At 52.3% G+C, this 57,671-nt stretch carries 54 protein-coding genes and 1 tRNA gene (2 of these 55 running past the window's edge); 42 read left to right on the top strand and 13 right to left on the bottom strand.

Annotation, left to right across the window (positions count from 1 at the left end; translation table 11 throughout):
• The 3 genes from NST08_RS22415 to NST08_RS22405 form a co-directional block, all read left to right on the top strand.
• Positions 1-535, top strand: the 3' end of a protein-coding gene (locus NST08_RS22415; RefSeq protein ID WP_210094378.1) for a DUF445 domain-containing protein. It extends 632 nt beyond the left edge of the window; only the last 535 of its 1,167 coding nucleotides appear in the window; its start codon lies off the left edge, out of view; its stop codon occupies positions 533-535.
• A gap of 71 nt (positions 536-606) precedes the next feature.
• Positions 607-954, top strand: a complete 348-nt coding sequence (locus NST08_RS22410) for a YlbF family regulator (RefSeq protein WP_007127392.1) — start codon at positions 607-609, stop codon at positions 952-954.
• Positions 955-1,070: 116 nt separating this feature from the next.
• On the top strand, positions 1,071-1,358 hold the full coding sequence (locus NST08_RS22405) for a hypothetical protein (RefSeq protein ID WP_007127393.1): 288 nt from the start codon (positions 1,071-1,073) through the stop codon (positions 1,356-1,358).
• A 98-nt stretch (positions 1,359-1,456) separates the two neighbouring features.
• Here the strand turns inward: NST08_RS22405 and NST08_RS22400 are convergent, their stop codons facing one another.
• Positions 1,457-1,675 (bottom strand): hypothetical protein, encoded by a 219-nt coding sequence (locus tag NST08_RS22400; protein WP_340899619.1) that lies wholly within the window; start codon positions 1,673-1,675, stop codon positions 1,457-1,459.
• A 125-nt stretch (positions 1,676-1,800) separates the two neighbouring features.
• Here NST08_RS22400 and NST08_RS22395 point away from each other — a divergent pair, with 125 nt between their 5' ends.
• Complete coding sequence (locus tag NST08_RS22395) at positions 1,801-3,135, top strand: DRTGG domain-containing protein (protein WP_007127394.1); 1,335 nt, start codon at positions 1,801-1,803, stop codon at positions 3,133-3,135.
• 225 nt (positions 3,136-3,360) lie between these two features.
• Here the strand turns inward: NST08_RS22395 and NST08_RS22390 are convergent, their stop codons facing one another.
• The 3 genes from NST08_RS22390 to NST08_RS22380 form a co-directional block, all read right to left on the bottom strand.
• Positions 3,361-3,672 carry a YtpI family protein gene (locus NST08_RS22390; RefSeq protein WP_007127395.1) on the bottom strand — a complete coding sequence of 104 codons (312 nt, stop codon included), beginning with the start codon at positions 3,670-3,672 and terminating at the stop codon, positions 3,361-3,363.
• Between the two features lie 82 nt (positions 3,673-3,754).
• Complete coding sequence (locus tag NST08_RS22385; RefSeq protein WP_028403866.1) at positions 3,755-4,258, bottom strand: hypothetical protein; 504 nt, start codon at positions 4,256-4,258, stop codon at positions 3,755-3,757.
• A 3-nt stretch (positions 4,259-4,261) separates the two neighbouring features.
• Complete coding sequence (locus NST08_RS22380; protein WP_007127397.1) at positions 4,262-4,588, bottom strand: YtrH family sporulation protein; 327 nt, start codon at positions 4,586-4,588, stop codon at positions 4,262-4,264.
• 186 nt (positions 4,589-4,774) lie between these two features.
• Here NST08_RS22380 and NST08_RS22375 point away from each other — a divergent pair, with 186 nt between their 5' ends.
• The 8 genes from NST08_RS22375 to NST08_RS22340 all read left to right on the top strand — a co-directional run bounded on the left by NST08_RS22375 (position 4,775) and on the right by NST08_RS22340 (position 14,063).
• Positions 4,775-8,506: a DNA polymerase III subunit alpha gene (locus NST08_RS22375; protein WP_341342312.1), complete on the top strand. Its 3,732-nt coding sequence runs from the start codon at positions 4,775-4,777 to the stop codon at positions 8,504-8,506.
• 152 nt (positions 8,507-8,658) lie between these two features.
• On the top strand, positions 8,659-9,156 hold the full coding sequence (locus NST08_RS22370; RefSeq protein WP_007127399.1) for a phosphatidylglycerophosphatase A family protein: 498 nt from the start codon (positions 8,659-8,661) through the stop codon (positions 9,154-9,156).
• 154 nt (positions 9,157-9,310) lie between these two features.
• A complete protein-coding gene (locus tag NST08_RS22365; RefSeq protein WP_007127400.1) occupies positions 9,311-9,499 on the top strand; it encodes a hypothetical protein in 189 nt (62 codons plus the stop codon).
• A gap of 91 nt (positions 9,500-9,590) precedes the next feature.
• On the top strand, positions 9,591-10,484 hold the full coding sequence (gene accD, locus NST08_RS22360; RefSeq protein WP_341342311.1) for an acetyl-CoA carboxylase, carboxyltransferase subunit beta: 894 nt from the start codon (positions 9,591-9,593) through the stop codon (positions 10,482-10,484).
• Positions 10,484-11,467: an acetyl-CoA carboxylase carboxyltransferase subunit alpha gene (locus NST08_RS22355; RefSeq protein WP_341342310.1), complete on the top strand. Its 984-nt coding sequence runs from the start codon at positions 10,484-10,486 to the stop codon at positions 11,465-11,467. The genes accD and NST08_RS22355 overlap by 1 nt, the downstream gene beginning before the upstream one ends.
• A 114-nt stretch (positions 11,468-11,581) precedes the next feature.
• Positions 11,582-13,009, top strand: coding sequence for a pyruvate kinase (gene pyk / locus NST08_RS22350; protein WP_007127403.1), 1,428 nt, complete (start codon positions 11,582-11,584; stop codon positions 13,007-13,009).
• Positions 13,010-13,126: 117 nt separating this feature from the next.
• Positions 13,127-13,666 (top strand): acyl-CoA thioesterase, encoded by a 540-nt coding sequence (locus tag NST08_RS22345; protein ID WP_341342309.1) that lies wholly within the window; start codon positions 13,127-13,129, stop codon positions 13,664-13,666.
• A gap of 4 nt (positions 13,667-13,670) precedes the next feature.
• Positions 13,671-14,063: an FxsA family protein gene (locus NST08_RS22340; RefSeq protein ID WP_007127405.1), complete on the top strand. Its 393-nt coding sequence runs from the start codon at positions 13,671-13,673 to the stop codon at positions 14,061-14,063.
• Between the two features lie 315 nt (positions 14,064-14,378).
• On the opposite strand, the gene ytvI is transcribed toward NST08_RS22340, so the two are convergent.
• Positions 14,379-15,497 (bottom strand): sporulation integral membrane protein YtvI, encoded by a 1,119-nt coding sequence (gene ytvI, locus NST08_RS22335; protein ID WP_028403871.1) that lies wholly within the window; start codon positions 15,495-15,497, stop codon positions 14,379-14,381.
• A 413-nt stretch (positions 15,498-15,910) separates the two neighbouring features.
• Between ytvI and citZ the strand changes: the two genes are divergently transcribed.
• From citZ to NST08_RS22240, 19 genes are all read left to right on the top strand, one after another.
• On the top strand, positions 15,911-17,023 hold the full coding sequence (citZ, locus tag NST08_RS22330; RefSeq protein WP_028403872.1) for a citrate synthase: 1,113 nt from the start codon (positions 15,911-15,913) through the stop codon (positions 17,021-17,023).
• Positions 17,024-17,177: 154 nt separating this feature from the next.
• Positions 17,178-18,470 (top strand): NADP-dependent isocitrate dehydrogenase, encoded by a 1,293-nt coding sequence (icd, locus tag NST08_RS22325; RefSeq protein ID WP_007127408.1) that lies wholly within the window; start codon positions 17,178-17,180, stop codon positions 18,468-18,470.
• Positions 18,471-18,484: 14 nt separating this feature from the next.
• Positions 18,485-19,426, top strand: a complete 942-nt coding sequence (gene mdh, locus NST08_RS22320) for a malate dehydrogenase (protein WP_007127409.1) — start codon at positions 18,485-18,487, stop codon at positions 19,424-19,426.
• Between the two features lie 153 nt (positions 19,427-19,579).
• Positions 19,580-20,005 (top strand): hypothetical protein, encoded by a 426-nt coding sequence (locus NST08_RS22315; protein WP_007127410.1) that lies wholly within the window; start codon positions 19,580-19,582, stop codon positions 20,003-20,005.
• A 713-nt stretch (positions 20,006-20,718) separates the two neighbouring features.
• Positions 20,719-21,585, top strand: coding sequence for an SDR family oxidoreductase (locus NST08_RS22310; protein WP_341342308.1), 867 nt, complete (start codon positions 20,719-20,721; stop codon positions 21,583-21,585).
• A 524-nt stretch (positions 21,586-22,109) separates the two neighbouring features.
• A complete protein-coding gene (locus NST08_RS22305; RefSeq protein ID WP_007127412.1) occupies positions 22,110-23,660 on the top strand; it encodes a fumarate hydratase in 1,551 nt (516 codons plus the stop codon).
• 181 nt (positions 23,661-23,841) lie between these two features.
• Entirely contained in the window at positions 23,842-25,650 is a 1,809-nt protein-coding gene (gene pnpS / locus NST08_RS22300; protein ID WP_007127413.1) for a two-component system histidine kinase PnpS, read from the top strand.
• A gap of 68 nt (positions 25,651-25,718) precedes the next feature.
• The gene (locus tag NST08_RS22295) at positions 25,719-26,450 is read left to right on the top strand and encodes a response regulator transcription factor (protein ID WP_007127414.1); all 732 of its coding nucleotides are present in this window, start codon (positions 25,719-25,721) and stop codon (positions 26,448-26,450) included.
• 247 nt (positions 26,451-26,697) lie between these two features.
• The gene (locus NST08_RS22290) at positions 26,698-28,053 is read left to right on the top strand and encodes a methyl-accepting chemotaxis protein (RefSeq protein ID WP_341342307.1); all 1,356 of its coding nucleotides are present in this window, start codon (positions 26,698-26,700) and stop codon (positions 28,051-28,053) included.
• A gap of 145 nt (positions 28,054-28,198) precedes the next feature.
• Positions 28,199-29,209 carry a PstS family phosphate ABC transporter substrate-binding protein gene (locus NST08_RS22285; RefSeq protein WP_007127416.1) on the top strand — a complete coding sequence of 337 codons (1,011 nt, stop codon included), beginning with the start codon at positions 28,199-28,201 and terminating at the stop codon, positions 29,207-29,209.
• 40 nt (positions 29,210-29,249) lie between these two features.
• Complete coding sequence (gene pstC / locus NST08_RS22280) at positions 29,250-30,182, top strand: phosphate ABC transporter permease subunit PstC (RefSeq protein WP_007127417.1); 933 nt, start codon at positions 29,250-29,252, stop codon at positions 30,180-30,182.
• Positions 30,183-31,058 (top strand): phosphate ABC transporter permease PstA, encoded by an 876-nt coding sequence (pstA, locus tag NST08_RS22275; RefSeq protein ID WP_007127418.1) that lies wholly within the window; start codon positions 30,183-30,185, stop codon positions 31,056-31,058.
• Between the two features lie 57 nt (positions 31,059-31,115).
• Positions 31,116-31,871, top strand: a complete 756-nt coding sequence (gene pstB / locus NST08_RS22270; RefSeq protein WP_007127419.1) for a phosphate ABC transporter ATP-binding protein PstB — start codon at positions 31,116-31,118, stop codon at positions 31,869-31,871.
• A 45-nt stretch (positions 31,872-31,916) separates the two neighbouring features.
• Positions 31,917-32,576 (top strand): phosphate signaling complex protein PhoU, encoded by a 660-nt coding sequence (phoU, locus tag NST08_RS22265; RefSeq protein ID WP_007127420.1) that lies wholly within the window; start codon positions 31,917-31,919, stop codon positions 32,574-32,576.
• A 414-nt stretch (positions 32,577-32,990) separates the two neighbouring features.
• A complete protein-coding gene (gene polA, locus NST08_RS22260) occupies positions 32,991-35,648 on the top strand; it encodes a DNA polymerase I (RefSeq protein WP_213613641.1) in 2,658 nt (885 codons plus the stop codon).
• 329 nt (positions 35,649-35,977) lie between these two features.
• Complete coding sequence (gene mutM, locus NST08_RS22255) at positions 35,978-36,811, top strand: DNA-formamidopyrimidine glycosylase (RefSeq protein ID WP_007127422.1); 834 nt, start codon at positions 35,978-35,980, stop codon at positions 36,809-36,811.
• 135 nt (positions 36,812-36,946) lie between these two features.
• Positions 36,947-37,690 carry an MntP/YtaF family protein gene (locus tag NST08_RS22250; RefSeq protein ID WP_007127423.1) on the top strand — a complete coding sequence of 248 codons (744 nt, stop codon included), beginning with the start codon at positions 36,947-36,949 and terminating at the stop codon, positions 37,688-37,690.
• Between the two features lie 9 nt (positions 37,691-37,699).
• Positions 37,700-38,299 (top strand): dephospho-CoA kinase, encoded by a 600-nt coding sequence (coaE, locus tag NST08_RS22245; protein WP_007127424.1) that lies wholly within the window; start codon positions 37,700-37,702, stop codon positions 38,297-38,299.
• A complete protein-coding gene (locus NST08_RS22240; protein ID WP_028403886.1) occupies positions 38,296-38,862 on the top strand; it encodes a lytic transglycosylase domain-containing protein in 567 nt (188 codons plus the stop codon). Before coaE ends, NST08_RS22240 begins: the two co-directional genes overlap by 4 nt.
• A gap of 69 nt (positions 38,863-38,931) precedes the next feature.
• Here NST08_RS22240 and NST08_RS22235 read toward each other — a convergent pair whose 3' ends face one another.
• Positions 38,932-39,159: an alpha/beta-type small acid-soluble spore protein gene (locus NST08_RS22235; RefSeq protein WP_007127426.1), complete on the bottom strand. Its 228-nt coding sequence runs from the start codon at positions 39,157-39,159 to the stop codon at positions 38,932-38,934.
• A 140-nt stretch (positions 39,160-39,299) separates the two neighbouring features.
• Here NST08_RS22235 and nrdR point away from each other — a divergent pair, with 140 nt between their 5' ends.
• The gene (gene nrdR / locus NST08_RS22230; protein ID WP_007127427.1) at positions 39,300-39,773 is read left to right on the top strand and encodes a transcriptional regulator NrdR; all 474 of its coding nucleotides are present in this window, start codon (positions 39,300-39,302) and stop codon (positions 39,771-39,773) included.
• Positions 39,774-39,947: 174 nt separating this feature from the next.
• A tRNA-Ala gene (locus tag NST08_RS22225) sits at positions 39,948-40,020 on the top strand.
• A 168-nt stretch (positions 40,021-40,188) separates the two neighbouring features.
• Here NST08_RS22225 and NST08_RS22220 read toward each other — a convergent pair.
• Positions 40,189-41,016 (bottom strand): AraC family transcriptional regulator, encoded by an 828-nt coding sequence (locus tag NST08_RS22220; RefSeq protein WP_210094372.1) that lies wholly within the window; start codon positions 41,014-41,016, stop codon positions 40,189-40,191.
• Between the two features lie 232 nt (positions 41,017-41,248).
• On the opposite strand from NST08_RS22220, the gene NST08_RS22215 reads away from it, so the two are divergent.
• The 6 genes from NST08_RS22215 to NST08_RS22190 all read left to right on the top strand — a co-directional run bounded on the left by NST08_RS22215 (position 41,249) and on the right by NST08_RS22190 (position 50,655).
• Positions 41,249-43,477 carry an alpha-galactosidase gene (locus tag NST08_RS22215; RefSeq protein WP_007127430.1) on the top strand — a complete coding sequence of 743 codons (2,229 nt, stop codon included), beginning with the start codon at positions 41,249-41,251 and terminating at the stop codon, positions 43,475-43,477.
• 62 nt (positions 43,478-43,539) lie between these two features.
• Positions 43,540-45,321 carry a sensor histidine kinase gene (locus NST08_RS22210; protein ID WP_007127431.1) on the top strand — a complete coding sequence of 594 codons (1,782 nt, stop codon included), beginning with the start codon at positions 43,540-43,542 and terminating at the stop codon, positions 45,319-45,321.
• Positions 45,318-46,868: a response regulator transcription factor gene (locus tag NST08_RS22205; RefSeq protein ID WP_007127432.1), complete on the top strand. Its 1,551-nt coding sequence runs from the start codon at positions 45,318-45,320 to the stop codon at positions 46,866-46,868. The genes NST08_RS22210 and NST08_RS22205 overlap by 4 nt, the downstream gene beginning before the upstream one ends.
• Before the next feature lie 85 nt (positions 46,869-46,953).
• On the top strand, positions 46,954-47,919 hold the full coding sequence (locus NST08_RS22200) for an ABC transporter permease (RefSeq protein WP_007127433.1): 966 nt from the start codon (positions 46,954-46,956) through the stop codon (positions 47,917-47,919).
• 10 nt (positions 47,920-47,929) lie between these two features.
• Positions 47,930-48,868 (top strand): carbohydrate ABC transporter permease, encoded by a 939-nt coding sequence (locus NST08_RS22195; protein ID WP_007127434.1) that lies wholly within the window; start codon positions 47,930-47,932, stop codon positions 48,866-48,868.
• A gap of 278 nt (positions 48,869-49,146) precedes the next feature.
• Positions 49,147-50,655, top strand: a complete 1,509-nt coding sequence (locus NST08_RS22190; RefSeq protein WP_007127435.1) for an ABC transporter substrate-binding protein — start codon at positions 49,147-49,149, stop codon at positions 50,653-50,655.
• Positions 50,656-50,860: 205 nt separating this feature from the next.
• On the opposite strand, the gene NST08_RS22185 is transcribed toward NST08_RS22190, so the two are convergent.
• Both NST08_RS22185 and NST08_RS22180 read right to left on the bottom strand, forming a co-directional pair.
• A complete protein-coding gene (locus NST08_RS22185) occupies positions 50,861-51,274 on the bottom strand; it encodes a DUF2500 domain-containing protein (RefSeq protein ID WP_007127436.1) in 414 nt (137 codons plus the stop codon).
• 114 nt (positions 51,275-51,388) lie between these two features.
• On the bottom strand, positions 51,389-52,300 hold the full coding sequence (locus NST08_RS22180; protein ID WP_007127437.1) for a helix-turn-helix transcriptional regulator: 912 nt from the start codon (positions 52,298-52,300) through the stop codon (positions 51,389-51,391).
• A gap of 103 nt (positions 52,301-52,403) precedes the next feature.
• On the opposite strand from NST08_RS22180, the gene NST08_RS22175 reads away from it, so the two are divergent.
• Positions 52,404-52,868: a VOC family protein gene (locus NST08_RS22175; protein ID WP_007127438.1), complete on the top strand. Its 465-nt coding sequence runs from the start codon at positions 52,404-52,406 to the stop codon at positions 52,866-52,868.
• A 315-nt stretch (positions 52,869-53,183) separates the two neighbouring features.
• Here NST08_RS22175 and NST08_RS22170 read toward each other — a convergent pair whose 3' ends face one another.
• Positions 53,184-54,203 (bottom strand): aldo/keto reductase, encoded by a 1,020-nt coding sequence (locus NST08_RS22170; protein WP_007127439.1) that lies wholly within the window; start codon positions 54,201-54,203, stop codon positions 53,184-53,186.
• Between the two features lie 155 nt (positions 54,204-54,358).
• Here NST08_RS22170 and sigZ point away from each other — a divergent pair, with 155 nt between their 5' ends.
• Positions 54,359-55,039 carry an RNA polymerase sigma factor SigZ gene (gene sigZ, locus NST08_RS22165; RefSeq protein ID WP_167324072.1) on the top strand — a complete coding sequence of 227 codons (681 nt, stop codon included), beginning with the start codon at positions 54,359-54,361 and terminating at the stop codon, positions 55,037-55,039.
• Between the two features lie 180 nt (positions 55,040-55,219).
• Here the strand turns inward: sigZ and NST08_RS22160 are convergent, their stop codons facing one another.
• Positions 55,220-55,684 carry a VOC family protein gene (locus NST08_RS22160; protein WP_007127441.1) on the bottom strand — a complete coding sequence of 155 codons (465 nt, stop codon included), beginning with the start codon at positions 55,682-55,684 and terminating at the stop codon, positions 55,220-55,222.
• A 3-nt stretch (positions 55,685-55,687) separates the two neighbouring features.
• Positions 55,688-56,320 carry a nitroreductase family protein gene (locus NST08_RS22155; RefSeq protein ID WP_007127442.1) on the bottom strand — a complete coding sequence of 211 codons (633 nt, stop codon included), beginning with the start codon at positions 56,318-56,320 and terminating at the stop codon, positions 55,688-55,690.
• Between the two features lie 353 nt (positions 56,321-56,673).
• Between NST08_RS22155 and NST08_RS22150 the strand changes: the two genes are divergently transcribed.
• Positions 56,674-57,285, top strand: a complete 612-nt coding sequence (locus tag NST08_RS22150) for a TetR/AcrR family transcriptional regulator (protein WP_007127443.1) — start codon at positions 56,674-56,676, stop codon at positions 57,283-57,285.
• Positions 57,286-57,445: 160 nt separating this feature from the next.
• Here the strand turns inward: NST08_RS22150 and NST08_RS22145 are convergent, their stop codons facing one another.
• Positions 57,446-57,671 carry the 3' portion of an ester cyclase gene (locus NST08_RS22145; protein ID WP_007127444.1) on the bottom strand. The gene runs 176 nt beyond the window's last position, so the window shows 226 of its 402 coding nt (coding positions 177-402); the start codon falls outside the window, past its right edge — the gene reads right to left on this strand; it ends in the stop codon at positions 57,446-57,448.

The following is a 57,671-nucleotide window of genomic DNA, read 5'->3' as shown; positions in this document are numbered from 1 at the left end:
AGCGATCTTCGTAGATGAGGAGAAGATGGTGCAGAAGCTGACGCCCATGCTCATTCAACAGCTGGAGAGCGAGAAGGTCCGCGAGGCGGTAGCGGACATGATCGCAAGGAAGCTGGCGGAATACGGAGAGATGCCGCTTGGCGAGCTGATCGAACAGGCTGCGGGTGAGCCCGGCTTAGCCTTGATCAGCCGCAGACTGGATGAGAGCCTGCCTTGGTCCGAATGGCTCGAGCGGCTGGGGCAGCTGCGCCTGGCTACGATCATCGGCCCGCGAATGCCGGCAATTGAAGCAGTGCTGCCGGGCTTATTGGATAAAGGGCTCCGGTTCCTCGAGCGCAGTATTCCGGTAGCGATGAAGGCGGTGAATCTTCCGCAGCTCGTTCAAGAGCAGGTGCAGAAATTTCCCGTCGAACGGCTGGAGCAGGTCATTCTCAGCGTATCCGGGCGGGAATTCCGGGCGATTACTTGGCTGGGGGTCCTCCTTGGCGGATTCATCGGGTTGTTTCAATCGCTGCTGACGATGCTCTGGAGGTAAGGAATCGGCAAGTAAGCAATGCGAATCTTTAGGCGGTGAATAGACCGCCATATATTTGGAGGGAATCGAACATGAATATTTATGATAAAGCGCATGATTTGGCAAAAGCGATGAAAGAAAGCCAGGAGGTCCAGGAGATTACGGCAGCGATGAAGCTGGTGGAGGCAGACCCTGACAGCAAGCGGATGCTGGATGATTTCCGCCAGCGGCAAATGGAGATGCAGCAGCGCATGATGTCCGGCGATATGCCGTCGCAGGACGAAATGGAGAAGATGGAGAAGTCGTTCGAGGTGCTGAGCTTGAATCTGAACATCCGCCGCCTCTTCGATGCGGAGCGGCGCCTGAGCATCATCATCGAGGATGTAAACAAGATCATTTCGGACAGCCTGGCGCATTTGTACGCCCCGAATCAAGCCTGAGCCGATCCGTTTTTTGCGAATCCTCGAAAAAAACTGAAAACTTGTCTCATAAATCGCAGCTTCTCCTCATAGAGTAGAAATATAGATTTCAAGAGTAGAGGAGCTGCGAAACGTCCATGAAAAAGAAGAGAAACAAATTCAAGCACACGGCGTACCTGCTGATAGCACTCGGCATGCTTGTATACGCCCTTCCCAGCATTTCGTTCTCCGGAGGGTTCTCATGGGTATCTCTGTTCGGCGCGGTTTGGGCCGGGTTCGCCCTGCTTGTCATCGCCTCGCATTTGTATTACCTGATCGGCGTTGATGAAGCGAAGCAGAAGGCGCTTGACGAGATCCGCAAGGAGAAGATGCGGCAGTGGGAGCTGAAATGGCCGGAGGAGCAAAAGGGCCAGGAAGCCAATTAAGCCGCAGAAGCGGTCAGCCGGGCGGGAACTTGCGGGCTTTGAGGACTGCAATCGACGACCGTTGAACAAAAAAATGAAAAGAACTCCCCTGTACGGTGTTACGATGCATTTGGCATGCTTTGCTCCGGCAGGGGAGTTTTTTTGTGCGTTGCGAAGCGTTTGCCGCGACGATATGTATCCTGAGCACATGCGATCATGTCAAAACGCCACACACGCAACCGAGGCTGTCGTCTTGCAACGTTGACTGCTGCAAAGGCAAGCAGCCGTTCCGGTTCGGAATGCCGCGAAAAAATGGAGGGCATAGTTTCCGGCAGCATGACAAACCTCCCGGAAATCGCATGGTAAAGCCTTGCGATTATGTTATACACCTAGTTATGTTTAGGCTGCACCCGTGATATAATAGATACAGTATGGTACAGATAGGGACTAGGGGGTATAACAGTTGAACGCACGTGATGATACGATTACCAAGCATGAGCAGCTGGTTCAACATATTGAAAGCCTGAAGATCGGAAGTAAAATTTCCGTTCGCCGGCTGGCCAAAGAGATGGGCGTTAGCGAAGGGACCGCCTATCGGGCGGTGAAAGAGGCGGAGAGCCTTGGGATCGTTGTCACGAAGGAGAGAATCGGCACCGTTCGCGTCGAGCGCAAGCCCCGGAACATTTCCGAGCAGCTGACCTTCGCCGATGTGGTGGAAATTGTGGAAGGCCACGTCCTCGGCGGCGCACAGGGCCTGAACAAAAGCCTGCACAAATACGTGATCGGCGCCATGAAGGTGGAGGCGATGATCCGATATATCGATGCCGGAAGCCTGATGATTGTCGGCAACCGGGAGGACGCCCACTCCCTTGCACTGGAACAGGGGGCAGGGGTGCTGATTACCGGCGGGTTCGGAACGAGCCGTGAGGTCAAGCAGCTGGCGGATCAGCTGGACCTGCCGATCATTTCCTCCCGGCATGATACCTTTACCGTAGCCTCGATGATCAATCGCGCTATTTTCGACCGGTTAATCAAGAAAAAAATCATGCTGGTTGAAGACATCGCTTTGGAAAAGCCGAGAAACCATCAGCTGAAAAACTCAGTGACCGTGAAGGAGTTTAAACGGATCACGCAGGAAACGGGCCAGAACCGCTATCCGGTCACGGATGAGTGGAACCGGGTGATCGGCATTGTCGGGGTTCGGGACGTTGAAGGCATGGCGGACACGCAGCCGATCGAGAAGGCGATGACGCGGAATCCGGTGACAGCCGGCATGAAAACGTCGCTTGCATCGGCCGCCCAGATCATGATGTGGGAAGGCATCGATTTTCTGCCGATCGTGGACAAAAACCGCAAGCTAATTGCCACGGTCACCCGCAAGGAGGTGCTCGGCGCGCTCCGTGATGCGCGAAACCAGCCTCAGCTCGGGGAGACGTTCGATCAGCTGATCTGGAACGGCATTGCGGAGGACCGGGATGAGGAAGGACATCTGTTCTTCCACGGTTTCATTACGCCCCAGATGGCGACGGATCTGGGTACGATTTCGCAAGGAGTGCTGACGACGGTGATGAGTCAAGCTGCCGTCAAGGCTGCTAAAGATATCAGCGGCTGGGATTACGTCCTGGATCATCTGTCCACGTATTTCCTCCGGCCGGTCCAGATCGAGGATCCGATTCTGATTATGCCGAAGCTGCTGGAGATCAGCCGCAAAACGTGCAAGATGGAGGTTGAAATCCAGCACCAGTCCAGTACGATCGCCAAGGCGGTCATGACGATGCAAGCGATTGATCATGGATAGGAAAAAGGATCGCGTATAGGAAAGCACGGATAAGAAAGCTATACGATCGCGGCAGGAAAGGCTAATGAACCGGCGGCGTACGGAAACATTCGGGAGAGTGGAAGCAGTAAAAGGGCATCTCGCAGGTTAAATCAACCTTCGGGATGCCCTTATTGATGTACAAGCAGGTCAAGCATGTGTAGAAGCTGCCTGGCTTGCGGTGGGATATACTAGGCTACACGGCCATCAGCCTTCGGCGCGTGCTTTCCTCAATCTGCTGTAATAGGACCGGCTTCGGATTCCGGCAAAAAGGTTAAAGGCGCCGAGCACCATAAACGCCGCTTCGACGATGACGGCCGGGGTCGATCCCCTGAACAGGAACATGCAGACGAGCGACAGCGAGACGAGCATAATGCCCATGTACAGATTCATCATGGCCATATGGAAGCCGCGGTCGGCCGGATCGGCAACGCGCCGGGCCCGAATGCTGTACAGCGCGGCGGCGATGACGGACAGCACCAGGATGATGAACAGGGCATAACGGATAACGGTTATCATGGAAAAGCTCCTTTTTGGTTCACAACATGTCCGCTTGGAACGCAGCATGTCGATCCGATTCAATCTTGGCAACGATATTGTATCATGATCCGGTCGACTTTGCATCCACGGGGGTGACGGTGAACCAGATCTGAAGCACGCCATCCACAACGAGCATGGTTCGGATCTGAACCTTGTAATCCTTCTCTCTGACGGTATAAATCTTGTCATTGAGCAGGGAGCGGGTAAGCTTGCTATCCGTGTCGATATCGAAGACGCTGCGTCCGCGAAGCACCGCAAGATCCTCCGACATCAGCTTGACGATCTCTTTCGAAATCAGTGGATCGAGCGGCGCGCTCACATTCTCCTCGCTTCGGATTTTAATTTCCCGAATGACGGTGGTCTGCTTGTTGTACTTTTTTAACGTCGCGATATCATCCTCATATTGGGTGATCTGAAGCTGCTGGGCTAGATTCGTCTCCCACAGCTTATTGTAGGCTGCATGATACAGGGAGTTGTAGACGATGCTGCCGACGATCATCCCCAGCACGAAGATGGAAGCGGCTTGATAGAAAGGGCGGAATCGGTGGGGAGGAGGCACTCGCATAGGCTACCCCTTGTTCGAGCACACCCATTTGACCAGCTCGCTGCCCATATGTGCTCCGAGAAATGCAAAGCATAGATATAGAATCTGCTTGATCGCAGGCGAAAGATTGCCTCCGAGCATGTTGCTCTCAATAACCCGCATCGGATCGATGGTGCCCCCGATTGCCGCGGCCAACGCCCATATTTTGATTCGGTCGGCGATCTCCATCATCGTATGGGTCGGGGGCTGAAGGGACAGGACGGCACCTATGCCTCCTACCATGGCTCCTCCCAGCACGATGCCGAAGGCTATGAAAAAGTCAAGAATCGCCTTGGATAAAAACACGCCCATACTCTTTATCCCCTTTCTTCTCGTGGCGGTGCTGCCGCCACTTGCGACTGCCTGTCCGCAGGCGCTCTAGTTTCATTATATGGGCGGGCCTTGTGGGATTATGATAAAATGATATAAGGACTTTTTTATGAACATGATCTGTTTGTTCGATTGATATAAATGAACCGGCGAAAGGAAGGCGTTACGATGAGCTCTTTCGTGCATTTGCACGTGCATAGTGAATACAGTTTGCTCGATGGAGCGGCACGTATCGGCGACCTGGTGCGGGAAGCTGCGGAGCTTGGAATGAAGTCGCTGGCGCTGACGGATCATGGCGTCATGTACGGCGCGATTCCGTTCTACAAAGCTTGTCTGGCCCACGGCATCAAGCCGATCATCGGCTGCGAGGCATACATCACGGCAGGCTCCCGCAAAGAGCGGGGAAGCCGGAAGGATCAGCCGATCTATCACCTGATTCTTCTGGCCAAGAACGATATCGGTTACCGCAATCTGATGAAGCTGTGCTCCATCGGCCATCTGGAAGGTTATCATTACAGACCGCGCATCGATATGGAGGCGCTGGCAGCCCATCATGAAGGCATTATCTGTCTGAGCGCTTGTCTAGGCGGGGAAGTGCCGCAGCATCTGCTGCATGGGCGGGAAGCGGAGGCCAGGGCGGCTGCGCTTCGCTACCAGGCTATTTTCGGAGACGATTTCTATCTGGAGCTTCAAGACCACGGGCTGCCGGAGCAGAAGCGGGTCAATCCGCAGCTGATCGCGCTAAGCCGCGAAACGGGCATTCCGCTTGCGGCTACGAACGATGTTCACTATTTGACGCAGGACGATGCCGAGGTGCAGGATGTGCTGATCTGCATCGGCACAGGCAAGACGGTGGAGGATGAGGACCGGCTGCGGATCCCGACAAGCCAGCTGTATTTGAAGGACGGCCGGGAGATGGAGCGGCTGTTCCCGCATGTGCCTGAAGCGATCGCCAATACGGCCCGAATTGCGGATCAATGCAGCCTTGAGCTGGAATTCGGAAAATCCATTTTGCCGGAGTACCGTTCCCTCCCGGAAGGGACAAGCTCGGCCGAATATTTAAGGCAGCTGTGCGAGAACGGGCTCCGGGACCGGTACGAGAATACCGAACGCTGGCAGTCCCCCGAGCTTAAGGAGCAGCTGGAGTTGCGTCTGAGCTATGAGCTGGACGTGATCGAAAGAATGGGCTTCAGCGATTATTTTCTGATCGTGTGGGATTTCATCGCATATGCGCATCGTCAAGGCATCGCGGTCGGACCGGGCAGGGGCTCCTCCGCGGGCAGCCTTGTCGCTTATACACTCCGGATCACGAACGTCGATCCGATGAAGTATAAATTGTTGTTTGAACGGTTTCTGAATCCCGAGCGTGTCACGATGCCGGATATCGATATCGACTTCAGCGACGAGCGGCGGGATGAAGTTATCGATTATGTGGTGAACAAATACGGCCGGGAGCATGTCGCCCAGATCATTACGTTCGGTACGATGGCAGCGCGTGCGGCTGTACGCGATGTGGGGCGCGCGCTCAACGTGCCGTTCGGCGACGTGGATAGAGCGGCCAAGCTGATCCCGAACCATCTGGGCATCAGCATTGCCAAAGCGATGGAGCAAAGTCCGCAGCTGAAGGAGCAATACGAGACAAGACCGAAGGTGCGCGAGCTGATCGACATGGCGATGAAGGTCGAGGGAATGCCCCGCCATGCCTCTACGCATGCGGCTGGCGTCGTCATTTCCCGCGATCCGCTTACCGATGCCGTTCCGCTTCAGGAGGGCAGCGAGCGGACCGCGCTGACGCAGTATTCCATGGAGCATCTAGAAAGCGTCGGACTGCTCAAGATGGATTTTCTCGGCCTGCGCACCCTCTCCATTATTGAACGGACGCTAAAGTGGATCCAGGAGCATCAGGAGGAGGCCCTGGACCTGACGCAGGTGCCGGACGACGATCCGCTTACGTATGAAATGCTCGGCAAAGGCGAGACAACGGGCGTGTTCCAGCTGGAATCCGCCGGCATGCGCCGGGTCCTGAAGGAACTGAAGCCTTCGGCCTTCGAGGATATCGTGTCCGTAAACGCTTTGTACCGTCCGGGTCCGATGGAGTTTATTCCGAAATACATTCAGGCCAAGCACGGCCGGATCGAGGTGGAGTATCCGCATCCGGATCTGATCCCGATCCTCGGCGATACGTACGGGATTATCGTGTACCAGGAGCAGATCATGCAGATTGCCTCAAGCATGGCGGGCTTTACGCTCGGGGAGGCGGATTTGCTCCGCCGGGCCGTGTCGAAGAAGAAACGCGAGGTGCTGGACCGGGAGCGGAGCCATTTCGTCGCAGGCAGCCTCAAGATGGGATACGGCGAGGACGACGCTAACCGCGTGTACGATATGATCGTGCGTTTCGCGGATTACGGCTTCCCTCGGGCGCATGCGGCGGCGTACGGCGTGCTCGCTTTTCAGACGGCCTATCTGAAGGCGCACTACCCGGTTCAATTCATGGCTTCGATGCTGACGGCCGTCATGGGCAGCCACCGGAAGGTAGCCGAATACGTGCTCGAAGCGCGGCGGATGGGCATCGAGGTGCTGCCGCCGGATGTCAATGAGAGCGGGACCTATTTCACGCCGGTGCCGGTGTCCGCAGGATCGGCAGGCGCGGAGCGCGGGCCGGAATCGGCGGAGCATTCCGCAGGGAGTATCCGCTTCGGGCTGGCCGCGATTAAGAACGTCGGCACCCAAGCGGTCGAGAACATTGCCGCCATCCGCAAAGAGAAGCCCTTCGAGAGCCTGCTGGACTTCTGCCGCCGCGTCGATCTTCGCGTATGCAATAAACGCGTGATCGAATCGCTCATTCAAGCCGGGGCGTTCGATTCCCTGCCGGGCCACCGCTCCCAGCTCGTCGCGATGCTTGACGAAACCGTGGAAGCGGCCGTCAAGTGGCGCAAGGAACGCGATGACCTGCAGATTCAGCTGTTCGACTTCGTCGAGACGCCGAACTGGGATATCGAATATCCCGATATTGCGCCATATTCTCAAGGCCAGCAGCTTGAATTCGAGCGGGAGCTGCTCGGGATGTATCTGTCTGGGCATCCGCTCGACGGATTCGACGAGATTCTGGAGGAGACCGGGGCGGACCGGCTGATGGAGCTGCACGAAGCGCAGGATGAATCGATGGCAGCTGTAGCCGGCATGGTGGTCTCCCTGAAGACCATCACGACGAAGCAAGGGAAGGCGATGGCCTTCATGGAGTGCGAGGATCAGATCGAGCGCTGCGAAGTGGTGCTGTTTCCGGAAGTGTGGAAGCGAAGCGCGCACCTGATCGAGAAGGGGGCCCTGCTGGCCATTCGCGCCAAGGTGCAGCTGCAGGATGAGGGCTTCAAGCTGCTTGCCGAAGAGGTGGCGCCGCTTGAAGCCGGGACGCTGCGGCAGCTGGTGCAGCGCAGCAAGGTCCGCGCGGCAGGCGGCGGACGAAGCCGTCCGCAGTCGACCTCCGGCGGCGGCATGCCCCGGCGAGAGGCTGCTGCCGGGCCGCCGGCCCCGGAAGCGCCGAGCCGCCGGCCAGGCCCTTCCGCTGCAGGGGGAGCCCCGCGGCAGGAGGCGGGCGCATCACCGGCGACGGCGAAGCCCCGCGAGGCTGCGAAGCGAGCCGCCCTGCCGGACCGGCCGAGCCCGTCAACACCCGAGCAGCGGGTCTTTATCAAGATCAGCCGGGAGGCCGAGAAGCCGGAGCTGCTGGTGAAGCTGAAAGAGCTGCTGCAGCGGCATCCGGGACCCTTGGCGACCGTGCTGTTTTACGAGCGAAGCCAGAAGGTGCTGGCCTTGAGCGACGCCTATCGAATCGATCTATCCGATGAGCTGCGTACCGAAATGGTAAGCATGCTGGGCGAAGATACCGTAAAGGTTCGATGAGCCTCAAAAAATAAGAACGTTTCATATCCCTCCCGCATACAATTAGGACACTACAGCAAAGTGGCCGAGTACTCCCTGGAAGTGATCCGGGCACAGGATTTTGCTCATCCACCTATGGAGCTATCGGCTGATCGTAAGCGGGAGGGATTATTATGTCACTGGACTTGGCAGAGAGCATGCTAAGCCGCAGGGGGGTCAGCATTACCGCCATTGCGGACATCGTATTTCAGCTGCAGCAGCGGTATCATCCGGGATTAACGCTGGAACAGTGCGAGGACAGCGTCCGCGCCGTTCTTGGCAAGAGAGAAGTGCAGTATACGCTGTTTACGGGGATTGCGCTCGATGAATTGGCGGAGAGAAAGCTGCTGCCGCAGCCTCTGCAATCGATCATGGAGAACGACGAGCCGCTGTACGGGGTCGATGAAACGATGGCGCTCGGGGTCACCAGCATTTATGGAATGATCGGGTTGACAAGTTTCGGATATTTGGATAAAGAAAAAATTGGCGTTATTGAAATATTGAATGAAAAAATGGATGGAATTCATGTGTTTCTCGACGATTTGGTGGCAGGCATCGCAGCAGCGGCGTCCTCGCGGATCGCGCATAACAATCCCGATGCGGCAAGCTATTCCGCGAGTTCTGACGAATGACCGCGAGCCCTGTCGTTTAAGGGTCGACGACCGGTCAGGCCGCTTTTCAGCCCCCTGCTCTCTTTGTTGAGGTAAAAACTGAAGTATGTTATCATTATCCATTATATCGGCTCAGGATATGCCTGTGGAACGAGATTAGGGGGATCTGAAAGGCATGTGGACGGTTATCTATATTGCGCCAACTGCAAAGGTGGCGGAAATGATCCAAACCAGGCTGACGGAAGAAGGTTTTTTGGTTAAAAGCCGTCCTGTGAATTTATCCAAACAGCAGTTTGAAATATTGGTACCCTCCGGAGAGCTTGAGGAAGTACAGGAAGTGTTGAATTCGATATTGCACCCATAGGATATATGGGCTACATAGCGAAGCATGTGTACGGATCGGCGAAGTGTTATCTACGGCGGCCATTCAAATTTAGGGCTGAAGAGGTGTAGTTGTGTTCAAAGACTTATTTCAGAAAAAAAGGAAATACGCAACGATCCCATCAGAGCGACTTGGGACGGCAGGGCAGCCTCAGGAAGGCGAACGCCCGAAACGTGAAATTCCGGAAGGCCTGATGAACAAATGTGCCAAGTGCGGCACGATTCAATACAGTAAAGAGCTTGAGAAGAATCTGAAGGTGTGTCAGGAATGCGGCCATCATATGCGTCTGAACGCGTTAGAGCGGATCGGCATGACGCTGGATGAGACAGGCTTCGAGGAGTTCGACGCCGAAATGATATCCGTGGACCCGCTGAAGTTTCCGGGCTATGCGGCCAAGCTGGAGCAGCAGACGATGAAATCTGGTCTTCGGGACGCGGTCGTAACCGGCCAGGGAACCATTCTGGGACATCCGGTCGTGGTGGCTGTAATGAGCTTTGATTTTTTCACGGGCAGCATGGGATCGGTCGTAGGGGAGAAAATTACCCGGGCGATCGAGATCGCAACGGACAAGCGTCTGCCTCTGATCATCTTCTCGACGTCCGGCGGAGCCCGGATGCAGGAGAGCATTCTGAGCTTAATGCAAATGGCCAAGACGAGTGCAGCTCTGGCGAGATTCAATGAGCAGGGCGGGCTGTATATTTCCGTTATTACGGATCCGACCACCGGCGGCGTATCCGCAAGCTTTGCAACGCTTGGCGATATTAATATCGCTGAACCGGGAGCCGTATTCGGCTTTGCCGGCCGTATCGTTATCGAACAGACCATTCGCCAGAAGCTGCCGGATGATTTCCAGACGGCGGAGTTCAATTTGGCGCATGGTCAGCTTGACATGGTTATTCATCGGAAAGACATGCGTTCCATGCTGGGCAAGCTGCTGGAGATGCATGCTGTGAAAGGGGGATTCTAATGTCAGGCGCACTGCCTTTTGAAACGCCTCTTGCAGAAATGCGCAAGAAGATTGAAGAATTGAAACAGTTCGGTCAAGAAAAAGGGATTGATTTCACGGATGAAATCGCCCGTCTTGAAGAACGATATAGCCGATTGGAGGAAGAAATTTATTCCTCGATATCCCCGTCACAAAAAATGCATCTGGCCCGCCATCAGCAGCGGCCGACATCGCTTGATTTGATCCAGCTTATCTTTACGGATTTCATCGAGCTGCACGGCGATCGGCTGTACGGAGACGATCTGGCGGTCGTGGGGGGACTTGCGAAGCTGAACGGCGTGCCGGTTACGGTGCTGGGCCAGCAGCGGGGCAAGGATACGAAGGACAATATCGCCCGATTCTTCGGAAGTCCGCATCCGGAGGGCTTCCGCAAAGCGCTGCGGCTCATGCAGCAGGCGAACAAGTTCAATCGTCCGATTATCACTTTCATTGATACGAAAGGCGCATATCCGGGTAATACAGCTGAAGAGAGAGGCCAGTCCGAGGCGATTGCCCGCAATCTGCGGGAAATGTCGACATTCGGCGTGCCAATTGTTTGTGTGGTCATCGGCGAAGGTGGAAGCGGCGGTGCTCTTGCGATGGCCGTAGGTAACCGTGTCCTCATGCTCGAGCATGCGATCTACTCGGTAATCTCGCCGAACGGCGCCGCTTCCATTCTGTGGAAGGACGCTTCCAAGGCTGACCAGGCGGCCGAGGCGATGAAGATTACGGCACAGGACCTGCTGGAGATGGAAGTGATTGAAGAGATCATTCCGGAGCCCAAGGGCGGTGCCCATCGCAATTACGAGGAGACGGCCAGCGCGATCCAAAGCGCCCTGATTCGGCATTTGACCGAGCTGTCTGCGATGGATGCTTGCGAATTGAAGGAAGACCGGTACCGGAAGTTCCGTAAAATCGGCGAATTCGATTTCGCAAAAACCGAGCAGCAGGACGCCATCATGTAAATGTTTGCAAGTTTGACGATATGACAAAGTTCCTATACAAATGAAGCTTTTTGTAGTAAATTTAGTTGTTGGAAAAAGAGATATAGAGAACCTTGAAAAACGGAGGAAACCCAAATGCGCAAAACTAAAATTGTATGTACCATCGGTCCTTCCAGTGAATCGTTGGAAAACACCAAGAAGCTCATTATGGCCGGCATGAACGTGGCTCGCCTGAACTTCTCCCACGGTGACTTCGAGGAGCACGGCAACCGGATCAAAAATATCCGCCAGGCTTGCGAAGAACTGAACAAAACGGTAGCGATCCTGCTTGATACCAAAGGACCGGAAATCCGTACCGGTAAGCTTGAAGTGGAACCGATTGAGCTTGTACAGGATGAGTACATCACCCTTACGACCGAGGAAATCCTCGGCGACAAGAATCGGATTTCCATTACGTACAAAGAGCTGCCGAATGACGTTCAGGTTGGATCCACGATCCTCATCGACGACGGTCTGATCGGTCTGACCGTTGTAGAAATTCAGGGCACGGAAATCCGCTGCCGCGTCGTCAACGGCGGCACCATTAAGAGCAAAAAAGGTGTGAACGTACCTGGAGTCGCGATCTCTCTTCCAGGCATTACGGAAAAGGACGCGAGCGACATCGTATTCGGGATCGAACAGGGCATCGATTTTATTGCGGCTTCCTTCGTTCGCAAAGCAAGCGACGTGCTTGAAATTCGCGAGCTGCTCAAGAAGCACAACGCCGAGCACATTCAGATCATCTCGAAGATCGAGAACCAGCAAGGCGTTGACAATCTGGATGAGATTCTGGAAGTATCCGACGGCTTGATGGTTGCCCGCGGCGACCTCGGTGTCGAAATTCCGGCTGAAGAAGTACCGCTTGTTCAGAAGCGCATGATCGAGAAATGTAATCTTGCAGGCAAGCCGGTCATTACCGCTACGCAAATGCTGGATTCCATGCAGCGCAACCCTCGTCCTACCCGTGCGGAAGCTAGTGACGTGGCGAATGCGATCTTCGACGGCACGGATGCCATCATGCTGTCCGGTGAAACGGCTGCCGGTAAATATCCGGTCGAATCCGTTCTGACCATGTCCCGCATTGCCGAGAAAGCGGAATCCGCGCTGAACTACCGCGAAATGTTCCTGAAGCAGCGCATCGCGCAAGAAACCAGCGTAACGGAAGCGATCAGCCAATCGGTTGCCATCTCCGCGCTGGATCTGAACGCCAAGGCGATCATTTCGTCCACGGAATCCGGCCAAACGGCGCGCATGGTATCCAAATACCGTCCGCAGGCGCCGATCATTGCCGTAACGACACAGGACAGAACGCTGAGACGCCTCGCTCTGACTTGGGGCGTAACGCCGGTTAAAGGCGAGCTGGCTACGTCGACAGACGAAATGTTTGATTACGCTTTGCAGGGCGGTGTGAAATCCGGCCTGGTGAAGGAAGGCGATCTGGTTGTGATTACGGCAGGGGTACCGCTTGGCCGTTCCGGCTCGACCAACCTGCTCAAAGTAGATTCAATTCCTGCGCAGAAATAGTTCCTTACAGAAATATTCATATTCAGGATCCCTTAGGGAGTCTAACGATAGCCGCGTTAGAAGCAATGGACGATTTTCGAGCCATTGCTTCTTTTGCATAGAGAGGGGGTGTGCATATTGACGAAAGGCTCCATATCCAAGCTCAGCCGCTGGTTTCACACATCCTTCCGGGTGCGCTATCAGGAAACCGACCAAATGGGCGTCGTCTATCACGCGAATTACTTGAACTGGTTTGAGATCGGCCGCACCGAAATGATCCGGGAGCTGGGATTTTCCTACCGGGAGATGGAGGAGGCAGGCGCCTTGCTGCCGGTTGTCGATCTGGACGTAAAATATCATCAGCCTGCCCGCTATGATGATCAGGTAACCGTATTTACCCGGATGATTGATTTCTCGCCTCTTCGAATACATTATGAGTATGAGGTTCGAAGAATGTCCGACGAGGTGCCGTCCGATCGGGATGCCGGCACGATGACCGGAAGGGTGCCGTCCGATCCGGATGACGCCACGATGATGGCGCTGCCCGGCGAGCTGTTGACTTCGGGCACAACCCGCCACGTATGGTTAAATCGCGAATGGAAGCCGTCCAGACTGGATAAAAACGTGCCAAAGCTGTATGATGCATTGAAGGACACCCTTTTGGGGAGGAAGGAGTAGCATCATGATGAAATGGGTACTGGCGGCGGTCATTTTCGTACCGGCGATCGAAATATTCGGCTTCTCATTCGTAGCGGAGCGGGTCGGCGGCATGAACACCCTGCTGCTGACGCTGCTGACCTCGGCCATTGGCGTCGCCATGATGAGGTTTGAGGGACGGAAGGCGATGGAGGACGCAAGGCAGAGGATGAATGCGGGGATGGTTCCCGGTTCCACCATGGCCGATGGCCTGTGCATTTTCCTCGGCGGTCTGCTGCTGATCCTCCCGGGATTTGTGACGGATATCATCGGCTTTACCCTCGTATTTCCTTTAACCCGTCCGCTTTACAGGCTTTTGCTCCTTGCGTGGATGAAGAAAAATATGAAGAACGGCAAAATCACGATTTTTCGCAGATAAATGAACAGGGGTCGATCCCTTCCGTAGATGCTGTTGCTCTACAGGGGGAACGGCCCCTGTTGTTCTTATATCCTTTATGGCGGTTGCTGCGAATAATTTGAATAGGCCTGATACCGCGCCGCTCGCTAATGGTATGGCGGTTCAGCGACGCTGCCACCGTACCTCCGTGGACACCGCCATCGCGACTGACATCGCCACCACTATCGCTATCGCAACCGCTACCGAATAAGGATCGATTCCTGCATCATCGGCTCAATCATGGCCTTTTTTTCGCTATGCTGCGGTATGATTTGGCTTGCTGGCTCACGAGTGGCTTCATCGGAAACGTCCGCCGATAATATAATTTCGCAAGTCTCTAAAGACATGGGCTCTATGGAATGCATCCAGGATGACAAGGGCAATCGGGCCGATAATCAGCCCAAGAATGCCGAACAGCTTGAGCCCGATAAACATCCCGAGCAGCGCCGCGAGCGGGTCCAAGCCGACACTGCTGGCAAGCACCTTCGGCTCCAGAATCTGGCGCACCACGAGGATGACGCTGTACAGGACCGTAAGTCCAATGCCGAGCGTAAGATCGTCGGACATAAAGGCATACAGGGACCAGGGAATCAGGACGATGCCGACACCGAGGTATGGCAGCAGATCGATGAAGCCGATCAGCAGCCCGATGGTGAATGCGGACTTAACGCCGAGCGCATACAGCGTGATGATCACGATGCAGGCAGTGATGGAGATGAGAATGAGCTGGGCCCTCGCAAACCCGAACAGCGCTTTTTTCAGATCCGAGAAGATGTAGGCCATAGGCTTGCGGATCACGTCAGGAACGAATCGAAGGATGGCCCGGTTATGACGCTCCCAGCTGTTGCTGAGGAAGAAGGTGGACATGAGGACCACGATCAGGATCGTTCCCATATTCGGCAGCGAATAGATAATTTGCAGGATTCCGTTAAAAATGCCGGTGATCAAGCCCGTCACGGCATTTCCGATCGTCTCGGTCGTTCTGCTTATATTTTGGTTAATGGTGTCATGATAATTGGGGTTATTCTGGTAGAAAAGACTAATCTCATTCACAATATTTTGAAAGCTGTCGCTGCGCGTCCAGCCGGTGATCCATTCCATCCACGAGTCGATATGCAGGTCGAACGATTGGGACAGCGTGATCAGCTCTTTCACCAGACGGGTAACTGCAGCCGTCAGGATCAGCATCGCCGCTCCGAAATAGACGATGATGGACAGCGTGACCGCAATGAAGCGCGGCAGCTTGACCTTTCGCTGGAGCACGTTAACCAGCGGGTTCATGGCGTAGGCGATGATCCAGGCCAGCAGGAAGGGATAGAGAAGGGGCAGCAATACATAAATCAGGTAGACCGTGATGAAGAGAGCGGACAGAACCCACACTCCCCGGCCGATCCGTTTGAGCAGTATTCGTTCCAAATATATGAACCTCCTTTCCAGGCTTGTCAGCAGACAAGCGGACCCGTACACATTTATAGGTATGCAAGGAGGAGAAGGTTTTAGGCTAGGAAGTTTCGAATTCAATAAACCCCGGCGGATCGCCGCTTTTTATCCCGATTCTTTTCAAAATTCGACAATGACAAAATTCACAGTTATAATGGAATTGTAAGTGATTTCAAAAAAAAGTTTATGGTGTCGATAAAACATTTTGATGCGGCGAATGTCTCCGCTCTTGTTCACATATCAGACAAAATCCAGTATGATATGAGAAGGTTTTATGACAAGGACCATAGCATTTTTTTTGCGTGTTCTTTTTTATCCGACTTCATGAAAATGTTTTCATGAATGTCAAAATAGTACCGTTTATCCCGATCATAAAGGAGAGATGATGCATGACAGCTACTAAGGGTTTGGAAGGCATTGTAGCTACCACTTCTTCGATTAGTTCGATCGTCGACGGCGTTCTGACTTATCGGGGATATAATATTGACGATCTCGCAGAGCATGCAAGCTTTGAAGAAGTGGCTTATCTGCTCTGGTTCGGCAAGCTCCCGAATGCGGAGGAACTGAAGGCGCTGAAGCAGGACCTCAGCGATTATGCCGCAATTCCGGATGAGCTCATCCAGCAGATCAAGTTGTATCCGAAGGACGCCAACACGATGGCATCGCTCCGCTCGGCGGTTTCCGCGCTTGCGCTGTATGACGAAGCCGGCGACGATATGAGCCGTGAAGCGAACGAGAAGAAAGCGGTTAAACTGCAGGCGCAGCTCCCGACGATCGTCGCTGCAATCGCGCGGGTTCGTCAAGGCAAGGAACCGGTCGCGCCGAAAGCCGGCGTATCCGTGGCCGAGAACTTCCTGTATATGCTCAGAGGCGAACAGCCTGACGAAACGTCGATCAAGGCCCTGGATCAAGCGCTCGTGCTCCATGCCGATCATGAGCTTAACGCTTCAACCTTTGCGGCCCGTGTAACCGTAGCCACGCTGTCGGACATTTATTCGGGCGTTACCTCCGCGATTGGCGCTTTGAAGGGGCCTCTGCATGGCGGCGCGAATGAAGCCGTTGCCAAAATGCTGAATGAAGTCGGCTCCATCGACCGGGCGAAGGCTTACATCCAGGAGAAGCTGGACAACCGTGAGAAGATCATGGGCTTCGGTCACCGCGTTTACAAGAACGGAGACCCTCGTGCGAAGCATCTTCAGAAGATGTCGCGTGAGCTCGGAGAAATGAAGGGCGACACATCCCTGTACGACATGTCCGTCGTGATCGACGAAACGGTAACGAGCCAGAAGGGATTGAAGCCGAACGTCGATTTCTATTCCGCATCGGTTTATACCCAGCTTGGCATCGAGCAGGAGCTGTTCACGCCGATCTTTGCCATCAGCCGCGTGTCGGGATGGACAGCGCATATTCTTGAGCAGTATGAAGGCAACCGGATCATCCGTCCGCGTGCCGAGTACACCGGCCTTACCGATCAGAAATATGTGCCGGTAGAGCTTCGCTAACTTGCAGGAAATCATGTACAATAGGCATAGAGAACCGCTCAAACGCGAGTTGATCGCCTTAAGGCGGAGTTCTCTTTGCCTATTCGTCCGGTATTCGTATACCGAAGCTCCGGGCTAGAGACAAGAACCAAATTTGAAGGAGGAACTCATACTCATGAAATTGGAAAAATTCGCACTACCAACCGAAGGCGAAAAAATCACCATCGACAACGGCAAGCTGCAGGTTCCAAACAATCCGATCATCCCTTTTATTGAAGGTGACGGAACAGGGCGCGACATTTGGAAAGCTTCCAAGCGCGTGCTTGACGCCGCTGTAGAGAAGGCATACAACGGATCCAAGAAGCTTGCCTGGTATGAAGTGTTCGCAGGTGAGAAAGCTTATAATACATACGGAGAATGGCTTCCTAACGATACGCTCGAAGCAATCCGTGAATACATCGTTGCCATCAAAGGACCTTTGACGACGCCAATCGGCGGCGGAATCCGTTCCCTGAACGTTGCTCTGCGCCAAGAGCTGGATCTGTACACTTGCTTGCGCCCGGTCCGCTACTTCAACGGCGTGCCATCCCCGGTTAAACGTCCTGAACTCGTGGACATGGTTATTTTCCGCGAGAATACGGAGGATATTTATGCCGGCATTGAGTACAAGGAAGGCTCCGAGGAAGTGAAGAAGGTGATCAAGTTCCTCCAGGAGGAAATGGGCGTTCATAAGATCCGCTTCCCGGAAACGTCCGGTATCGGCATCAAGCCTGTATCCTCCGAAGGCTCCAAGCGTCTTGTGCGCGCAGCTGTGGAATACGCGATCAAGCATGGCCGCAAATCCGTAACGCTGGTGCACAAAGGCAACATCATGAAGTTCACCGAAGGCGCCTTCAAAAACTGGGGCTACGAAGTGGCTGAAGCCGAGTTCGGCGATAAAGTGTTCACTTGGGCACAATATGACGTCATCAAGGAAAAAGACGGCGTAGATGCAGCGAACGCAGCACAGAAAGCCGCTGAGGAAGCCGGCAAAATCATCATCAAGGATGCGATTGCCGACATCGCGCTCCAGCAAGTGCTTACGCGTCCAACCGATTTCGATGTCATCGCAACGCTGAACCTGAACGGCGACTACTTGTCCGACGCGCTTGCAGCGCAAGTAGGCGGCATCGGTATCGCTCCGGGAGCGAACATCAACTACGTGACAGGTCACGCGATCTTCGAAGCTACTCACGGTACGGCTCCGAAATATGCGGATAAAGACGTTGTAAACCCTGGTTCCGTTATCCTGTCCGGCGTTATGCTGCTTGAGCATCTGGGATGGCAGGAAGCTGCGGATCTGATTTACAAAGGTATGGAAACCGCGATCAACAACAAAACCGTAACCTATGACTTTGCACGTCTGATGGAAGGCGCAACGGAAGTGAAATGCTCCGAGTTTGCGGACGAAATCATTAAAAACCTGTAAGGGGGAGAGCCATCATGGCGATTACTCGTAAAAAGATTACGGTTGTAGGTGCTGGCTTTACTGGTGCGACTACCGCACTAATGCTTGCTCAAAAAGAACTTGGTGACGTCGTTCTGCTCGATATCCCGCAGCTTGAAAACCCGACCAAGGGCAAGGCGCTCGACATGCTTGAGGCCAGTCCGGTTCAAGGCTTCGACAGCAACATCGTCGGCACATCCAGCTATGAGGATGCGGCCGGTTCCGATATCGTCATCATCACGGCCGGCGTTGCGCGCAAGCCTGGCATGAGCCGTGATGATCTCGTGAATACGAATGCGGGCATCGTCAAGTCCGTATGCGAGAACGTGAAGACCCATGCTCCGAATGCGACCGTCATCATTTTGAGTAATCCGGTGGATGCGATGACCTATGTAGCGTACAATACGCTCGGCTTCCCTAAGAACCGCGTCATCGGTCAATCCGGCGTGCTCGATACCGCTCGCTACTGCACATTCATTGCGCAGGAACTGAACGTATCCGTTGAGGACGTTCGCGGCTTCGTGCTGGGCGGTCACGGTGACGACATGGTTCCGCTCGTTCGCTACTCCAGCGTCGGCGGCATTCCGATCGACACGCTGATTCCGGCTGACCGGATCGAAGCCATCGTGCAGCGCACCCGCGTGGGCGGCGGCGAGATCGTCAACCTGCTCGGCAACGGAAGTGCTTATTACGCGCCGGCTGCATCCCTTGTGCAAATGACGGAAGCGATCCTCAAGGATAAGAAGCGGATCCTTCCTGTCATCGCGCTTCTGGAAGGCGAGTACGGCTACGATAACCTGTTCATGGGCGTTCCGGCCATTCTTGGCGGCGACGGCATTGAGAAGGTGTTCGAGCTCGAGCTCACGCCGGAGGAGAAGGCGGCGCTCGACAAGTCGGCCGAATCCGTACGCAGCGTTACATCGGTCATTTCCCTTTAAATCCGGCAAGGGTTCACAAATTTGCCTCTAAATCCAATCCCGTCCCGATATTCGGGGCGGGATTGCTTTTCATTGGATGGTCTGTCCAGTATAATAAGGACGATGATTCGTAAATGACATATATCACACTTTGAACGATGGAGGAATTTGATTATGTTGACGGTAACATTTTTCCTGCATATGGTTGGAACAGCAGCGCTAGGGTTCTATTTGATTCTGCCGTTTGTTGTCGGCGGCATTCAGAAGCTGTCTCTCGCTGCTCAAGAAGGCGCCGTGAATACGGTTCGGGTAGCGAACCGCTTTGCCCAGTATGGACTCGTGCTTCAACTTCTTACAGGCGGTTACATGATGTCACAAGGCGACTATTCCGTGCCTTGGATGATAATCGTGACCATTCTTCTTCTTGCTATGTTCGCAATTGGTGGAATTATGAGCAAGCCGCTGAAGAGCGCGCTGGCAGGCATTCGCGAGAAGAAAGAAGTGAAGGAAGAGACAAGCAAGCTTGGAACGCTGAGCGCGCTGCTGGCACTGCTTCTGCTTGTTATGATCTTCTTCATGGTGTACAGCCATATCATCTAAAATTGCTACATAGAACCAAGAAGGTGCTGTCCCCTGCGTGGATTTTTCTACAGGGACGGCTCCTTTCCGTTTATGGATAAAAAAAGGTGGAGAACAGGCTCTAACGAGCGGCTAGTTCTCCACCTTTTTGGTTTTCTTATGAAACGTTTGATCATCCCGCATTCGGGTAAATATCATATCGAAGGCTTTTCACTCGTATAAAGAGCCGAGTCGTACACATCCTATGAAAGGTTGTCTTACAGTCCGTGTCCAAAAAGTCGGATTTTCAGCACCGAGGCTTATGCTTCCGAAGTGCGTTTTTTCAAAACGCTTTAGCGAATCCTTCCGAAGTGCGTTTTTTCAAAACGCTTTAGCGAATCCTTCCGAAGTGCGTTTTTTCAAAACGCTTTAGCGAATCCTTCCGAAGTGCGTTTTTTCAAAACGCTTTAGCGAATCCTTCCGAAGTGCGTTTTATTCAAAACGCTTTAGGTTAAATGAAGCTGGGGACTGAGGAGCGGAGCTAAACGTTTTCGCAGAAAACGCCTTCGAAAGCATCAGCTGTTTTGGGTACGTGAGCACTTGAAATGTTTCCGCAGGAAACATGCTCCGGAAGCATCTACTTAGGCCCGGCTGAATTCAAGATTCGATGCCGAGTTACTCCTTGACTCACTTCGTGATCAAAAGACGACTTTTTGAACAACCTCTACAGCTAACCTGAAAGGAGACATGTGAACATGACACAAGACCAACAAAAACAGACAATGCCCCCTCAGCACCAGAATCATCGGCCGGGTTCCGAGACGGAGATGCACCCGCAGCCGGAGTTCGAAAGCAATGCGTATAAAGCGGCCGGCAAGCTGGAGGGAAAGGTGGCGCTGATTACCGGCGGAGACAGCGGAATTGGCCGGGCGGTAGCGGTTCACTATGCCAAGGAGGGCGCCGACGTATCCATCGTTTATTTAAATGAGCATCAGGATGCCGAGGAAACCAAACGGCAGGTGGAGCAGGAGGGAAGGAAGTGCATCCTGATTGCAGGCGATGTCGGAGATGATGCCTTTTGCCGCGATGCGGTGAAGGAGACGGTGGAGAAGCTGGGAAAACTGGACATTCTCGTGAACAATGCCGCTGAGCAGCATCCGCAGAAGAAGATTGAAGATATTACGAAGGAGCAGCTGGAGCGCACGTTCCGTACGAACATATTCGGCATGTTCTTTATGACCCAGGCGGCCATGCCGCATCTGTCTAAGGGCAGTGCGATTATTAATACCACATCCATTACGGCTTACCGGGGAAGCCCGCAGTTGTTGGATTATGCTTCGACGAAGGGAGCGATCGTAGCCTTTACGCGGTCCCTCTCCATGAACGTCGTCGGACAAGGGATCCGGGTCAACGCGGTAGCACCGGGACCAATCTGGACGCCGCTCATCCCGTCAACCTTCCCTGCGGATCAGGTCAGCGAGTTCGGCTCGACCCAGCCGATGAAGAGACCGGGGCAGCCGGAAGAACTGGCGCCTGCATACGTCTATCTCGCCTCTTCAGACTCTTCATACGTTAGCGGGCAAGTCATTCACGTGAACGGCGGCGAAGTGATTAACGGTTAGGCTGGAGGATACCGAACCCTAATCTTTGAGCATCAGCGGATGATCAGGCGTAAAGCCGGGGCGATCATCCGCTGTTTTTTGCTGAGGTGCGCGGAACACGGTTAAACGGCGGTTACGGTGAAGCTGACGTTAACGCAATGGATACGTTCGGCGCTGGATTCCATGGCTTAAGATGCGACGGATCCGGATGGATGGATGCCCTAATCGCGGATCGCGTGAATCCGGGACAGCGTCAGCCGAGTCTCTGCCGAGCGTCTGCCGGAACGTTGGAACGGATGATGGATTCGGGCTCATCGTCGCCGATCCTATCGCCGTATCATATCACCTCCTTCTCTATTAACATATGCGAGGTTTATAGATTGGTATGGTTATTCAATGCATGTAAACGGCACATTTCCAGCCCTGCGTTCAAATTCAAAGTAAACCCTTTCATGGCCGGTTTGTTGTGATATGATATACCTTGGGACTAACCAGGATACCTTAGCGGCAAGCTGGTCATCGAAAGAGAGGTTGAAAATCAAGTGATGAAGCATTTTGAAGAAAGCATGTACAAACTGATTGTGGAGACGTCCACGAATCTTCCGGGAGATGTCCGCAGAGCGGTAAACCGCGGACGCGCTGCAGAGGATGCGGCTACGCGCGCGGGGCTCGCCTTGGCAACGATCGCTCAGAATATCGAAATGGCCGAGCAGGAGGTATCGCCGATCTGCCAGGATACGGGAATGCCGACCTTTATCGTACATACTCCTGTAGGCGCCAACCAAATCGAAATGAAGAAGGCCATATATCAGGCCGTCGTCCGCGCAACCAAGGATGGCAAGCTCCGTCCGAACTCGGTCGATTCCTTGACAGGAGCCAATAGCGGGGATAACCTCGGACCCGGAACGCCGGTCATTCATTTCGAGCAGTGGGAGCAGGACAAGATCGATGTCCGTCTCATTCTGAAGGGCGGCGGCTGCGAGAACAAGAATATTCAATACAGCCTGCCAACGGAGCTTGAGGGTCTCGGCAAAGCGGGCCGTGATTTGGACGGCATCCGCAAATGCATTCTTCATTCGATCTACCAGGCCCAAGGACAAGGCTGCAGCGCAGGCTTTATCGGGGTCGGCATCGGCGGGGACCGGACAACAGGCTATGAGCTGGCCAAGCAGCAGCTTTTCCGTCATCTCGACGATGTGAATCCGAACGAGGATTTGGCAAAGCTGGAGGATTATATTCTCGAAAATGCAAACAAGCTGGGCATAGGCACCATGGGCTTCGGCGGCGAAGTTACGCTGCTGGGCTGTAAAATCGGCGTCATGAACCGTCTGCCTGCGAGCTTCTTTGTCTCGGTTGCGTACAACTGCTGGGCGTTCCGCCGACAAGGTGTCATGATTGAGCCGGCGACCGGCGAAATTGCGGAGTGGCTGTACGAAGCGGGCAACGAGGTACGGATGAATGCAGCGAGTGAAGCAGCCGCTGCGTCGGCAGGCTCTGCCGCGGTGCAAGGGCAAGGACGGGAGATCGTTCTGCAGACGCCGATCAGCGAGGAGCAAATCCGCAGCCTCCGCGTCGGCGACGTCGTTGTGATTCGCGGGGAGATGCATACCGGACGGGATGCGCTACATAAGTATCTGATGGATCATGACGCACCGATCGACCTGAACGGCGCGGTCATTTACCACTGCGGGCCGGTTATGCTGAAGGACGAGGAAGGCTGGCATGTGAAGGCGGCCGGACCGACGACAAGCATCCGCGAGGAGCCTTATCAAGGGGAAATCCTCAAGAAATTCGGCATCCGGGCGGTTATCGGAAAAGGCGGAATGGGTCCGAAAACGCTTCAAGCCTTGCAGGAGCACGGCGGCGTATATTTGAACGCCATCGGCGGCGCGGCCCAGTATTATGCCGAGTGCATCAAAAAAGTGAACGGCGTGGATTTCATGGAGTTCGGCATTCCCGAAGCGATGTGGCATCTCGAGGTCGATGGATTTGCCGCAATCGTTACGATGGATTCGCACGGAAACAGCCTGCATGCGGATGTAAGCAAGGATTCCGCCGCCAAGCTGGCCATGTTTAAGGATCCGGTCTTTTCATAATTCATAATGATGAAGCAGCATCGATTGGCTTTATGCCGATCGGTGCTTTTTGCATTTAGAGATTGCTGGCGGGAGGGATCCCCTTCGTCTTACGGATTTAACGTTGCAGGATGACGTGGACAAGGTTTATGATGGGAAGCAAATACATCGAATGCAAGGCACAAGAGGAAAGGGAGAGAGCATGAAGCAGTTTCGCAACCGTCTAACCCTGATCATGCTGGTATTGATCGGTTTATCCATGCTTGGCGCCGGTCTGGCCATGGTAAAGGTATTTAAGCAATCCCATATTCAGCTGCTGGAGGACAATATGATCCGGGAGATCCGGCTTCTGCAGACGATGATGGATTTTCCGGATACCGACAGCCCGGATGCCGTCGAGTATTATACGAACCGTTCTCTTCAGCTTGAAGAGCTGTCTGATGCAAGGGTTACGTTTATAACGAAGGATGGACGGGTGATCGGAGATTCCGAGAGCAACCCCGTGACCATGGATAATCATGCTTACCGCGAGGAAGTCTTGGAAGCGGAGAAGACCGGCAAAGGGAGCACCATCCGCCGCAGCAGCACGCTGGGGCAGGACATGCTGTACGTCGCGCTGCCCGTTAAGGTCGGCGATTCCTTCGATGGCTTCGTGCGACTGTCCCTCAGCCTCAGTCAGGTCGACCAAGGCGTCCGGCAAGGCTGGACGGTGATGGGCATTGGTCTTGCGATTCTGTTCCTCGCAGCGAGTCTTCTGAGCATTCGCGTGGCGAAGGGGCTGACGTCGCCGCTCGAGAAAATCACGAGAGTCGCCAGACGCATTGCGCGTTTGGAGTATGATGCGCGAGTGAATATTAACCGTAAGGATGAGATCGGCCAGCTGGCGCAAGCTATCAACGGAATGGCCGACAGTCTTCAGACCCAAGTTCGGACGATCCGGGATAATGAAGATTTGCTTCAGAGCGTCCTGAACAACATGACAGGCGGGATCGTCATGGTGAACGGATCGGGCCATATTATGCTCATCAACCGGGCGGCCGAAAGAATGCTGGGCGTTGACGCCGAAGTGATTACCGGAAAATCGTATCGGGAGCTCAAGCAGCATTACGAGCTCACGAAGCTGATGAAGGAAGGGCTCGAGAACCGTAACAGCTTCCATGAAGAACGGAATCTGTATTACCCGGTCGAATCGATTGTGCGGCTGGACGGTGTCCCGATGGTGCAGGAAGATGGGGCCTACCGGGGCATGCTCTTCCTGCTCCAGGATGTAAGCGACATCCGCAGATTGGAGAGAATGCGAAGCGAATTCGTGGCGAATGTATCGCATGAGCTTAAGACACCGCTTGCGGCCGTTAAGGGGTTTGCCGAGACGCTTCTTGGCGGCGGCGTGTCGGATGAGAAGACCGCCAGATCGTTTCTCCAGATCATCTATGATGAATCCGAGCGGCTCAACCGGCTGATCGGCGACATTCTGGAGCTGTCTTCCATCGAGTCCAAGCGCGTTCAGATGGACTATTCGCCGATCCATCTGCAGGCATTCTTCGAGACGATCTCGGAGATGATGCGCACGGTGGCGGAGAAGAAGCGGATCAGCCTGGAGCTCGACGTGCCTGAAGAGCTGTTCATGGAAGGCGATGAGGACAAGCTGCGCCAAATCTTTATGAATCTGTTATCCAATGCGATTAATTACACGCAGGAGGGCGGCAGGGTCAAATTGACGGCGCGTGAAAAATTGCATAATGGCCAGTCCGAGGATATCGTCCAGTTCATTGTAAAGGATTCGGGAATCGGTATACCGAAGAAGGATCTTCCGCGCATCTTCGAGCGGTTTTATCGGGTGGATAAAGCGAGATCCCGGGGATCAGGCGGTACGGGACTTGGCCTATCGATCGTTAAGCATCTGGTGGATATGCATCACGGCCGGATCGATGTGGAAAGCGAACTGGGCGTTGGGAGCTCCTTCATCATCGAGCTTCCCGTTCTTCAGGAACACGAGGAAGCGGGAATTTAACACAGCGTTAACATTCAGTTTATATACTGAAACAAGTAATCCAATCCATACACAAGGCGGGGTTAATATTGACTCAACGTTTACTTGTTATTGAAGATGAGCCTACACTGTCTCGTTTGTTATCGTACAATTTGACGCAGGAAGGCTTTGACGTCACCGTTGAAGAGCATGGGACGGCAGGTTACGAAAGAGCGTCGCAGGAGGAGTTCGACCTGATTCTGCTCGATGTCATGCTGCCGGGCATGAACGGCTTTCAAATTTTAGAGAAGCTTAGAGGCAAAGGCATTAAGACGCCGATCATTATTCTCACGGCGAAGAATGCAGAGGAGGAAGTCGTGCAGGGCCTGAAGATGGGGGCGGACGACTATATTACGAAGCCGTTCGGCGTTTCCGAGCTGCTGGCCAGAGTTTCGGCCGTCATGCGCAGAACGTCTGGTCAAAGCGAGGAAGCGAAGGTTTCGGAGCAGCAGGCGAACGTGATTTCGCTCGGACAGCTCGAAATCTTCCCCGAGAAATATGAGGTGCGGCTCGGCGGGCAGAGCATTAATCTTCGTCCGAAGGAATTCGAGGTGCTGCTCTATTTGGCGAAGAAGCCGGGCGTTGTCTTGACGCGGGACGATCTGATGAACGTCGTCTGGGGGTTCGATTATATCGGCGGCCAGCGCACCGTTGACGTCCATGTCAGCTCCCTCCGCAAAAAGCTGGAGCTCGATCCGGAATCCGTGCATATCGATTCGATTCGCGGCGTCGGGTATAAATTGGTTGTTAATACGAATAAAGCTTCCCATCATTCGCTGTAAATGATGCGGAGGCTTTTTTTATGCCTGCTGTTAAAAGAAACTAACGACAGTAATAACTCTATCGGATGCCGCCCCCCCCACTTACTGCGGGGTTATTTAGTTCCAGGGGATCGTTTTTCTGAGACTTTGGTTACATATCCAGCCAGGATTGGCGCGCGATTTACACGGTGTTAACATACCGAATATATACCGATAACAATCCTTCGATATGATGCGTCTAAAGAACCATTAGGAGAGGATGGAGCCGATGACGCTGCTTCGGAAAACACCGGGACGACAGGTCACTCAAGGGGATCAGGCGGTTCAAGGGAAACGAGTGGATCAAGGGAATCAAGCAGGTCAGAATCAACGAACGGTTCAAGCGGCTGGGGCGCCGAATGCGGTTCATGGAATCGCGGAAGCTCTCGAGGATCTGACGGAGCAAACGAATCAAATGAATCGAATGAATCAAGCCAGTCAGGCGGAGGATCGGTTACAGGGTCCGGAAGCGAGGCTTGCGCAGGCATCGGGCGAGCTGAAGGAGCCGTCCATGATGGAATATACCCGATCGGTGCCTGAAATCAGCGAGACCGAAACATGCCTTGATGTGCTGGAGCTGTTGATGGGAAACCCGGGTATCCCGTGCGTAATCTACTGCAATACCCCGGGGAACCCGTCCGGGCTGATTATGCGAGACGCCTTCTTTCAGCGGATGATGGGCAGGTTTGCAGTGGATTTATATTACCCGAAGCCGGCGTTCCAGTTCGCGGATTTGAGTCCAACCATAGTCGAAGCGGATGAAACCGTCTCCGAAGTGTTACATCGGGCGCTGCACCGCCCGGATGAGAAATTTTACGATTGTATCATTGTAATACAAAAGGAAGTGCTCGCCGGCGTGCTCACCGTTCGCGACCTTATGAACTTGTCCGGTAGGCTGCAGCTGGATGCGGAGCGGAAGAGAGAGCTGATTCTGACTGGAAGCTACCGACACACGAGCAATATCGAGGCTTCGCTCGATGATGTTAAGGCAGCCGCGGACAAGACGAGAGCTGAATGTGTCCGAATGCGCGAATTTTCCGAGACCGGGGCGGACAAGCTGGAGCGGGTATCCTCGTCCTATGCGGGGCTGATCGGGGATATGACCCGGCGCGGCGATCAAGCAGAAGAGCTTGTGCGTCACGCAGGCCGCATCTCCTCCATTACGGGCACGATAACCGAGCTTGCCAATCAGAGCAGCCTGCTGGCGATGAACGCGTCAATCGAGGCAGCCCACGCCGGAGAGCATGGACGGGGCTTTCAGGTCGTAGCCGGCGAGGTCCAATCCTTGGCGAAGCAGACACGGAAGCTGGCGGGCGACATCTCCGAGCTGCTAGAGCATATCCAGCAGCTTGCTGCGGAGACGGCAGCTGCTGCGGGATCGGCGCTAAAGGAGCTTCAATCCTGCGAAGGCGACGTCGAAGAGGGAACCCGTCTCTTTTATGAAATGCAGCAGGCGGTTCATGAAGTGGAATTGTCCGGGAGCCAGGTCTATGAGCTGGCGGTTAATACGGTACAGCGCGTGCACCAGATTAAGGAAGAGCTGGCCGGTATGAACGCTGCGTTAGAGCCAAGGGCGGAGCAATAAGATGTGAATCTGCAGGTCTAGCATTCTATTATAAATTTTACACTGCGTTTACATTTCTGAAAAACTGCAATTACATTAGGGGATTAAGATCTATATTGTAAGACGGTTAGTAAAGACAACAACCATTTTGAAGGAGTGGATTCGTTTGTTTAGAAAAAGGGGTCGTAAACCAGCAGGCATTCTCGTTCTGGTGCTGATGCTGAGCGCCATTCTCGCAGCTTGCGGAGGCGGAAACAGTACAACGGGCAGCGCGTCGGGAGAAACGAACAGTAACGGCAGCTCTGCTCAACAAGAAGAAAGCAAAACGACGGATGCTTTGTCCGGAACGATTGAAATCGATGGATCCAGCACGGTGCATCCGTTGACAGAAGCGATTGCTGAGGAATTCGGAGCAGCAAATCCGGACGTACGCGTTCCGATCGGAACCGGCGGTACAGGCGCAGGCTTCAAGCGCTTTGCAACCGGCGAAATCGCAATTGCGAATGCATCCCGTCCAATTAAAGATACAGAAGCGGAAGAGCTCAAGAAGAACAATGTTGAATACAACGAAGTTCTGGTTGCTTATGACGGACTGTCCGTCGTTGTCAATCCGGATAATGATTTTGTAGATAAGCTTACCGTAGATGAGTTGAAGAAAATCTATGAGCCAAACAGCAAAGTAAAAACATGGGCGGACGTACGTGAAGGCTGGCCTGCCGAGGAGATCAAAATCTACTCCCCTGGTACAGACCATGGAACCTTCGACTACTTCACCGAAGCCATTAACGGCGAAGCTCAATCCAGCCGTAACGACAGCCAGATTACGTTCAGTGCCGACACGAATGCCGTTGTACAGGGTGTTGCCGGCGATAAGAACTCTATCGGATATTTCGGATTTTCCTTCTACGAAGAGAATCAGGACAAATTGAAGCTGGTTCCGATCGACAACGGTACTGCAACAGTAGCGCCAAGCATGGAAACGATTAAAGACAACAGCTATGCTCCATTGTCCCGTCCGCTTTACATCTACGTAAGCAAGAAGGAAATGGAACGTCCTGAAGTGAAGGCTTTCGTAGACTTCTACCTTGAGAATGCCGGAAGCTTGGCGGGCGAAGTTGGCTTCGTTCCTCTGCAAGATGAGCAATATGAAGAGGAAAAAGGCAAGCTGGCCCAATAATTGAACGGTTATTCCAGGTAAATAGAAAGGGAAGAGGAGAATGAACAAAACATCATCCGTGGCGGGTGCACCCAAGCAAATGACGTTCCGTCGCAGCAAAACGCGCCTCTCCGATAAAATCATTCCGATTCTGCTCGGCATGTGCGCACTGCTATCGGTCGTCACCACCATCGGGATTGTATATACACTGTTACAGGAATCCATCATCTTCTTCAAGGAAGTGCCCGTGTGGTCCTTCCTGACAGGAACAACATGGAGTCCGATTCTCCCTCCAAAAGAATTCGGCGTGCTGCCCCTCCTGGGCGGCACATTGCTGATTACAGGCATTGCGATTTTATTCGCAGTGCCTATCGGCTTGGCATGCGCTATTTATTTGAATGAATACGCTCCTGCCCGGGTTCGGGGGGTAGTCAAACCGGTACTTGAGGTATTGGCCGGAGTACCGACGATTGTTTACGGTTATTTTGCATTGGAAGCCGTCACGCCATTCCTTCAAAAGATTTTTCCCGATATGGGCATATTCAATGCGCTAAGCGCAGGTATCGTCGTCGGCGTCATGGTGCTGCCGATGATCTCCTCCCTGAGCGAGGACGCCATGCGGGCTGTGCCGAAAACGTTGCGCCACGGCGCCTATGCGCTCGGGGCTACCCGCTTTGAGGTAGCGCTGAAAATCGTGCTGCCTGCAGCCTTGTCCGGGGTCGTGTCTTCGTTCGTCCTGGCTTTCTCGCGGGCGATCGGCGAGACGATGATCGTTACCGTAGCCGCGGGGGCAACGCCGCAGCTGACATTGAACCCGCTGGAGAGCATCCAGACGATGACCTCGTACATCGTTCAGGTCAGCATGGGTGACGTACCGCGCGGTACGATCGAGTACGGTACTATTTTTGCGGTAGGTTTGACGCTGTTCGTCATTACCTTCTTGCTTAATATTTTGGCGCAGTGGGTCGCTCGCCGCTTCAGGGAGGAATACTAGATGGAACGTTTGAATCTGGGAGACAGCAAGAGAATCAACCGAAGACGCATTAGTGACCAAACCCTGCATATGATTTTTCTCGCCTGCACCAGCATCGGCATTCTTGTCCTGATGGCACTCATCGGCACGATCGTGATGGACGGAATTCACCGGCTGTCGCCGGACTTATTCACGAATTATCCTTCCCGGATTGCGGACCGGGCCGGTCTGAAGTCGCCGATTGTCGGCACGATTTATTTGCTGCTCCTGATGGCTCCGCTATCCTTCATCCTGGGCGTCGGGGCAGCGATCTTTCTTGAAGAATATGCGGGACGCAGCCGCTGGGTTCGGCTCATTCAGCTGAATATCAGTACGCTTGCAGGCGTTCCTTCTATTATTTACGGCATTCTGGGCCTGGCGATTTTCGTCCGCGGCATGAATCTTGGACGCAGCTTGCTGTCCGGGGTCCTGACGATGACGCTGCTTGTCCTTCCGATCATTATCGTAGCGGCACAGGAAGCGCTCCGCGCCGTTCCGAAAAATCGGCGGGACGCCTCCTATGCGCTTGGCGCGACGAAATGGCAGACCGTATCCAAGTCGGTCCTGCCGTCGGCGATGCCCGGCATCATGACAGGGGTCATTCTGGCTTTGTCACGGGCAATCGGGGAAACCGCACCGCTCATTATGATAGGCGCCTTAACGTACGTAGCCTTTTTGCCGGAAAATCTGCTGGATTCCTTCACCGTAATGCCGATCCAGATCTTCAACTGGATATCCAGACCAAGTGAAGCATTCCACGAGCTGGCGGCATCGGGTATTATTCTGCTTCTCATCATGCTGTTCATTATGAACATTGCAGCGGTATGGATCCGGAATAAGTATTCGAAGAACATCTAAGACGCGCAAGAGACGATAAGGCAGATCGAATCGTAAAAAAGGAGACATGAATAAAATATGGAAGCCATCATACAGATTGAGAAACTGAACCTATACTACGACACGTATCATGCGCTCAAAAATGTCGATCTGGACATACCCGAAAAAACAGTCACCGCATTCATCGGACCTTCCGGCTGCGGTAAATCGACGCTGCTTCGGACCTTGAACCGCATGAATGACATGATTCCGGCAACCCGGATCGAGGGCAGCGTGCGGATCGGCGGCACCGAAATTTACGGCGAGGACGTTCATGTGGAAGCCCTGCGCAAGCAGGTCGGCATGGTGTTCCAGCAGCCGAATCCGTTCCCGAAATCGATCTATGACAATATTGCCTACGGACCGCGCCTGCACGGCATCAAGAGCAAGTCCGATCTGGACGGCATCGTTGAGCAGAGCTTGAAGCAAGCTGCGCTGTGGGAAGAGGTCAAGGACTATTTGAAGCGTTCGGCGCTGAGCCTTTCAGGCGGTCAACAGCAGCGTCTGTGCATCGCGCGTGCGCTGGCCGTTCAGCCTGATATCCTTCTCATGGATGAGGCGACCTCTGCGCTTGACCCGATCTCGACCCTGAAGATTGAAGAGCTGGTTCAGGAATTGAAGAGCACTTATACAATCGTTATGGTTACGCACAACATGCACCAGGCCGCTCGGGTATCTGGCCAGACGGTGTTTTTCTTGAACGGTGAGGTGGTGGAGTCGGCTAGCACCGACGTTCTCTTCTCCACGCCTTCGGATGCCCGCACCGAGGATTATATTTCCGGCCGTTTCGGTTAATGGTTCAATTATCATCTTCTTAAGCATAGATAGGAGGAGCACCACATGATCCGGAGAATTGAGTTTGACCAGCAGCTCGACGAGCTGAAAACATTACTGCGCGAGATGGGAAAGCATATGGAGGAGGCACTGGCCTTGGCCGTACAGTCTCTGCAGACCCTGGATGCGGACAAAGCCCAGCGCGTCGTCGACAACGACGTTCAGCTGAACGCGATGGAAGAGCAGATCATGGACATCGGCTCGCGCCTGATCGTCACCCAGCAGCCGGTGGCAAAAGATTTGCGGCGCATTCTGGTCGCCTTCCGGATCGCGAGCGATCTGGAGCGGATGGGGGATCTGGCACGCGACGTTGCCAAAGTCACGCTTCGCCTCCAAGGCCAGAAGCTGATCAAGCCGCTGGTGGATCTGCCGCGCATGTCGGATCAAGTGCGGGCGATGGTATCGGAATCCATTGAATCCTATCTGACGGAGAATACGGACCTGGCTTATAAAATGGCCCAGGACGATGATCAGGTGGATCATTTGTACAGCATTATTTTGCAGGACCTATTCGCTCACCTGACCTCGGATCCGGATACGGCGAATCAAGCGATGCTGCTGGTCATGGTTGGCCGGTACATCGAACGCATTGCCGACCATGCGACCAATATCGGGGAAAGCACGGTTTATCTGGTGACGGGACACCGTCCGGACCTGAATCAATAAGATGCTTTAAAGAACGGGAACGCCGGCTATATGCCGGCGTCAGAGTGTCGAGAAAGTCCAACGGACTTTTCGACACTCTATTTTTTATATGGGGAATCATATCTTTTAAAATAAAAATCGATTTAAAGCGCTCTGAGAACCCTACTTCAGTGACCGACGAGGCAATTTTAAACCCCCTGCAAAAAAACAGGGGGTTTCTCGACAGCCTGACGCCGGCTATATGCCGGCGTTTTTTTATGCTACGGCCTGCCATTAAAGCAGCAACCGCAGATTTAATGCAGATCCCCCGGATTTATCCGAGCGTCTATTAGGAAGCATTCTTCATTTTTTAAGTAAGACGGGAGGATCATTCGGAATTTAGCGGTAACCTATGTTATCATGAGGTAAGGAAGAATTATGGGTGCGAGGTGTTCTATGGACAAGCTGATCCTGATTGATGGAAACAATATTATTTACAGGGCGTTCTTTGCCATGCCGCCGCTGACGAATGCGAGCGGCCAGCAGACGAACGCCGTTTACGGTTTTACAACCATGCTGCTTCGCCTGATCGAAGAGCATAAACCAACACATATGATGGTGGCCTTCGATGCGGGCAAGGAAACGTTTCGGCATGCGGACTATCAGGATTACAAGGGCGGCCGCCAGAAGACGCCGCCGGAGCTGTCCGGACAATTTCCGCTGCTGAAGGAGCTGCTTAAAGGATTGGGCGTTTCCCAATTCGAGATCGGCGGATATGAAGCCGACGATATTATCGGAACGATTACGCGCCAGGCCGATGAAGCCGGCCGGAAGGTGATGGTCGTGTCCGGGGACAAGGATATGCTGCAGCTGGCATCCGAGAATACGACGATTGCGATGGTCCGCAAGGGCGTCACCGAAATCGAGTACTACGGACCGGAGCAGATCAAGGAGCGTTACGATCTCACCCCCGAACAGATCATTGATCTGAAAGGCCTGATGGGCGATGCCTCGGACAACATTCCCGGCGTTCCTGGCGTCGGCGAGAAGACGGCGCTTAAGCTGCTGCATGAATTCGGTTCGGTAGAAGAGGTTGTCGCCCGCTCTGGCGAGCTGAAGGGCAAGATGAAGGAAAAGATCGAGGAGCATGCCGATTCGGCGATTCTAAGCAAAAAGCTGGCGACGATCTTCCGCGAGGTACCGCTTGAGCAGACATTGGACGATATGGTGTTTAATGGTCTCAACGAGGAGACAGCCGGCCCCGCGCTGGCGAAGCTGGAATTCAAATCGTTGATCGAACGGCTTGATCTCCGCACGAGCGGAGGCGGCTCGGAAGCCGAGTCGGAGCCGCAGGCTCAGATCGACGTGACGATCGTGGATGAAGGAAAGCTTGCGGAGCTTGCAGGTGTACTGGAGCAGGTCAGCATCCTGCATGTGGAAACCCATGGCGATAACCCGCATCATGCGGAGGTGATCGGCGTGGCGCTGGCCACGGAGGACCGCCAGTTCTACATTCCGTTCGACGTGCTGAAGTCGGAGGCGGCGGAGCCGATCCGGACGTGGCTGGCCAGCAGCGACATTCCAAAACGCGGGTATGATCTTCACCGGATCGACCTGGCGCTTCATTGGCAGGACATCCCTTTTGCCGGCGCGGCGTTCGACGTTCATCTGGCCGGGTATTTGCTTGATCCGACAGAGGCGAACCAGAGCCTTAGCGGATTGGCTGCGAAGTACGGCCTGTCGTACCTGCAGGCGGATGAGGATGTGTTCGGGAAAGGGGCAAAATACAAGGTACCGGACACGGACAAGCTCAGCGAGCATATGGCCCGCAAATGTCTGGCTGCCGCCCAGCTGATTCCGCTCCAGGAGAAGGAATTGGCCGATAATGAAATGCTTCCGCTGTTCTATGATCTGGAAATGCCGCTGTCCCGGATTTTGGCCGATATGGAGAAGCAGGGCATTGCCGTCAATGTGGAGGATCTGAAGGAGCTCGGGCGCGAGTTCGAGGCGCAAATCGAGCGGCTCGTTCAGGAAATTTACGAGATTGCAGGAACGGAATTCAATTTGAATTCTCCGAAACAGCTCGGCGAAATTCTGTTCGTTAAGCTGCAGCTGCCTGTCATCAAGAAGACCAAGACCGGTTATTCGACGGACGCCGAAGTGCTGGAGAAGCTGGCGCCGTATCACGATATCGTCCGGCTGATTCTCCAATACCGGACGCTTGCCAAGCTTCAATCGACGTATGTTGAAGGTCTGTTGAAGGAGATTTCCGGGAAGACGGGCAAGGTGCATACGTATTACCGTCAGACCATTGCCGCCACGGGACGGCTGAGCAGCCAATATCCGAACCTGCAGAATATTCCGATCAGGCTGGAGGAAGGACGGAAGCTGCGCAAAGTGTTTGTGCCTTCCGAGCCGGGATGGAGCATTTTGGCCGCGGACTATTCGCAGATCGAGCTGCGCGTGCTTGCCCATATTTCGGACGACGAGCGGCTGAAGGAAGCGTTCCTGCATGATATGGACATTCACACGAAGACGGCCATGGATGTATTCGGCGTCGGCGTGGACGAGGTTGATGCCAACATGCGCCGGTCCGCGAAGGCGGTCAATTTCGGCATTGTGTACGGCATCAGCGATTACGGCCTGTCGCAGAACCTGAACATCACCCGGAAGGAAGCAGCGGCTTTCATCGACCAGTATTTCGAGGTGTTCCAGGGCGTTCGCCGCTACATGGACGAAATCGTTAAGGAAGCCAAGCAGAACGGCTACGTGAAGACGCTGCTCGAACGCAGACGGTATCTTCCCGAGATTAATGCAAGCAACTTCAACCTTCGTTCCTTTGCCGAACGGACGGCAATGAATACGCCGATTCAGGGGACGGCCGCCGATATTATCAAGCTGGCGATGGTTCATATGGATGCTGCCTTGCACGAACGCAAGCTGAAGAGCCGCATGCTGCTGCAAGTACACGATGAATTGGTATTCGAGGTGCCGGAGGATGAGCTTGAAATCATGAAGGAGCTTGTGCCTGAGGTGATGAGCCATGCGCTAGCGCTGTCGGTTCCGCTGAAATCGGAGGTCAGCTACGGTACGAACTGGTACGAGGCGAAGTAGAGTCTCTGCTGGCCGATGGGGCAAGGCAAGGTGGTGCCGTTAGGAGCTGTAGAAAGCGATACAGCTGCATTCGTCGAGGGCGATGTGGAGTAACGCGGCGAGGCACGCGGGTACGATGGTTTTAGCGTTGCGCAGCTACGCGAACGAAAGTGCCGGTCGGTCCGTGGATTTACTTTGGCGGCACCGTTGTCGGCATCGCCTGTCTTGAAGTCAGCGGCAGCAGGTCGGCGGGACCAAAGTCATTTAGGATAAAATGCCACAGGTTTCCACCCCAGGTGGGTGCCGCTCCATCCCATCTTCCGGTATAATGAGGTAGAGGTGAAGTTATTATGCCGGAATTGCCGGAAGTCGAAACAGTCAAACGAACCCTTAATCAATTGATTAAAGGCAAATATATAGATCATGTGACCGTAAATCTGCCGCGAATCATTCAGCGGCCTGACGATGTGGATGCTTTTGCATTTATGCTGAAAGGCCATACGATTGAAGGTGTCGAGCGCAGGGGGAAGTTTCTGCGCATCTTGCTGGACGGGCTTGTGCTTGTCTCACACCTTCGGATGGAAGGCCGCTATGGGCTCTACCGGAAGGATGAGCCCGTAGAGAAGCATACCCACGTCATTTTTCATTTTTCGGACGGTACGGAATTGAGATACAAGGACGTGCGCCAATTTGGCACGATGCATCTGTTCGCACCGGGCGAGGAGTTTAACCATCCGCCGTTATCGAAGCTTGGCTATGAGCCTCTGGACGATACGCTGACTCCGGATACTTTCAAAGAAGTGATCGGCAGCAAGAAGACGAAGATCAAAGCGGTGCTGCTGAATCAGGCATATGTCGTCGGCATCGGAAATATATATGTCGATGAATCCTTATTCCGGGCCGGCATTCATCCGGAGATCCCGGCCAATAAGCTCGGGGACGATGAACTGTCCCGGCTGTACCATTCGATTGTGGCCACCCTGTCCGAGGCGGTAGAAGCGGGCGGGTCCTCCATTAAGTCCTATGTTAACGGTCAGGGCGAGATGGGCATGTTCCAGCACAGTCTCAAAATCTACGGCCGGAAGGACGAGCCCTGCTACGGCTGCGGCGGTCCGGTCTTCAAGACGGTTGTCGGCGGAAGGGGCACGCATTACTGCCCTTCATGCCAGCCGGACAGGAAGTAAGGAACTGGGCGTGCACCCCTTCTTTTCTCCACTCATATAATGAGGAGACAATTGGGAAGCTGATCAGGCTATTAGCTGCCATGAAATAACGGCTAAGCGAAGGCTTGATGGGTTCTGCGAAGGAGGGAAGAGAGGGTGCTCAGTCATTTTTTCTCGCCCATACTGCTGGCTATGGCGCTAAGCTTGGACGGGTTTGGGGCAGGGGTTACATACGGTCTGCGCAAAACCAAAATCCCGCTGCTGTCCGTTCTTATTATCTCGCTGTGTTCGGGACTCGTGCTTGGCGTCTCCATGCAGGCGGGGGCGCTGCTCCAGCGGTTTTTGTCCCCGTCAGCGGCATCGGTGATCGGGGCGGCCATTCTGATTCTGCTCGGCTTATGGTCGTTATATCAGCAGGTTTGGGGAACAAGAGATCGCAAGGTAAGGGCGCATGGAATCGATCAGGGGATTGCGCACTACGGAACGGACGGACCGCGGGCTGACGAACAGTCGGGCGTGAACCGGGAAGAACATGCGGGTGGCGGCGAAGCTCTGCAGAAGGCGGTTTTCTCATTTGAAATCCGCAAGCTTGGCCTCGTCATCCAAATTCTGCGGAGCCCTGTCCAAGCGGATATGGACAATTCCGGGAGCATCTCTTCATGGGAAGCGATGTGGCTAGGCATTGCGCTGTCGCTCGATGCATTCGGAGCCGGTCTTGGCGCGGCGATGCTCGGTTTTTCCCCGCTCGGCACGGCTTCAGTGGTCGCACTATTCAGCGGGATCTTTCTAATGCTGGGGATGAGGGTCGGACTGCGGTTTGCATCAAAGAACGGCATGCGTCTGATCTCGTACCTTCCCGCGTTATTGTTAATCATCATGGGTATAATGAAGCTGTTATGAGGTGAAGTCATGAATATCGGTTTAACCGGAGGAATCGCAACAGGCAAAAGCACCGTGTCCTCCATGCTGACCACGAAGGGGGCGCTTCTCGTCGATGCGGATGTCATCGCCCGGGAAGTCATGCTCCCGGGTCATCCGGTGCTGGCTGAGGTGACCGCTCATTTCGGACAACATATTTTGCTGGAAGACGGAACGCTCAATCGAAAAAAGCTGGGGGAGATCATCTTTCGGGACCCCGAGCAGCGGGAAGCGCTGAACCGGATTACCCACCCGGCCATTCGGCAGGAAATCCGGGACCGGACGGAAGCCTACGAACGCGATTATCCAGACCGCCTTGTCGTGGCGGATATCCCGCTGCTGCTGGAGGCGCGTGAACAGTATTCTTTTCTGGAACAGATTGTCGTCGTCTATGTTCCCAGAGAGCTGCAAATCCGGCGACTGATGGATCGTGATGCGCTGACGGAAGGACAAGCCGCGGCCCGTCTCGGGAGTCAGATGGATATTGAAGCCAAGAAGAAGCTTGCGGATATCGTTATCGACAATAGCGGAACGCTGGACGAGACGAAGCAGCAGGTGGACAAGCTGTGGAACAGGATGGTTCGGGTATGAAGTGGCTCCGTAAAAAAAGAGTGCTGCTTCTGCTGTTTGTATCTTTTGTCGGGCTGCTGTTTCTGAGCTCGAATTGGATGACCTTGCTGTACCCGATCGAGTACAGGGACGAGATTCGAAAGCATGCGGACTATTATGATGTCGATCCGTTTCTGGTTGCCTCCATTATCCGTGTAGAGACGAACTTCAAGCCCGGCAAGGAATCCAAAAAGGGAGCGCTCGGGATTATGCAGCTGATGCCGGATACAGCTAACTGGGCGATGGAAATGGCCAAGCTTCCTTCCGTGACGCTGTCCAGCGTCAAGAATGAAGTGGACACGAACATTCAGCTCGGAACGTGGTATATTCAGAACCTGCATCAGGAAATGGACGGCAATCCGATTGCGGCTATCGCTGCGTACAACGCCGGTCCGGGAAACGTTAAGAACTGGATCAAAAAGGGCATGTGGGACGGCACGTACGAGAACGTTAAGCGGATTCCGGTCGGAGAGACGCGGCATTATGTGCAGCGTGTCATTTATTATTATAATCAATACACGAGTGTGTATAATGATCGATTCTAAGCCTATACGAAGAAAAGAGCGTTGACAGCTCTTATCAAGCCGCCAACACTCCTTTTGAGTAAGAATCAATTATTGACCGGAGAATTGACCAGCCAATTGTTGCTCGGCCAGGGTTACCAGGCGCTTCGTGATGTAACCCCCGATCGAACCGTTCTCGTAGGAAGTCATGTTACCTTGGTATCCGTCTTGTGGGATGGAGATACCAAGCTCTTGAGCTACCTCGTACTTCAACTGCTCAAGAGCAGCGTTTGCGCGAGGCACAACCAGGTTGTTGGAGTTGTTGTTGCTTTGTGGCATTGTAGTTCACCTCCTTGAGTTGGTAAAAGTATTATGTCTCCGGTTTCGCATTTTCATAACAACAAAGACAGAACATTTTTTGGTAATTTTTGCAGTCCGATTGGATGAAGACTTTCGTGTAGAGGAAGTGACATGATTTTATGAAATGCCCATATTGCGGCTATGCCGGTACGAAGGTGCTTGACTCGCGTCCGGCCAACGAGAATAAATCCATCCGGCGCAGGAGGGAATGCGAGCAGTGCAGCCGTCGTTTTACAACGTTTGAGATGGTGGAAGAAACGCCGCTGATCGTCGTGAAGAAGGATGGCAGCCGGGAAGAATTCAGCAGGGAGAAGGTGCTGCGCGGTCTGATTCGGGCCTGCGAGAAGCGTCCGGTCTCGGTGGATCAGTTGGATATGATCGTATCCGATGTGGAGAAGGCGCTCCGAAATACGGCCGCTGCCGAGGTGGAGAGCCGTCAGATCGGTGAGCTGTTGATGGAACGGCTGTATCCTGTCGACGAGGTGGCGTATGTGAGGTTCGCTTCGGTATACCGCCAGTTTAAAGATATCAATATGTTCATGAAGGAGCTGAAAAGTCTCCTCTCCAAAGATACGGACGAACATAACCTCTAAGAGCGCCTGCAGCCCATGTGCTGCCGTGGGCGCTCAAGGTCCCTTGTGTCTTGTATTCCGTGTTAAGTGACGTTATATTATGAAGCAAAATGCTGCATCTGTTCTTCGAACAAAAAGTCCAGAAAATATGTTGACAGGCCTGCAGAAATTTTATATGATATAGAAGTCGCTTACGGGGCCTTAGCTCAGCTGGGAGAGCGCATCGCTGGCAGCGATGAGGTCAGGGGTTCGATCCCCCTAGGCTCCATACTATAAAGAAAGTCCTTGGATTTCCAAGGACTTTTTTGTTTTTATTGGGCTTGGGCGAATTTATAATACGTTTCCAGTGTGACGAAGGTGATAGCCCAATTTTTGTATCAAAGTGGAAATATAATAGTCGTCTTACAAGATATCCATTGAAAACGCTTAAGGTCTGTTATCCTCTGTCCAGCGTCATGCTTCGGTAATGTTTAGGGGAGGTACCCATGATCTTTTTAAACATTTTGGAAAACAGCAGAGGGTCGCTATAGCCGACAGAACGAGCGATATCGCCGATCGACAGCTCAGCGTTTCCCATCATTTTGCATGCCATATCGATCCTGTAGCGAATCAAATAATCCTGAATGCTTACGTTCATTTGTCGCTTGAATAATGAGCATAAATAGCTTCGATTCAGCCCGATAAAATGTGCAATGTCCTCGATGGTGATTTTTTGGGAAAAGTTCATTTCGATAAAATCCTTCACCTGCTCAACGTAAATTTCCGCCCGGCTATCCTTCTGAATCGGGGGCGTTTCGGGTCCGGATTCCACCAACAACGATAACATCAGATAGAGCAGCCCCGTTAGTCTGGTTTCGCGGGCTTTATGGCTTTCACTCGATTGAGCCATCCACTGCAAATACTGATAGATCCTATCGTCTCTATCATAATAGAGGATCGGAGATGAAGGGGTTAGCCCTGCTTGCTTAAGGAGCGATTCGGCCAGCGTGCCGTCAAATCCGAACCACCCATATGACCAAGGGTTCACTTCATCGGCCTGATAATAGGTTACGACATTGGGGCAAATCAGGAACCCCTGGCCTTTCCGGAGGCGATACCTGCTTCCCCCTACCTCGAAGATTCCTTCCCCATTGAAAATATAATGGAGCAAATAGTGAGTTCTTATAGCGGGCCCAAAATAATGACCAGAGATACAATCCTCTATGCCAAATTGAGTGAGATGCAGTTCGGTGTGTTGTTTACTTCTCGGCAAATACTCAATCACAATCAAAACCCCTCATGATATAATACCTATCATAATAACATAACTAGCGAGCACCGTGCCATGTACGAAATATCTGTTGTGCTATATCATTTTATGGGTCTGCCGCATTTCTGCAATAACCTGATCAATCCTTAAACCATGTTTTTTTGATTCAGGATATGTCATAAGCAGGTGGTCAAGGCAGCTATATCATGCATGAAGCTTCAATGGAAGAGAAAGAGAGGATGTAACAATGGGCGTAACGGTGCAAGAGCAAACAGGGTTGTTTCATTTACAGTCATCCGACATGAGCTATTTGATTCAGATCGTGGACGGTTATCCTGTACATGTGTATTGGGGAGGCAAACTGAAGCAGCGGGAGAAGATGAGCGATCTGCTGATTCATACTCCCGCGGGAGCTGGATTGGACCGGTTGCCGCAAGAATACCCGCAGTACGGCAGCGGAGACTTCCGTAATCCGGCTTACCAAGCCGAACTTGAGGATGGAACGCGGATTACCGAGCTCAAGTATGACGGCTACCGGATTCTGAAGGGAAAGCCGCATTTAATTGGACTTCCGGCTGTTTATACGGAGGACGAATCCGAAGCGGATTCACTCGAGCTGATTTTAAAGGATACATACTCGGGACTTAAAGTAGTCCTTCTCTATACCATCTTTGCGGATCGCAACGTGATCGTTCGTTCAACGCAGCTCAGCAACGAGGGGGACAAGAAGCTGCGGCTTCGCCGTGCCCTAAGCGCAAGCGTCGATTTGACCGGCAAAGGCGATATGGAAATCATGTATCTTTCCGGAGCCTGGGCGAGGGAAGGAACTATCAGAAGAAGACCGCTAGTGCAGGGCGAAACCCGCATCGATAGCAAAAGAGGCATGAGCAGCCACCAATTCAACCCTTTCGCCGCGTTGGTCAGCAAGGAAACGACGGAAGATCACGGGGAGGCTTTCGGCTTCAGCCTTGTGTATAGCGGCAGCTTTGAAGCTGGAGCGGAGGTGGATTCATTCGGCTCAACGAGGTTTAGCATCGGCGTGAACTCTTTTGACTTCGCCTGGCAGCTGAATCCGGGGGACAGCTTTCAGACGCCGGAAGCGGTGATGGTATACTCCGGACATGGACTTGGAGAGATGTCGCGGACGTACCATCGTTTGTATCGTACCCGCCTTTGCCGAGGGAAGTATTGGGACGAAGAACGGCCGATTCTGGTCAATAACTGGGAGGCCACCTATTTTAACTTCGATGCGGACAAGTTGGTATCGATCGCAGAAGAGGGGGCCAAGCTAGGCATCGAACTGTTTGTGTTGGATGACGGTTGGTTCGGGAAACGGGATTCCGACAATTCGTCGTTGGGCGATTGGTACGAGGACCGCCGGAAGCTGCCGGGCGGGCTCGCGGATGTTGCGGAACGCGTCAATCGGCTTGGCCTGAAATTCGGGCTCTGGTTCGAGCCCGAGATGATTTCCCCGGACAGCGAACTGTACCGTAAGCATCCGGATTGGTGTCTTCATGTTCCTGGCCGGAGGCGGACCGAAGCCAGATGGCAGTTAGTGCTGGATTACACTCGCCAGGAAGTGCGCGATTACATCTACGATTCGTTGTCTGCGATATTCACCAGCGTGCCGGTCTCTTACGTAAAATGGGACATGAACCGCTGCCTGACGGAGATCGGTTCCGCTGCCCTGCAGCCGGAGCATCAAGCCGAGACCGCTCACCGCTATGTGCTTGGATTGTACGAGCTGCTCGAGCGCATCACTGCCGATTTTCCGCATATTTTGTTCGAAAGCTGCTCCAGCGGCGGCGGACGTTTCGATCCCGGCATGCTGTATTACATGCCCCAAACCTGGACAAGCGATAATACCGATGCGGTCGAAAGACTGAAGATTCAATACGGCACCAGCCTTGTGTATCCCGTAAGCGCAATCGGAGCACATGTGTCGGCGGTTCCGAACCATCAGGTTGGACGAATCACGCCCCTCGAATTTCGAGGAGATGTCGCCATGTCCGGAAACTTCGGATATGAGCTGGATCTTACGAACTTCACCGATGAAGAAAAGGAAACGGTCAAACGCCAAGTCGCGACCTACAAGCAAATTCGGGGTCTGGTTCAGCAAGGCGACTTATACCGCCTGAAGAGCCCTTTTGAAGGAAATGAGTCCGCCTGGATGTTCGTTTCGGAAGACAAAGAGGAAGCCCTCGTTTACGCTTTTCAAGTGATGGCCGTGCCGAACGCGCCTTTGCGGACCGTGCGCCTTGGCGGACTTGACCCGGAACTGGAATACGAAGTGGAGTCCTCGATCAGCGGAGAGAAATCGATCTATGGGGGAGACAGACTGATGCAGCTTGGCCTGCCCCTTAAATACGAACAGAAGGACTATCAAAGCATGTGGTTCAGGCTGAAGGCAGTGAAGCCCCTGACCAGGTTTAATATCAAGTCCTATGCCCGATTGAGAAATCATCGACGAAGCTAAGCCCCTTTCTAAGTGAAAAGGGGCTTTTGCACGCAGCAAGACAGACTCGGGAGGTTGTAGACATGTTTTTTATCCGAATCATGAATGACATGAAAATGAAGAAGAAGCTGGCGATTACGTTCATATCGGTGGCCGTTCTTCCCTTGCTGCTATCCGGCCTGTTTCTGACCGGGAAGCTCCGCGAGCTTGTCATTAAAGACGCCTTTACGCAAGTGTCCAGCAATGTTGAACGCGTTCGAAAACGTACGGAAGAGCTAATCAAGGTGCCGCTCGATATTTCGAACCGGCTGATGAATGACAACATGATGAAGAGAGTAGCCGGCCAAAAGTACGACAGCTATGTCGAAGTCATTCAGGCATACCGGGAGTACACGGATATTCGAGACTACCTCCAGCTGTACAAGGAGATATCGGGTATCCGCGTCTATGCAGAAAATAAGGGAGCGCTCAACAATTGGGAATTTATCCAGCCGGACGAAAGCATCACAACCCGGGACTGGTATAAGGCGGCCATCGAGCAGAAAGGGCTGGTTGGCTGGAATTTAATCGAGGATGAACGGAAGGCTGCCGAGTATCTAAGCTTGTTTCGTTCCTTTCCGCTTGACTCCTCTGGGCGAAAAGGGGTTCTGGTCATCAATGTGGACAAGCAGCATTTAAATTCCATTCTGGACCAGGAGTCGTTTCCTACCTTTATCGTGGATAATCAGCATCGGATCGTCGCGTCCAATCAAGTTAGGGGATCGGGAAAGGAATTATCGGATATGCACACCAGTGAAAATATACGATCCCTTCAGGAGGGAAGTTACGACATGTCCGTTAACGGCAAAGCGTCCAAGGTGGTTATCGCCAGTTTACATCCACAGGATAGCTGGAACGGACTTCGCATTATTTCCATTTTCTCTGTTGCCGAAATTACCCGTAATGCTGATCAAGTGATCCGTCTCGGCGCGGCCGTGATCACAGCCAGTCTGCTATTTGCCGCCCTGCTTGTTTATGCTTCCGCTTCGTTATTGTCCGGAAGGCTCCTTCGGTTGAGCAAGCATATGTCCAAAGTCCGGTCCGGATCCTGGGAAGCCTTTCTGCATATCGATGGAAATGACGAAATTGGCATGCTGTCCAGGCAATTTAATGCGCTGGTCAGAGACGTGAACGATTTGGTCCATGAAGTCCAGGAAACGAATCACCAGAAAAGCCTGGTGGAGCAGAGGCAGAACGAGATTAAGTTCAAGATGCTGACCAGCCAGATTAACCCCCATTTTCTGTTCAACTCGCTGGAGTCGATCCGGATGGAGGCCCATATTCGCAAGCAAGACGATATCGCGGAGGCGGTGTGGCTGCTGAGCACGCTCCTGCGCAGCAGTCTCGAGACCGGCAACGGGAAGATTTCGCTTAGCAAAGAGCTTGAGCGGGTGCGCTGTTATCTCGATATTCAAAAATTCAGGTATGAAGACCGTTTAAGGTATCAATTGACGGTGGACCCGGGCCTGGAGGAGATGATGGTCCCGCCATTCATGATTCAGCCTTTGGTGGAGAACGCCGTCGTTCATGGCTTGGATAACCGCGCGGAAGGAGTCATCATTAACGTAGAAGTAAAAGAAATTCCGAGAGGAATTCAAGTCAACGTGAGTGATAACGGCTCTGGCCTTTCGGCCGATCGTCTCGCGCTTATTCGGGAAGAGCTTGCTTCATCCGTTCTGGATGAGGAGGAGCAGCGGATCGGGCTGCGAAACGTCAATGACCGGCTTATCTTGCTGTACGGGGCAGCCAGTGCGCTGCATATCGAAAGCGAACCTGGAGTCGGAACTTGTGTCACATTTTTTATTCCTGGGGGTGGTTCCGAATGATGAAGGTCATGATCGTGGACGATGAACCGAAGCTTCGTCAAGGCCTTCAAACCTTGATACCGTGGGAAAGCCTGGGACTAACCGTTACGGCCACGGCATCCAATGGAATAGAAGCGTTGGAGATGATTCATCAAGAGCCTCCAGACATTGCCGTCGTCGATATCCGCATGCCGCTTATGGATGGATTGCAATTGATCCAGTCCCTTACATCGACCGGTCATCAAATGCAATTTATCATCCTCAGCGGGTATGCCGACTTCGAATATGCCAAACAAGCGATTAAATACGGGGTTTCCGGGTATCTCCTTAAACCTGTGGATATCAGTGAAATGAAGAATACGCTAAAGCGGGTAAGCGAGCGTATCAAAGAGGACCGCCTGAAACAGGGGCAGCACCAGATGAAGGCTGTGAACCGGAACTGGTTTTTGCACGATCTTTTCGCTCCGCAGGATAAATCCAAAGACCCCGCCGCTATGAAGAGCATGGCAAAAGAGGCCGGGCTGCTGTGGTGCAGCTACGAGACCGTTGCGGTTTTTCCGCGGGTTTCCGAAGTCGAGCGCCCCGCTGCGCTGCAGAGGCTTGATCATGCGCTGAAGCCGATCATTGAGGGCAGGGATATGGGGGTGGTTACCGTTAGTTCCCCGTACGTAATCCTGCTCCTGCGAGAGCCGCTGCGCAGCAAACAGCGCCGGGAGGAATTGTACCGGGAGATCGCGAACGCTTCGGGCGACTACCGATTCGTCGCTGCAACCGGGGGAACGGTATCGGTGCCCGAAGAGATTAACCGCTCATTTTTAAAAGCGCAGGAATTGATCAAGCAAGCCTTTTTCTGCGAGAAGGGACGTCTGCTGGGGCCCAATCCTTCGCTTCATTCTGTACCGGAATCCACTGGGCTCTCGAACCATAACGTCGAAGAGACGATGGAGGAGCTCGTCTTCCGCTTGTATTACAGCTTGGATGCAGGAAACCAGACCATGATACGTCCATTGTTGGAAGAGGCGGCTGCATTTTTCCTTACGCAGGAGCCGGATGAAAGCTTTGTCAAAGAATCGTTCTTCTTTCTATCCAACGCCGTCATTCATAAGCTGACTGCGGGCTCACGAAAGGAAATGAAGGGGACGGAGGAGGTTTCGCGATTTTTGAAAGGGATATTCGAATTCGAGTTTCTGGACGAGCTGATCGACGAGACCTGCCGTTTTCTGCTCGGATTAGCGGAGGACGCTGAACCGGAAGGGAAGGAAAAAGAATTAAAGATCATGATCAACATCATTCATAGGCATTATGCCGATAACCTGAAACTGGAAACATTGGCCGGGATGCTGAACTACAGCACGGCATATTTGGGACAGCTCTTTAAAAATAAGACTGGTGAGTACTTCAACACCTACCTGGACAGGGTCCGGATCCAAAAAGCCAAGGAGCTGCTGGAACAGGGAAAGAAGGTTTATGAGGTCGCCGAACTCGTCGGTTACACAAGCGTCAATTACTTCCACAGCAAATTCAAAAAATACGAGGGCCGTTCACCCTCTGAATTTAAAAATCCATAATTTGTGGATGATTTTTACCGAAATCCGTGGTATGGGCCGCTTCTCTCCTATGACTTATGATGAAGTCTAGGAGAGGGGGGGAAACATGAAAGCGATAACATTAAAAACAGAAAACGGATACAAGAAGACAGAGCAATCCAAGAGGACTGCATGGAAGGTGTTCAAAAACCAGAAGTATCTTTACTTCATGTCCATCCCGTTCGTTCTTTGGGTCTTTGTCTTTCAGTACCTGCCGCTATGGGGCTGGACAATGGCCTTCCAAAAATATAGACCCGGCGCAAGTTTTTTCGAACAGAAATGGGTCGGATTCGAGCACTTCCGCACGTTGTTCCAGGATGACCATTTCTACCAGGTGCTCCGAAATACGCTGGCCATGAGCTTTATGGGACTGATCGCGGGCTTCATCATCCCGGTCGCCTTTGCCCTGATGCTCAATGAGGTTCGTTCACAGGTTATGAAACGTTTTGTGCAGACCGTGTCTTATCTGCCGCATTTTGTTTCGTGGGTTGTAGCTGCGGGCATCGTGACCAAAATGCTCTCGACGGACGGCGGCGTCGTGAACAGCCTGCTCATGAGTCTCAACATTATCGATCAGCCGATTCAGTTCATGGCACAGGGGCAATGGTTCTGGGGGATTGTAACGGGAGCGGACATTTGGAAGGAAACCGGATGGAACGCCATCATCTACTTGGCGGCTATTTCCGGAATCGGCCCTGAGTTGTACGAAGCGGCACGGGTCGACGGCGCAAGCCGGCTGCGGCAAATGTGGCATATCACGCTGCCGGGGATTCGACCGACAATCATCGTGCTCCTGATCATGTCCATTGGCCATTTGCTCGGTACAGGCTTCGAGAAACAGTTTCTGTTAGGCAATCACCTGGTCATCGATTACTCCGAAGTGCTTGACTTGTATGCGCTTAATTATGGATTGGCCATGGGACGCTACTCGTTCGGGACGGCGATCAATATCTTCAATTCGGTCATAAGCCTGATCCTGTTGTTTGCGGCTAATGGAATATTTAAGCGCTTTACTAACGAAAGCATTATGTAAGGAGGAAGACATGGGGACTGTCAAGAGTACTACATCGGCCGGTCGAATGAAAAGCAAGCTGAAGTCAAAATCACCGCTGGACCGAATGCTGGAAGTGTTCGTTTATCTATCCATGATCGTGGTTACCGTTCTGACGATTTATCCGTTTTTAAACGTGCTGGCGATCTCCTTTAACGATTCGGTGGACACCGTCAGAGGGGGGATTACGATCTGGCCAAGGCAATTCACGTTGCGAAATTACGAAATGATTTTTTCTTTCAGCGGCTTGATTACCGGATTTAAAATTTCCGTACTGCGGACGGTCATTGGCACCTTAGCGGGCTTGATTAGCGGTTCCATGCTGGCTTACACGCTTGCGCGCAGGGAATTCCAAGCAAGAAAATTTATTTCAACCTTTCTGGCTATAACCATGTATGTTTCGGGCGGACTGATTCCGGGATTTATCCTGATGAAGGATCTGCATCTCATCAATACGTTTGCCGTTTACATTTTGCCGGGCCTCGTAAGCGCGTTTAATGTTTTCGTTATCCGTTCCTTCATTGACGGTCTGCCTTATGCGCTGCAAGAATCGGCCAAACTCGACGGTGCCAACGATTTTACGATTTACTGGCGCGTCATCCTGCCTCTTTGCAAACCGGCGTTAGCCACTGTAGCGCTCTTCTTGGCGGTAGGGCAATGGAACTCTTGGTTCGATACCTATCTGTTCAACGGGTCCAACGAATCGTTGACAACGCTGCAATATGAGCTGATGAAAATTTTGCAAAGCACAACAACCAGTGCGACCAATTCCCAGGATGCTGCCAATATGGCCCAGCGCATGGCGCAGGTTTCGCCGGAATCTGTTAAAATGGCAATCACGATCATCGTTACGGTGCCGATTCTGGTCGTCTATCCTTTCCTGCAAAAATATTTTGTGAAGGGTATGACGCTCGGAGCCGTGAAGAGTTAAAACGAAGATACCGGTATGTCCAGACCTATCGCCCGTCTTTTACTTTATTGTCGATACTTATTATTCATTGGGGGTTAAGCTTCATGAGACCGAAATTCAAAAGGGTGGCGGCGTCTTTACTGGCGCTGACTTTAGTTGCAACGCTTGCAGCATGCGGCGGAAGTGATGGCTCGTCTGCAGCTCATTCAGATAACGATTCATCCGGGGCGAATAGCAATGATCTGAAGCCCATTACATTTACTTATTTTTCGGAGGACTCCAGCACCAACTGGAATAACATGAACGACGAAGTCGGCAAGGTAATCACGGAAAAAACCGGCGTGACCTTGGACGCGGAGTTCGCTGTCGGCGATCCGGTTCAAAAGATTTCGCTTATTGCGGCAACCGGCAATTACCCCGATTTGATCGCAGCCAAGGCTGATGTCGGCAAGCTTGTCGACGCCGGAGCGATCATCGATCTGACTGATTTGATCGACAAGCATGCACCGAACATCAAGAAAATGCTTGGAGACAAGCTTGTTCGGACGAAGTACAGTTTGGACGACCAAGCGATCTACGCGATCCCGACCTGGTCGGCCGTCGATGAGGTGAAAATTAAAGCTGACGGAGGGTTTGAGCTTCAGCACCGTGTCGTCAAGGAAGCCGGGTATCCGGAAATTCGCACAGTAAAGGACTTTGAAAAAGCGATACAGGATTATATTACCAAGCATCCGACAGACGAAAACGGCAACAAAAATATCGGCTTGTCCTTGAACGCCGACGATTGGCATATGTACCAAGTGACCAATTTGGGATTCAAGACGACCGGAGGACCGGATGACGGGGAATATTACATTGATCAGAAAACGCACCAAGCGACGTACCATTTCCGCCGTCCGGAAGAAAAGGAGTTCTTCCGCTGGTTGAATCATATGAACGCCATTGGACTGCTGGATCCGGAAAGCTTCGTGCAGAAGACCGATCAGTTTAAGGCGAAAGTGGCTTCGGGCCGGGTTCTTGGTCTTGCCGCACCGGAATGGGAATATGGAGACGGGGAAAACGCGCTGAAGGCAGCGGGCAAATTCGACCAGACCTACGGTCATTATCCGGTCACGATGAGCAAGGAGTACAAGGACACGAGCTTCTGGTCTGCCGGCTTTGACGGAGGGTACGGAATCTCAATCTCCAGCACATGCAAGGATCCGGTACGTGCCATTAAGTTCCTCGACTTTTTGGCATCGGAGGAAGGACAAATTCTGAATAACTGGGGTATCGAAGGCAAGCATTACACGATGGAAAACGGGAAGCGGACGCTAATTCCGGAGGTACAGGAGCGGGCGATCAATGATGCCGCGGCGTTCCAAAAAGAGTCCGGTCTCGGACTATACTGGAACTTGATGGTCCATTACGGCGACGGCATCAAGGATTCTACCGGCAACTACTTCACGCGGAACTATCCGGAGCTGCTGACCGCGAATTATAATGAAGCGGAAAAGGAAACGTTGAAGGCTTATAAGGCCGAGCATTGGAAGGACCTGTTCCCTAAAGAAGACGAATTTCAACCGAGAGCATATGGAGCAGCATACACGATGTCGCTGCCAAACGATGATCCTGCTGTAATCCTGGCTGCCAAAATGAAGGATATAACATGGAAACGAATCCCCGAGGCCGTGATGTCCAAGCCGGAAGACTTCGACAAGATTTGGGATGCCTATATGGCAGAGCTGGAGAAGGCCGGAGTTAAAGAAATGGAAGAGGCTTATACCAAGCATATCAAAAATCGGGTCGAGCTCTGGTCTACTCAGTAACAGGTGATAAATTCAAGCACGATCAATTATTGCATTGACTTAATGCGTTTCGTAAAGCGTCTGTGTTAATTTTTCAAGCCCATCCAACAACAGCCTTAGCCCTGACTCATCGGGGACTAAGGCTGTTATTTCCTTAAGGGACTTACCGTGCAATTTGATGAGTTCGTGCTGTTATCCATTTTTGCGTATGCTGTATAGTGTCTAGTTACGACTGCGGCTGCACATCCCGTTCAAATGCGACGATCCAATCGCCCTGAATGGCGGCATAGCCGGTGTCTCCCTCCACAACGAGGCCATACAGATTTTTGACATCAAGGAATTCTTTCCGGTCTCCATTATCAAATTCGAGGGTGATGTAATAATACGTTCGTGATGAATTGCTGGAATGCATCATGCCGTTATCTCCACTGTGATGATTCGTATGGTGACGGACGTCCATGCGTTTGGAGACAACCCGGGCATACTCTGACTTGCGGGGCGATTTGGCGTTCTTAACATAACTGGCGCCATTGGAGATGAAGCCCACAATCACAATCACGAATACAATTCCAAACAGAATGGGGACCAGCGTAAACATAAAATCAAAGCCTCCGCCAAAAGACGGTCCTTGCGGCATCATCGACGGCACTCCTCTCTGTCGTTATTTTTCATTGTATATATGTACGGTAAAATGGATTGAAATGTTTCAAAATTTGGAAACATGATGGCCCTGGGCGATCTGTACGCAACGACTTCAGGAGTATTTATCCACCATTTCTAGTAAGTATTTTCGAAATTCTTCAACATATGATTGGGGCTCTACGATTTCTAGATTTGTGCCGAAACCTGCTAAAAATTGAAAACCAATGCTGTTTTGAGGGACATGGATGGTGACCAACAAAAGTTCAGAACTATAGGGTTCAATACTCTTTCGGCCGTATCTTTCAATGAATTGATCTTTTATGCCAGGCGAAATCAACGCCTTGACTGCGACTAATTCGGGTTGATAATTTGCTTCCTGCTCTTGCTCCAGCATATCGTCTCTAGGACTGAACGTTGGTCCATTCATGTGAAGATGATCGATCCGGGATAATTTAAAAGCTCTATATCCCATACGTTGCAGACAGAATCCTTTCAGGTACCAACTCGTTTCGCTAAAATGGAGCTGATAGGGCTCGACCGTTCTTTTCGTCACAGTGCCATTCTTATCTATATAATCAAACGAAACTAATCTTCTCTTTAATATGGCTTCCTGGCAGGTCCTCAAGATTTCAAGCATCTCCTTCCGGCCCTCCCAATCGTAAAATGACAATCGGACTGAATGATTCAGAGACCATGGACTGACCATGGCTTCTATTTTTTTAATCGTCATTTCAACTTCTTCGCTAACGAGAATTTTTTCCAATCCGCCGAGCGCGGTTAATATATTCTCTAAATCGGAGCTGCTTAAGAGACGTTTATCGACCTTGAATTCGTCCAAAATGCCGTAGCCGCCATGAACTCCATTGACCGCATAGATCGGGATGTTGGATAGACTCAGTGTTTCCATGTCGCGAAGAATCGTTCTTTTGGATACATGAAATAATTGCGCGAATTCGTTTGCTGAAACGATTTCTTTTTTTAGCAATATCATGATGATCGAAATGAGCCTCTCAATTTTGTCCATATTCGTCCCTCATTGCTTTTATATTTAATCTAAGAACGGTGACAGAATGCTGTCACCTTTTATACATTATACTTCATGTATCACTAGAAGGAGGTATTGCTTTATGTCAGCTATTGCCTATTTAAACTTTGATGGAAATGCAGCACAAGCGATTGATTTTTATGCAAAAGCTTTCAACGCGATTGAAGTGAAGAAAGTTAAATTTGGAGATATTCCGCAAGATCCAAACTATCCATTGCCCGAAAATGAGCTGGATATGATCATGGAAGCTTCGATCGAATTCGCAGGCGGGAAGATCATGATGTCGGACATTTTGCCTTCGATGAAGAGTGTGACAGGTGAGCTGGTGAAAGGAAACAATATTCTGATTAGTCTAGTCATCGATGATAAGCAGAAGCTGGAAAGCTACTTTTCTAGTTTATCTGAGGGTGGTTATGTGATCATGCCGTTATCCAATACACCTTGGTCTTCGTGCTTTGGAATGCTGGTTGATAAATTTGGAGTCAACTGGAAATTTAATCGTGACGCGGAGCTGTTTCTTGATAACGTAATATCCAACAGACAATAGCTTATTCTTACAAATGGCCTTGAAACTGAAGGCCATTTTTTTATATACCGATGGAGGCACGATTTCGAGGAAATGAAGTGAGCTTTTTTTCATGCGAAAATTCTAGGGAGACAGCGAAGTCCTCAGAGGGCTTGTTCGATAGCCTTACTCCAGAGAATAAAATGTTAGTTCAATTCAAAGAAGCCAGGACTCGATAAATCGGAGGTCATGGCTTCTTTTGCCTGGTAATAAAAGCGCCGGGCTATAATGTAATAATCAAATGGTACGGCTAATCACAGCCCGAAGAAAAATGCATGAAATCGGCTGATTTAGGTTTCAGGGATGCTTGCGGATGATCGAATCATCCTCTTCCATGAACGGCCATGCGGGGTATTCCACCGGGAGCCTGCTCACTTCGTCGAGCCGGGCGAGCTCGTCAGCTGTCAGCACGATGCCGCTCGCCTCCAGGTTATCCTGCAGCTGATCCGGCCGCTTGGCACCGATGATGACGCTGGTTACCGCAGGCTGGTTCAGCAGCCAGGCGAGGGCGATGCGAGCCACTGTGGACTCGCGATCCTTCGCGATGTCTTCCAGCACATCGATGATGTGATAGGATTTGTCTACATCCACTGGCGGAAAAGCAAACTTGGTGTGCCGGTCATCCGCATTTCCGTTGCGGCCGCGGGCGTATTTGCCCGATAGGAATCCGCCGGCCAGCGGGCTCCATACGAGCAGCCCCATATTCTGATCCTTCAGGACGGGAATGATCTCTCTTTCAATCTCGCGTCCGGCCAGCGAATAATACGACTGACTGCTTTTGAACGCGTGCAGACCGAGTTCTCTGGAAATGCCGCGGGCTTTCATCAGCTCCCAGCCGGTCATATTGGAGGAGCCGATGTAGCGGACCTTGCCGCTGCGGACCAGGTCGTCCAGCGCGCGCAGCGTCTCTTCCCAATCGGTCAGCTGGTCCGGATTATGGATCTGGTACAGGTCGATATAATCGGTTCCGAGCCGTTTCAGGCTCTCTTCCACCTGACGCATGATGTGCAGCCTGGACAAGCCCAGGTCGTTAGGCCCGCTTCCCGTGCGTCCTCTCACCTTCGTAGCGAGAATAACGTCTTGCCGTTTCGACCCAAGCGCTTTACCGAGAATTTCCTCTGAACGACCGCCGGCGTAAATGTTGGAGGTATCAAAGAAATTGACACCCGCTTCTAGCGCCTGCCCGACGAGTCTTGCAGCGTCCTGATCACCCAGGCCGCCAAAAACGCCCCACTGGCCGCCGCCGCCAAACGACATTGCCCCCAGTCCGATCTCCGACACCAGCACCCCTGTATTTCCCAGCAAATTGTATTTCATCTTTTATCCCTCCAAATTTTGTTTTATATTGATGAAGACGGGGATGCTCAAAGAAAGACGCAAAAATACGGAAATTTTTTAAAAAATAAATGCGAATAGACGCCAGAAACTCAAAATTCAGGGGAGGGGAAGATAGAATGCAGGAAAGAAATGTAATGGAAAAATTACCGGTGCGGAAGACGAAAAAGGAAACAGGGAAATCCGAACAGCCAGCGGCAGGCTTGAGTCAGGCGGGAATTACGCCGGAAATGCTGTGGGATCAATACTATAAGCCGATTGCTGCTTTTGTCGCAAGAAGAACGAATCGTCACCCCGATACAGAAGATATCGTGCAGACGGTATTTATGAAGGCTTACCGGCACCTGCCGGAGCTGCAGGATCCGAATCGGCTGCGAGCCTGGCTGTACCAGATTGCCCGGAATACGGTAGCGGATCATTTCCGCAAGGAGAAACGGCTGGATGAGCTGCCGGAGCAGATCCCAATCGTGATGGAAGAGGAAGACGAAGATACCTTGCAGGAGGCGATTTGCGGGATGAAGGGCGTCATTCCCTACCTGCCGGATAAGTATCGGGAGGCGGTCGAGCTCTCCGAACTGAAGGGGCTGTCGCAGAAGGAGCTGAGCGAGCGGCTCGGCATTTCTTATTCAGGTGCAAAATCGAGGGTACAACGGGGCAGGGAAATGGTGCGGGATTTGATGAATAGCTGCTGTACGATACGGACCGACAAGTACGGCAACATCATTGATTACCGAGTGAATTTGTCCAAACCGATTGTCTATGGACGGGTCGCTAAGAAACCGGTGAGACGAAAGACGGCGTCCTCAATAGAACGATGATGAAGAAGGGAAACCACCATCGAGACCTCGATAAGATACGGCGATGGAGATGGAACGTTGTATCGACTTATGCTTCCAATGATATATGTCAGTAATTGCGAAGAGACCCTGAAGCTTTTAGCTTTAAGGGTCTCTTTTAGATCGGATTAACTTTTCAATATGAACCCAATCCGATTGTGACTACTTTTTATCCTGTTCAAGCAGCTCGATCAACAGCTTCAATTGAGGAAACGTATCCATGTAGGCATACGCGTAATCTCCCTGGGCATTTTCCCCATGCTGCAAGATAGGTATTTGATTATTCTGCAAAATGCTGATTTTCTCCTTCATGCCTTCCACAATAAATGCGATATGGTGAAAGCCTTCCCCGTTTCGGTCCAAGCTTTCTCGCCATGTGCTTGGATGATGATCCGGCTCGATCAGCTCCAGCTGAAGCGAACCCATGTCGAAGAAAGATAGCTTTGCGCGTGCCTCAGTAGGAATGCCTCGGAACTCCGTTTTTTCGATTGCGAAACGATCCGACCAGAACCAGCCCGGATTATCAACGCCGAAGAAGTCTGCGTATACCTGACTCGTTGCTTCAATGTCATTGACAAGCAATCCGATTTGGGTGATGACGTTCGTTCCTAGAATGCTCTGATCCATCTATCAAAACCGTTCGCGGATAACAACTTGATCGACAGGGAAACGGTTCGTTGGATACGCCGGCTGTTCAGCATAGCCTAAAGTCAACATCAATACCGGAATATAGCGGTCGGGAATGTTTAATTCTTTTCTTAGAGCTTCTGCATCATATCCTCCCATTGGCCCTGAATCAATTCCATGGGCTTTTGCGGCTAACATAAGCTGCATCGCTGCAAAAGAGGCGTTTCGAATGGCATCATGTATCCCAGCATGCCCGGCATTTTTGTAATGATTGTCTATATCGTTGACGATTGAGTTTTTAACTTCCTCTGTCATGAAGCCTGCACGAACCGATTCTCCATACACGTTCTCAGCATTTTCATTCGCTTTCGTGTCACCGAGTACAATGACTACCGCAGACGCGTCAGCAACTTGTTGTTGATGATAGGCGATAGGCAGTAAACGCTCTTTGTTTTCTTGATTCTGAATGGTGACGAATTTCCAATGCTGAAGGTTCCAAGCCGATGGAGCGGTTGCGGCTGCTTCTAGAATCTGATGCAGCGTACTTTGTGGAATACCGACCCCACTTTGATACTTTCGTACGCTGCTGCGCTCTTTCATAACTTTAATGACGCTGGTTTCAACTACTGTCGCCATGACAAAACACCTCTTCTAATAGAATGAAAAACGGTTCATTAGCTTCTTTTACAATTGACTTACCAAATTCCTGAGCAGCTCATATGCTTGCGTAAGTGAGATCAGCAACCTCCTTTCTCGATATGATGAAGACGCTGCGACATCGCCTGCTTAGGCTTAGGCGAGCTGACTCTTTGAAGTGAATTCATAAAAGCCATTTAGCATAAAGTGGAAGCTCAGCGCTATTGACCACATGGTAAGTTATAACTTTACAGTTGTCAAGTATAACTGACTAAATTTTCAATTGAATTTGACTTTCGGGAAATTAAAACTTACCATTAGGATGAATAGGCTTGTAGCGGAGGTGCTGAATAATGGGGGAGATACGTAACGCCGAACGTACCCGAAAGAGGATTCTTGAAGCAGCAAGAAAAGAGTTTTTCGAGAAGGGTTATACAGGCGCGAGGATAGAGGCCATCGCGGTAAACGCTGATGTGAAGAAGCAATTGATTTATCATTATTTTAAAGGGAAAGAAGAATTGCTAGTGGCGGTTCTCGATCAAATGACAGTCGAATTGCCGGAGTGGACTACCCAATTTCCGTCAGATCCTGTACATACTGCGGAGCATCGTTTCCAAGTGAATTGTCAAACAAGAATGGATTTCTTAAAGTTCACGGTTTGGGAAGCACTTGAAGAACAGCCGCAGCAGAATTCGAGGAAAAAAAGAAGAACGGAAGCCCTTCAATCGTACGTTGATGATATGAAATCAAAACAAGAAGCCGGTCTTGTGCCGGAGGACTTGGACCCGGAGCTTTTGACTTTGGCTATTAGCGCATTGACTACGTACCCGCTTATTTTTGGGGATGTTACCAAGATGGTGACTGGAAGCGAGCCTACTGACCCGCAATTTCAAGAAAAGTGGTCAAAATTTCTTACGAAGATCAGTGCGCGGATTTTTGGTAAGGATGACTTTATGAATGAGTGACGGGAGTCACTCCTATTCGAGACATGCAAACAACCGATCCAGGACCGGACCGGTTGTTTTGTTGTGCGAGCGAGATAGGAGAACAAATAATCTGAACGAAGCAGCTAAATCCGGGTCAGTTCCCGCGAATCCGGAGCCACATGGCCACTAATCGTTCGGGTCAGTTCCCTCGAATCTGGTGCCACATGGTCACCATATCGATCCAGCCGCGATGCTCGGTGATCTTGCCGCTCTCGACACGATATTGACGGTACAGCGTGACATCAATCGAGTTGCCCGTAGGCGCAGTTCCAAAGAATATGCCTTGGTGCGTGCCTTTTACCGTCATTCTGACGAGTACCTTATCCCCTTGACCAATGATTTGTTCCACCGTGTAGCGTTTATCG

The organism is Paenibacillus sp. FSL K6-1566 (assembly GCF_038050475.1).
Lineage (GTDB): Bacteria > Bacillota > Bacilli > Paenibacillales > Paenibacillaceae > Paenibacillus_AQ > Paenibacillus_AQ lactis.
Note: the sequence above shows the minus strand (reverse complement) of the source record. Positions and strands in the feature narration are given on the sequence as shown.

Bases quoted from the DNA above. Each gene is read 5' to 3' on its own strand.
- NST08_RS22180 (WP_007127437.1), bottom strand. From the start codon at position 52,300: ATGGACAAAATTGAGAGGCTCATTTCGATCATCATGATATTGCTAAAA.
- NST08_RS22355 (WP_341342310.1), top strand. From the start codon at position 10,484: ATGTCAGGCGCACTGCCTTTTGAAACGCCTCTTGCAGAAATGCGCAAG.
- NST08_RS22205 (WP_007127432.1), top strand. From the start codon at position 45,318: ATGATGAAGGTCATGATCGTGGACGATGAACCGAAGCTTCGTCAAGGC.
- NST08_RS22185 (WP_007127436.1), bottom strand. From the start codon at position 51,274: ATGATGCCGCAAGGACCGTCTTTTGGCGGAGGCTTTGATTTTATGTTT.
- NST08_RS22195 (WP_007127434.1), top strand. From the start codon at position 47,930: ATGGGGACTGTCAAGAGTACTACATCGGCCGGTCGAATGAAAAGCAAG.
- icd (WP_007127408.1), top strand. From the start codon at position 17,178: ATGAAATTGGAAAAATTCGCACTACCAACCGAAGGCGAAAAAATCACC.
- NST08_RS22210 (WP_007127431.1), top strand. From the start codon at position 43,540: ATGTTTTTTATCCGAATCATGAATGACATGAAAATGAAGAAGAAGCTG.
- NST08_RS22200 (WP_007127433.1), top strand. From the start codon at position 46,954: ATGAAAGCGATAACATTAAAAACAGAAAACGGATACAAGAAGACAGAG.
- NST08_RS22405 (WP_007127393.1), top strand. From the start codon at position 1,071: ATGAAAAAGAAGAGAAACAAATTCAAGCACACGGCGTACCTGCTGATA.
- NST08_RS22150 (WP_007127443.1), top strand. From the start codon at position 56,674: ATGGGGGAGATACGTAACGCCGAACGTACCCGAAAGAGGATTCTTGAA.
- NST08_RS22310 (WP_341342308.1), top strand. From the start codon at position 20,719: ATGACACAAGACCAACAAAAACAGACAATGCCCCCTCAGCACCAGAAT.
- NST08_RS22160 (WP_007127441.1), bottom strand. From the start codon at position 55,684: ATGGATCAGAGCATTCTAGGAACGAACGTCATCACCCAAATCGGATTG.
- NST08_RS22215 (WP_007127430.1), top strand. From the start codon at position 41,249: ATGGGCGTAACGGTGCAAGAGCAAACAGGGTTGTTTCATTTACAGTCA.
- pstA (WP_007127418.1), top strand. From the start codon at position 30,183: ATGGAACGTTTGAATCTGGGAGACAGCAAGAGAATCAACCGAAGACGC.
- NST08_RS22370 (WP_007127399.1), top strand. From the start codon at position 8,659: ATGTCACTGGACTTGGCAGAGAGCATGCTAAGCCGCAGGGGGGTCAGC.
- NST08_RS22380 (WP_007127397.1), bottom strand. From the start codon at position 4,588: ATGGGCGTGTTTTTATCCAAGGCGATTCTTGACTTTTTCATAGCCTTC.
- sigZ (WP_167324072.1), top strand. From the start codon at position 54,359: ATGGAAAAATTACCGGTGCGGAAGACGAAAAAGGAAACAGGGAAATCC.
- NST08_RS22375 (WP_341342312.1), top strand. From the start codon at position 4,775: ATGAGCTCTTTCGTGCATTTGCACGTGCATAGTGAATACAGTTTGCTC.
- NST08_RS22240 (WP_028403886.1), top strand. From the start codon at position 38,296: ATGAAGTGGCTCCGTAAAAAAAGAGTGCTGCTTCTGCTGTTTGTATCT.
- mutM (WP_007127422.1), top strand. From the start codon at position 35,978: ATGCCGGAATTGCCGGAAGTCGAAACAGTCAAACGAACCCTTAATCAA.
- NST08_RS22235 (WP_007127426.1), bottom strand. From the start codon at position 39,159: ATGCCACAAAGCAACAACAACTCCAACAACCTGGTTGTGCCTCGCGCA.
- pnpS (WP_007127413.1), top strand. From the start codon at position 23,842: ATGAAGCAGTTTCGCAACCGTCTAACCCTGATCATGCTGGTATTGATC.
- NST08_RS22175 (WP_007127438.1), top strand. From the start codon at position 52,404: ATGTCAGCTATTGCCTATTTAAACTTTGATGGAAATGCAGCACAAGCG.
- pstC (WP_007127417.1), top strand. From the start codon at position 29,250: ATGAACAAAACATCATCCGTGGCGGGTGCACCCAAGCAAATGACGTTC.
- NST08_RS22400 (WP_340899619.1), bottom strand. From the start codon at position 1,675: ATGCTGCCGGAAACTATGCCCTCCATTTTTTCGCGGCATTCCGAACCG.
- coaE (WP_007127424.1), top strand. From the start codon at position 37,700: ATGAATATCGGTTTAACCGGAGGAATCGCAACAGGCAAAAGCACCGTG.
- nrdR (WP_007127427.1), top strand. From the start codon at position 39,300: ATGAAATGCCCATATTGCGGCTATGCCGGTACGAAGGTGCTTGACTCG.
- NST08_RS22390 (WP_007127395.1), bottom strand. From the start codon at position 3,672: ATGATAACCGTTATCCGTTATGCCCTGTTCATCATCCTGGTGCTGTCC.
- NST08_RS22315 (WP_007127410.1), top strand. From the start codon at position 19,580: ATGTTGACGGTAACATTTTTCCTGCATATGGTTGGAACAGCAGCGCTA.
- NST08_RS22340 (WP_007127405.1), top strand. From the start codon at position 13,671: ATGATGAAATGGGTACTGGCGGCGGTCATTTTCGTACCGGCGATCGAA.
- phoU (WP_007127420.1), top strand. From the start codon at position 31,917: ATGATCCGGAGAATTGAGTTTGACCAGCAGCTCGACGAGCTGAAAACA.
- NST08_RS22155 (WP_007127442.1), bottom strand. From the start codon at position 56,320: ATGGCGACAGTAGTTGAAACCAGCGTCATTAAAGTTATGAAAGAGCGC.
- NST08_RS22385 (WP_028403866.1), bottom strand. From the start codon at position 4,258: ATGCGAGTGCCTCCTCCCCACCGATTCCGCCCTTTCTATCAAGCCGCT.
- NST08_RS22305 (WP_007127412.1), top strand. From the start codon at position 22,110: ATGAAGCATTTTGAAGAAAGCATGTACAAACTGATTGTGGAGACGTCC.
- citZ (WP_028403872.1), top strand. From the start codon at position 15,911: ATGACAGCTACTAAGGGTTTGGAAGGCATTGTAGCTACCACTTCTTCG.
- NST08_RS22365 (WP_007127400.1), top strand. From the start codon at position 9,311: ATGTGGACGGTTATCTATATTGCGCCAACTGCAAAGGTGGCGGAAATG.
- mdh (WP_007127409.1), top strand. From the start codon at position 18,485: ATGGCGATTACTCGTAAAAAGATTACGGTTGTAGGTGCTGGCTTTACT.
- polA (WP_213613641.1), top strand. From the start codon at position 32,991: ATGGACAAGCTGATCCTGATTGATGGAAACAATATTATTTACAGGGCG.
- NST08_RS22290 (WP_341342307.1), top strand. From the start codon at position 26,698: ATGACGCTGCTTCGGAAAACACCGGGACGACAGGTCACTCAAGGGGAT.
- NST08_RS22170 (WP_007127439.1), bottom strand. From the start codon at position 54,203: ATGAAATACAATTTGCTGGGAAATACAGGGGTGCTGGTGTCGGAGATC.
- pyk (WP_007127403.1), top strand. From the start codon at position 11,582: ATGCGCAAAACTAAAATTGTATGTACCATCGGTCCTTCCAGTGAATCG.
- NST08_RS22410 (WP_007127392.1), top strand. From the start codon at position 607: ATGAATATTTATGATAAAGCGCATGATTTGGCAAAAGCGATGAAAGAA.
- NST08_RS22190 (WP_007127435.1), top strand. From the start codon at position 49,147: ATGAACGACGAAGTCGGCAAGGTAATCACGGAAAAAACCGGCGTGACC.
- pstB (WP_007127419.1), top strand. From the start codon at position 31,116: ATGGAAGCCATCATACAGATTGAGAAACTGAACCTATACTACGACACG.